The 57671-nt window shown below is 58.2% G+C and carries 42 protein-coding genes (2 of these 42 only partly in view); 27 read left to right on the top strand and 15 right to left on the bottom strand.

What is annotated here, in order from left to right; genetic code table 11:
- From ACY8FN_RS13670 to ACY8FN_RS13645, 6 genes are all read right to left on the bottom strand, one after another.
- Positions 1-646 carry the start of a dynamin family protein gene (locus ACY8FN_RS13670; RefSeq protein WP_463100305.1) on the bottom strand. It extends 1490 nt beyond the left edge of the window, so 646 of the gene's 2136 nt are visible here — the first part of the coding sequence; its start codon is at positions 644-646; its stop codon lies off the left edge, out of view.
- Positions 630-1415 (bottom strand): biotin/lipoyl-containing protein, encoded by a 786-nt coding sequence (locus ACY8FN_RS13665; RefSeq protein ID WP_463100304.1) that lies wholly within the window; start codon positions 1413-1415, stop codon positions 630-632. The genes ACY8FN_RS13670 and ACY8FN_RS13665 overlap by 17 nt, the downstream gene beginning before the upstream one ends.
- Entirely contained in the window at positions 1402-2241 is an 840-nt protein-coding gene (locus tag ACY8FN_RS13660; protein WP_463100303.1) for a hypothetical protein, read from the bottom strand. The genes ACY8FN_RS13665 and ACY8FN_RS13660 overlap by 14 nt, the downstream gene beginning before the upstream one ends.
- 32 nt (positions 2242-2273) lie before the next feature.
- Positions 2274-3713: a dynamin family protein gene (locus ACY8FN_RS13655; RefSeq protein WP_463100302.1), complete on the bottom strand. Its 1440-nt coding sequence runs from the start codon at positions 3711-3713 to the stop codon at positions 2274-2276.
- A 226-nt stretch (positions 3714-3939) separates the two neighbouring features.
- Complete coding sequence (locus ACY8FN_RS13650; protein ID WP_463100301.1) at positions 3940-6393, bottom strand: dynamin family protein; 2454 nt, start codon at positions 6391-6393, stop codon at positions 3940-3942.
- Positions 6386-8056, bottom strand: a complete 1671-nt coding sequence (locus ACY8FN_RS13645) for a dynamin family protein (protein ID WP_463100300.1) — start codon at positions 8054-8056, stop codon at positions 6386-6388. Before ACY8FN_RS13645 ends, ACY8FN_RS13650 begins: the two co-directional genes overlap by 8 nt.
- A gap of 345 nt (positions 8057-8401) precedes the next feature.
- Between ACY8FN_RS13645 and sbcB the strand changes: the two genes are divergently transcribed.
- Together sbcB and ACY8FN_RS13635 are read left to right on the top strand one after the other, a co-directional pair.
- On the top strand, positions 8402-9829 hold the full coding sequence (gene sbcB, locus ACY8FN_RS13640) for an exodeoxyribonuclease I (protein ID WP_463100299.1): 1428 nt from the start codon (positions 8402-8404) through the stop codon (positions 9827-9829).
- A gap of 156 nt (positions 9830-9985) precedes the next feature.
- The gene (locus tag ACY8FN_RS13635) at positions 9986-10486 is read left to right on the top strand and encodes a hypothetical protein (protein ID WP_463101174.1); all 501 of its coding nucleotides are present in this window, start codon (positions 9986-9988) and stop codon (positions 10484-10486) included.
- A gap of 77 nt (positions 10487-10563) precedes the next feature.
- On the opposite strand, the gene ACY8FN_RS13630 is transcribed toward ACY8FN_RS13635, so the two are convergent.
- Complete coding sequence (locus ACY8FN_RS13630) at positions 10564-12273, bottom strand: glycoside hydrolase family 36 protein (protein WP_463100298.1); 1710 nt, start codon at positions 12271-12273, stop codon at positions 10564-10566.
- A gap of 175 nt (positions 12274-12448) precedes the next feature.
- On the opposite strand from ACY8FN_RS13630, the gene ACY8FN_RS13625 reads away from it, so the two are divergent.
- The 3 genes from ACY8FN_RS13625 (at position 12449) to cdd (ending at position 14592) form a co-directional block, all read left to right on the top strand.
- On the top strand, positions 12449-12805 hold the full coding sequence (locus ACY8FN_RS13625) for a CidA/LrgA family protein (RefSeq protein ID WP_042023702.1): 357 nt from the start codon (positions 12449-12451) through the stop codon (positions 12803-12805).
- Positions 12802-13488 (top strand): LrgB family protein, encoded by a 687-nt coding sequence (locus ACY8FN_RS13620; protein WP_463100297.1) that lies wholly within the window; start codon positions 12802-12804, stop codon positions 13486-13488. Before ACY8FN_RS13625 ends, ACY8FN_RS13620 begins: the two co-directional genes overlap by 4 nt.
- Before the next feature lie 219 nt (positions 13489-13707).
- Complete coding sequence (gene cdd, locus ACY8FN_RS13615) at positions 13708-14592, top strand: cytidine deaminase (protein ID WP_463100296.1); 885 nt, start codon at positions 13708-13710, stop codon at positions 14590-14592.
- A gap of 134 nt (positions 14593-14726) precedes the next feature.
- Here cdd and ACY8FN_RS13610 read toward each other — a convergent pair whose 3' ends face one another.
- The gene (locus ACY8FN_RS13610; RefSeq protein ID WP_463100295.1) at positions 14727-16112 is read right to left on the bottom strand and encodes a tryptophanase; all 1386 of its coding nucleotides are present in this window, start codon (positions 16110-16112) and stop codon (positions 14727-14729) included.
- A gap of 457 nt (positions 16113-16569) precedes the next feature.
- Here ACY8FN_RS13610 and ACY8FN_RS13605 point away from each other — a divergent pair, with 457 nt between their 5' ends.
- Both ACY8FN_RS13605 and ACY8FN_RS13600 read left to right on the top strand, forming a co-directional pair.
- Positions 16570-16734 (top strand): DUF2256 domain-containing protein, encoded by a 165-nt coding sequence (locus ACY8FN_RS13605; protein WP_463100294.1) that lies wholly within the window; start codon positions 16570-16572, stop codon positions 16732-16734.
- On the top strand, positions 16734-18254 hold the full coding sequence (locus ACY8FN_RS13600) for a cryptochrome/photolyase family protein (RefSeq protein ID WP_463100293.1): 1521 nt from the start codon (positions 16734-16736) through the stop codon (positions 18252-18254). Before ACY8FN_RS13605 ends, ACY8FN_RS13600 begins: the two co-directional genes overlap by 1 nt.
- Positions 18255-18455: 201 nt before the next feature.
- Here the strand turns inward: ACY8FN_RS13600 and ACY8FN_RS13595 are convergent, their stop codons facing one another.
- Positions 18456-31694: a retention module-containing protein gene (locus ACY8FN_RS13595; RefSeq protein ID WP_463100292.1), complete on the bottom strand. Its 13239-nt coding sequence runs from the start codon at positions 31692-31694 to the stop codon at positions 18456-18458.
- A 684-nt stretch (positions 31695-32378) separates the two neighbouring features.
- On the opposite strand from ACY8FN_RS13595, the gene nrfA reads away from it, so the two are divergent.
- The 9 genes from nrfA (at position 32379) to ACY8FN_RS13550 (ending at position 41565) form a co-directional block, all read left to right on the top strand.
- Complete coding sequence (gene nrfA, locus ACY8FN_RS13590; protein WP_463100291.1) at positions 32379-33863, top strand: ammonia-forming nitrite reductase cytochrome c552 subunit; 1485 nt, start codon at positions 32379-32381, stop codon at positions 33861-33863.
- A gap of 51 nt (positions 33864-33914) precedes the next feature.
- Positions 33915-34544, top strand: a complete 630-nt coding sequence (nrfB, locus tag ACY8FN_RS13585) for a cytochrome c nitrite reductase pentaheme subunit (protein WP_463100290.1) — start codon at positions 33915-33917, stop codon at positions 34542-34544.
- Positions 34541-35221 (top strand): cytochrome c nitrite reductase Fe-S protein, encoded by a 681-nt coding sequence (nrfC, locus tag ACY8FN_RS13580; RefSeq protein WP_463100289.1) that lies wholly within the window; start codon positions 34541-34543, stop codon positions 35219-35221. The genes nrfB and nrfC overlap by 4 nt, the downstream gene beginning before the upstream one ends.
- An 87-nt stretch (positions 35222-35308) precedes the next feature.
- Positions 35309-36262: a cytochrome c nitrite reductase subunit NrfD gene (gene nrfD, locus ACY8FN_RS13575; protein ID WP_463100288.1), complete on the top strand. Its 954-nt coding sequence runs from the start codon at positions 35309-35311 to the stop codon at positions 36260-36262.
- Between the two features lie 318 nt (positions 36263-36580).
- Positions 36581-38536: a heme lyase NrfEFG subunit NrfE gene (gene nrfE, locus ACY8FN_RS13570; RefSeq protein ID WP_463100287.1), complete on the top strand. Its 1956-nt coding sequence runs from the start codon at positions 36581-36583 to the stop codon at positions 38534-38536.
- Positions 38533-39123 (top strand): DsbE family thiol:disulfide interchange protein, encoded by a 591-nt coding sequence (locus ACY8FN_RS13565; RefSeq protein ID WP_463100286.1) that lies wholly within the window; start codon positions 38533-38535, stop codon positions 39121-39123. The genes nrfE and ACY8FN_RS13565 overlap by 4 nt, the downstream gene beginning before the upstream one ends.
- On the top strand, positions 39120-40337 hold the full coding sequence (nrfF, locus tag ACY8FN_RS13560; RefSeq protein ID WP_463100285.1) for a heme lyase NrfEFG subunit NrfF: 1218 nt from the start codon (positions 39120-39122) through the stop codon (positions 40335-40337). The genes ACY8FN_RS13565 and nrfF overlap by 4 nt, the downstream gene beginning before the upstream one ends.
- Before the next feature lie 91 nt (positions 40338-40428).
- Positions 40429-41058: a DUF2268 domain-containing putative Zn-dependent protease gene (locus ACY8FN_RS13555; protein WP_463100284.1), complete on the top strand. Its 630-nt coding sequence runs from the start codon at positions 40429-40431 to the stop codon at positions 41056-41058.
- A gap of 54 nt (positions 41059-41112) precedes the next feature.
- Positions 41113-41565: an NUDIX hydrolase gene (locus ACY8FN_RS13550; protein WP_463100283.1), complete on the top strand. Its 453-nt coding sequence runs from the start codon at positions 41113-41115 to the stop codon at positions 41563-41565.
- A 99-nt stretch (positions 41566-41664) separates the two neighbouring features.
- On the opposite strand, the gene phnX is transcribed toward ACY8FN_RS13550, so the two are convergent.
- From phnX to phnW, 3 genes are read right to left on the bottom strand one after another with little or no spacing between them, the layout of a single operon-like run.
- Entirely contained in the window at positions 41665-42504 is an 840-nt protein-coding gene (gene phnX / locus ACY8FN_RS13545) for a phosphonoacetaldehyde hydrolase (protein ID WP_463100282.1), read from the bottom strand.
- Positions 42497-43906, bottom strand: coding sequence for an aspartate aminotransferase family protein (locus ACY8FN_RS13540; protein WP_463100281.1), 1410 nt, complete (start codon positions 43904-43906; stop codon positions 42497-42499). The genes phnX and ACY8FN_RS13540 overlap by 8 nt, the downstream gene beginning before the upstream one ends.
- Entirely contained in the window at positions 43906-45045 is a 1140-nt protein-coding gene (phnW, locus tag ACY8FN_RS13535) for a 2-aminoethylphosphonate--pyruvate transaminase (protein WP_463100280.1), read from the bottom strand. The genes ACY8FN_RS13540 and phnW overlap by 1 nt, the downstream gene beginning before the upstream one ends.
- 241 nt (positions 45046-45286) lie before the next feature.
- Between phnW and phnR the strand changes: the two genes are divergently transcribed.
- The 5 genes from phnR (at position 45287) to ACY8FN_RS13510 (ending at position 51669) form a co-directional block, all read left to right on the top strand.
- Complete coding sequence (phnR, locus tag ACY8FN_RS13530) at positions 45287-45994, top strand: phosphonate utilization transcriptional regulator PhnR (RefSeq protein ID WP_463100279.1); 708 nt, start codon at positions 45287-45289, stop codon at positions 45992-45994.
- A 120-nt stretch (positions 45995-46114) separates the two neighbouring features.
- A complete protein-coding gene (locus tag ACY8FN_RS13525; RefSeq protein ID WP_463100278.1) occupies positions 46115-47134 on the top strand; it encodes a putative 2-aminoethylphosphonate ABC transporter substrate-binding protein in 1020 nt (339 codons plus the stop codon).
- A 270-nt stretch (positions 47135-47404) separates the two neighbouring features.
- Positions 47405-48499 carry a putative 2-aminoethylphosphonate ABC transporter ATP-binding protein gene (locus ACY8FN_RS13520; protein ID WP_463100277.1) on the top strand — a complete coding sequence of 365 codons (1095 nt, stop codon included), beginning with the start codon at positions 47405-47407 and terminating at the stop codon, positions 48497-48499.
- The gene (locus ACY8FN_RS13515; protein WP_463100276.1) at positions 48496-50244 is read left to right on the top strand and encodes a putative 2-aminoethylphosphonate ABC transporter permease subunit; all 1749 of its coding nucleotides are present in this window, start codon (positions 48496-48498) and stop codon (positions 50242-50244) included. The genes ACY8FN_RS13520 and ACY8FN_RS13515 overlap by 4 nt, the downstream gene beginning before the upstream one ends.
- Positions 50245-50262: 18 nt before the next feature.
- Entirely contained in the window at positions 50263-51669 is a 1407-nt protein-coding gene (locus ACY8FN_RS13510; protein WP_463100275.1) for an FAD-dependent oxidoreductase, read from the top strand.
- Between the two features lie 761 nt (positions 51670-52430).
- Here ACY8FN_RS13510 and ACY8FN_RS13505 read toward each other — a convergent pair.
- Entirely contained in the window at positions 52431-52709 is a 279-nt protein-coding gene (locus ACY8FN_RS13505) for a YcgL domain-containing protein (protein ID WP_101319837.1), read from the bottom strand.
- Between the two features lie 107 nt (positions 52710-52816).
- Here ACY8FN_RS13505 and minC point away from each other — a divergent pair, with 107 nt between their 5' ends.
- The 6 genes from minC (at position 52817) to ACY8FN_RS13475 (ending at position 56518) form a co-directional block, all read left to right on the top strand.
- The gene (gene minC / locus ACY8FN_RS13500) at positions 52817-53530 is read left to right on the top strand and encodes a septum site-determining protein MinC (protein ID WP_101324674.1); all 714 of its coding nucleotides are present in this window, start codon (positions 52817-52819) and stop codon (positions 53528-53530) included.
- Positions 53531-53548: 18 nt separating this feature from the next.
- Complete coding sequence (gene minD, locus ACY8FN_RS13495; RefSeq protein WP_042023745.1) at positions 53549-54361, top strand: septum site-determining protein MinD; 813 nt, start codon at positions 53549-53551, stop codon at positions 54359-54361.
- 2 nt (positions 54362-54363) lie between these two features.
- Complete coding sequence (gene minE, locus ACY8FN_RS13490; protein WP_042023747.1) at positions 54364-54630, top strand: cell division topological specificity factor MinE; 267 nt, start codon at positions 54364-54366, stop codon at positions 54628-54630.
- Between the two features lie 195 nt (positions 54631-54825).
- Complete coding sequence (locus ACY8FN_RS13485; protein ID WP_463100274.1) at positions 54826-55152, top strand: HI1450 family dsDNA-mimic protein; 327 nt, start codon at positions 54826-54828, stop codon at positions 55150-55152.
- Complete coding sequence (mtgA, locus tag ACY8FN_RS13480) at positions 55137-55928, top strand: monofunctional biosynthetic peptidoglycan transglycosylase (protein WP_463100273.1); 792 nt, start codon at positions 55137-55139, stop codon at positions 55926-55928. Before ACY8FN_RS13485 ends, mtgA begins: the two co-directional genes overlap by 16 nt.
- 266 nt (positions 55929-56194) lie before the next feature.
- Positions 56195-56518 (top strand): HI1450 family dsDNA-mimic protein, encoded by a 324-nt coding sequence (locus ACY8FN_RS13475; protein WP_101319834.1) that lies wholly within the window; start codon positions 56195-56197, stop codon positions 56516-56518.
- Positions 56519-56565: 47 nt separating this feature from the next.
- On the opposite strand, the gene ACY8FN_RS13470 is transcribed toward ACY8FN_RS13475, so the two are convergent.
- Entirely contained in the window at positions 56566-56877 is a 312-nt protein-coding gene (locus tag ACY8FN_RS13470; protein ID WP_463100272.1) for a DUF1289 domain-containing protein, read from the bottom strand.
- A gap of 1 nt (position 56878) precedes the next feature.
- Positions 56879-57671: the 3' portion of a CvfB family protein gene (locus tag ACY8FN_RS13465; protein ID WP_101324676.1), read on the bottom strand. 98 nt of this gene lie beyond the right edge of the window; 793 of the gene's 891 nt are visible here — the last part of the coding sequence; the start codon falls outside the window, past its right edge; it ends in the stop codon at positions 56879-56881.

The following is a 57671-nucleotide window of genomic DNA, read 5'->3' as shown; positions in this document are numbered from 1 at the left end:
TGCCGGGGGTATCAACCACCTCAAAACCCTTAAGATCTTCACTCGGCAGGGTCAGAATGGTCGATTTGACTAGGGCAGTATAATGGCCATCATTACCAGCGTATTGATTGAGCAACCCCTGCAAACCTGCCACATCCTCGGCAAACAGGATCTCGGTCGCCTCGTTATCCGAAAAACGTTGCCAATGCTCAGCCAGATCCAGCCCAGAGGCTCTGGCCATGGTCACCAGCTCACGAGCAACCTTGATCTCATCGCTATCCCCTTGCCGTTCGGCCAAGTCGGTGATCTCGCGCCACTCATTCTGGTTGTAATACTCAACGTGCAAGCTATGGCGCTCGCCATAGACCACCTTGGTCAAGTTGGCCGTCTTGGGCGTGGCCGCTTCTGGCAGGATCGGGCGGCCATCAAACAGCAGCGCATTAAGAAAGGTGCTTTTCCCCGCTTTGACCTGCCCCATAATACCGATATTGAGGGTCTGCTCCTGTTGCTGCCAGCGGGAAAGTTTTGTCTGGTAATCAACATAGATATCCTTTAATACGTCGCTATCTTGACTGAAACCAGACAATCGCTTGCATTCATTTTCCAGAAACGATTCAAAATAATTTTTATTCATTTTTCTTCCACCGTCATTAAATATAGTTGTCACTCTCGAGGATCATGAGCTTGGACCCTGTTGAAATATTTTCACCTACCTCTACGAGGATATCGGCCACAAAGCCGGTAGCAGGCGATGCTATCTCCATACAGGTCTTGTCACTTTCCACCTCAATAATGGACTGACCAGACATGACCCGATCTCCTTGTGAAACCATAACTTTGACAACCTCAAACTCTCCTGAACCGGTGTATGGCACAATGATTTTTTGGCCAACGGAATCATCATAAATATAATCAAGCCACACATTGTACGGAGACAAAAATACACGACTTAATTGTGGTTTAGTTAGTACATCAGTCGGTAGACCAAGGATCAAAGCTGCCAAATAAACGATATCATTCAGCACCTTCTCTTTAAGTTCAAAAAAACTCGCCAATATTTCTAATAGTGATATAGTACTATCCGTTAATGCCTTGTCCAAGCGAGAAAATATCATAGCATCAAGCAACAAGGATCTTATAATACGTGGATCTTGTTGTAGTAACCTCGTGGCTTCACCCAATTTATCTTTAGCCAGATGCCCTGCCAAATCACACAATTCAGCCTGCCGCCCGACCAGATTTATACTTGGCAACCAGAGATCCAGCATACGTTGTTGCCGCTCGCTGATGGCCCCCTCACTCAGCAAGACCATCAATAGCAAAGCACTGTAGTGACAACGAGTCACCTCATCCTTACTGGCAGCATAATGACTCTTATATGGCCTATCTAACAGACGCAACGAATCAAGCTGCTCTTGCACATTATTTATGATCACTGTTATTATCCTTTTTGTTACTCTGCTTTAGCATAGGCCACCATGCTTTAAATTCACTTAAAAATGGGATTATGCTCATCGTGATTAGCTTGCCTTTGCCATCGACATTTAAATATTTATGTGCAGTTTTATCAACGATATTATATCTATCCACAACCATCCCTGCTGGATGGGAAACCCTATGATACACGTAGTTAAATTTATTATGTTGGTGGTGAATAACAAAATTGTCTTTTTGACATATGTCCCCCACCTGATAGGGTATGCTAGATATTGACGAATGACGTGATTCTGGAAAAGGAGTGGGATATGCCTCAATAAAATCACCGGTTATATCTACCTTTATTTCATCTTTACTTTCATCAGCATGTCCTGTCAGCATAGTCATACACCAGAATATAATTTCCTGAATGCGTTTATTGTTGACTGATAACATTGATAGCAGTTGTGTCAATACCTCTATTCTCTGTTTGTCCAATATGTCTTTTACTCGTAGCAGTACCATCCAATCGAATAAATAGGCGTTACCTGCTTGTTCATCCTTTTTCAAAAACGTGATAGTTTCTTTCAATTCCACGCAATCGAGAGAAGCTGCTTGTTGCAGGTAAAAAACAGATGATTGTTTGACTACCATCGAAGCCACTAACATATCAAACAAGCGGCTTTGGGATTCGTTCAGCCCACCATCATCCAGCAAATTAGCCGCTAATAGTGTTAAATAGCGATCCTTTGTGACAGTTTCCTTATTTGCCATGTAGTGAGCGTCAAGCGGTTCCAGCTCAGGCCATATTTGATCCAGCAAGTCAAGTAACGGTTTTTTACGCATTAGTCATCAACTCCTTAAATAGTTCTAGCGGCCTAGACTTGAAGAGCCTGTAAAGCAGGATAGGCAACAACATCTCGACGCAATAACCGAGCCAAATTAGCTAACGGCAAATCCCGCATAAGTGGTGACCAGATCGTGGTGTCATACTCGATTGCAGTGACATTCAATTCATCTTTCACTTGCTTGAGCAAACCGGAAAGGTGTATTGACTCCAGATTGAGCAGAGTTAAGTCGTCAGGCTCCGGCAACGGAATACCGACTTCCTCCCCAATTTTTTTGAGTTGTGTGAAAAATTGCCTCTGTATTTCCGCCAAGCGCTTGGCTATCTGCTCCCATTGCTCCAGTTCATTCTTGATCTTGCGTTGCAGGCTGTTGATATCGCTCTGCACATCGCTGTCATCGCTCAAGGCAAGAATGCGATTGAACTTGCTGAGCTGGCGTTGCGCCTCCTGCCTTTTATCGTCAATAAAGCGCTGATAGGCCATAAACTGGCGCTTGAACTGCTGGGCAAAACCCAACTCACGGTGAGCCTTATTCCACTGGGCAAAATAGTCCAATAACGGCTCGACGCTATACACAGAGCGCGGGCGATTGGAGAAGGGGATCACATCGAGCACAGACAGCCCGCGTTTGGCCAAAGTGTCACGCACCAACACCACAATCTTCTCGATCTCCTCGGCCGGATGCTTGTCAGCACGGCTGATCACCACCAGCTTGGGAATGGCGCGATCCAGCGAGCCAAGGAAGGCAATATCCTCCTCGGTGATGGTGCCCTTATCCGCCGGTACCAGCCAGACGATAAACTGGGCGTTATTGAGCTGAGTACGAGCCAGATTGGCGTCGGTGCGTTCACTGCCAGCCTGATCAGCCTTGCTATAACCCGGAGTATCAAGCAGAGCCAGATTGTCCCAAGACAGCGCCGGATGAGCCACCACGACCGATTTGAGCAGGCTGCTGATCTGGCTACCATAGCGGGATTTCTCATCATGGGTCAGTGTACGAAACTGCTCATGGCTTAAAGAAACTACCCGATTGAACAGGTTGATGGCATGCACCTCGGTCTGCTCCCCCTTCCCCTGCACCAAATAAGTGGGGAGTGAAGTGGTCGGGTCCACCTCGGTGACCAAGCATTGACGATCACCGATTAGTGCATTGATAAGCGATGATTTACCCGCACTAAAACTGCCCCCCAGCCCCACGACCACCTTGCTTGGCAAGGCCGGGTATTCGCAAAACTCGCGAAAGCGCACCATCTCCAACTGCAGCGCCCGCAGCAGGTCGGTAATGTTATCCGGGCTCCCCTTGCGGGCCAGCGCGGGCAACTCCTGCTCAATAATCTGCTCCAGGGCTTGTAACTGCAGCTCAAGCTGCTGATTGCCCTCACCGGCAACAGATTCACAAACCTGACAGATCAGGGCATAGCGCTCACGCATAGCGTGATCATCAATTTGGGTAAACACGACATTAGTCACGGAAAATTGTCCTTCTATTTGGTCCATAACACGTATAGGAAAGTGGCTTTTACTCCCAGACAAAGTGTGAGTCAGCTCAAATAAAACAAGCCGTTTAATAAACGAAACTCTTAAACTGACTTGAATTCATTTTGCTTGTTTAGCAAGCCGAATCTGGCTATTAATGGCTCAAGTTAAGCCTAAGAATTCTAACTCCCCTTGAACTAGGGCATGTTTACCACACCCTTCAATTAATATCTCCATCATTAATTACTTTACGGATCTGAGCAATATTATCCTTGGCGCACCAGGCAACCCATGAAGGTGTGTTAATATATTTCTCATAGGAAACCGAGGACCAATGATAAATTTTTCTCAACTCATCAACACCCCACTCATCATGAAATTTGCCTTCTGAAAAAATACTTGTAATAGTAATTACTTCACCTCTTTCAGCTAAGGCCAACGCCCATTTAAAAGCAACTTCTTTGTTTGGCTTGCAGATTTCATTATAAGTGTATGCGCTACTTAAATAGCGCATCGCTCTTAAACAACCGGTTTCGGCCAAGCTCGTCATCAACTCAATATAATTGTTTGTTTTTTGGGGTATATCGAGTTCGTCTCGATACATTAGAGCCAATTCAAAGCCAGCCTCAAGGTGGCCTTGTGAATACGCATCATTTAAATAATCAAATGCGATTTTGTAATTTCTGTGAATGCCTTCTCCAAACCGATACAAGCGACCAATACTATATTTTGATTCTAGATTTGAACAATCATCCTTCATTGCATCCATATAGAATGAAAGGGCTTTTTCAGCGTCACTCGAAACACCAAATCCAGAACGATAACAATTCCCTAAAAAAATACAATCATGAAATGCATTTGGAATTGATAGTATATGACAAACAAGGCTTATTATTAATGTAACGCGGTCATCATCTATACCTAAAAAATGAGACAGCTTATTTAAAAATAAAACATCCCTCTCAACAAGAGGGTGATCCATACGAAGGAAAATAATAACATCCAAGAACAAATCATCTTTTGACAAATTATTCCCGTTCAAAAAAAACAACAATTCACTTCGCAGCTCTAAAATTAACTGCTCAGCAAACATACATAGTGTTTTTTTTCTCCCATGCAACCCTATTCCATCTAAAAATACATCGATGTTACTTAACTTGGAATCAATCAGTATTTGGCTATCAAATAATGCCGCTAAAAACAATGAGGCATAAACGGTACGAGTCACTTCATCATATGTTGAAATGAAACCCCACCATCTAATTTGATTTAAATTCACATCATGCAGTTCTACTGCATGACAAAGTGCCTGCCACTTACCAAGAGATACTCCACTTTCATGCATACTATTGCTTTCAGATGAGTAAAAAAGGCTTTTATATTTTTCACTAAACCTGAATCGCTCATATTCCTTCTCTTTTTCTGTAAAAGAAATCGAAAAATGATTGTAGATTGTGTACAATTGTGATTGTATATTTTTGCGAACACTAATTACACTACGCCCCAGCTCACTTAACTGCTTTATTTCCTGCGAGCATTCTTCTGCTGCATTCTCAATTAACTCCCAGCTCCCTACATTTCTAGTAACCCACTCATAGTTACCATATTCACAAATAGTGTCGTACAATGAAAAAATCTTACATTTGAAATTTTCAATTAGAATGGCAACATCAACATGACTTTGACAACCAAGAAGATAATCATGAATTTCTCTTGCCGCACCACATTCAAAACAACTATCATTCCATCTTGATAAATAACGATGCAAATCATCTTTTACAGAATTTGAGCGATCTGAGAATGATATTACATCAACTATCGCAATCTCTTTGTTTTTTAGAGATTCTCGAATCAAGGAAACTATATTTTCAATATTTTCTTGAAGATGTTTATCGCTTTTACTAACCACTATTAATTTTGGAATCGTAATATCTAGTCTTGCCAAAAAACTAATATCTTCCTCGGTGATGGTGCCCTTATCCGCCGGTATCAACCAAACGATAAACTGGGCGCTATTGAGCTTGGCACGAGCCAGATTGGCATCGGTACGCTCACTACCCGCCTGGTCAGCCTTGCTATAACCCGGAGTGTCAAGCAGAGCCAAATTGCCCCATGGCAGACCCGGATGAGCGACGACGACCGATTTGAGCAGGCTGCTGACCTGGCTACCATAGCGGGATTTCTCATCATGGGTCAGGGTACGAAACTGCTCATGGCTTAAAGAAACGACCCGATTGAACAGGTTGATGGCATGCACCTCGGTCTGCTCACTCTTGCTCTGCACTAAATAAGTGGGCAATGAAGTGGTCGGATCCACCTCGGTGACCAGACATTGACGATCACCGATCAGTGCATTGATAAGCGATGATTTGCCCGCACTAAAACTCCCCCCCAGCCCCACAACCACCTTGCTTGGCAAGACCGGGTATTCGCAAAATTCGCGAAAGCGGGTCATCTCCAACCGCAGAGCTTGCAGCAGATCGGTAATATTATCCGGGCTTCCTTTGCGGGCCAGAGCTGGCAGCTCCTGATCAATGATCTGCTCCAAGGCTTGTAACTGCTGCTCAAGCTGTTGATTACCCTTACCAACCGCAGATTCACAAACCTGACTCAGCAGTGCATAGCGCTCACGCACCGCTTGCTCACTCAATTGGGTACACAGGTGATCAGCCACGGGCAAACTCCTTCAGTTTGGTCTGTAACACGACCAGTTCAGCCTGTTCACCTTGGTAACGTGTTTTGTTGTTGGCGTCAGTTTCTTGCTCGGCTGCCAACTGCTCGGTCAATTGTTGCAGCGACAGTTGCAGATGACTGATATTGCGATCTGCCTCGATCTTCACCTGCTCCATTACCTGCTCAATGCTCTTGCTTAGTGCTGCGGTAATTGGCACCTGAACCTGAGCAAGACAATCGGGGATCAAGGTCGTCAGCACGTATTGACGTGCCTCTTCCCTTTGCTCGCGCTTAGCCATCTCTTCGGCGGCATTGTCAAACAGCGAGCCGAGAATGGACTTGAGGATCGGGGCAAATATCATCAAAGCGGGTATGCGTGTCAGTGCCGCCAGCGCAAGGGGCAACAGGCCACTCAGCACATCCTGGAACATGCCACTCCCCTTGCCCTCCCACTGGAAATCATGTGAAAAATTCAGTTCACCGAACGAGACCTCCGCAAGACGCTCCAGCTGGCTTAACTTGCCACTGATCAATGGCTTGAGTCGTTCTTCCATACCCGTCGCATACGCCATACGCAGAGAAGCCCCGACGATGCCATTGATATCCCCCTGATGGAGCAGGCTATTGGCAAGGCTTTCGAGTTGTGCTTTCAGTCGACTTGAAAACTGCTCACAGATAAAGGTGGCAATGGGCGTTACCTGTTCCTGTAACTGCTGTTCAGTTCGTTGCAGATCCTGAAGTAGCTGATCCTGCTGCTGGCGTAACAGCGCCTGCTTGCTTTTGAGTTCTTCAATCGTGAGGTTCTCGCTGTTGAGCAATTGCTGTAGATGACGTACCAGAGTTTCAATCAATCGCTCTGCCCGTATGCCGACACGTTGATGAAAAAACGCTTGGTTTAGCGGCAACAATTGCTGCAATGCGCGCGCCCACCCTTCCGTGGTATCGCCACTCGACTTGGTTTTACGGCTTACCGTACTGATGGAGAGCAACGGTGTCCCGCTGATGGCTTCAATCTGCCCCTTCACCTTAGCCAGCACGCTCGCTACGTCCTCCGGCGTTTTTTTGTCACATTTGGTAAGCACCAGCATCATCGGCTTCTTGCTGATGGCCAACTCTTCAATAATTTTTTTCAGACTATCCTTGAGCCCTCCTTCATCGACACTCACAACGATGCAGTATGCCGAACTGCGTTCCAGGTAATTATCAATGGCCTCCGAGTGTTGCTCGATGCCAGACTCCCAACCCGGCATGTCGACCAGAGTCATGCCATCCAGCCGAGCGAGTACCGGAGAAGGCGTTGCGACCTCAACCCAGCTGCCACTTTCAACATTGCCAAAATCCTGAGCCTTAAGTACAGCACGGTCCAGCGGCACACCTTCCTTGGTGGGATGATGCAGAATAAGTAATTCATCATCAGCAAAGCGAAGCTCGGTTGGCAGGCAGGTTTCGGGGTTGACGGCAACGGAGAGGAGGCTCTCATCGAGCAAGAAGTTGATCAGTGACGACTTGCCAGCACTGAATGAACCGATTAGGGGCAGTCGAACCGCAAACCGGCTTAGCTCAGCTGTTAATGCAGCCAATTCCTCAAGAGGAAACTTATGTGAAGCCCAAATGGACTCGATGCGGGGGAGACTTTCCTTAAGAAATACCTGTTCGTGGAGCATAGAATCCTCATGTTCTATAGATGGCCGCTTTTCGTGCTAACTTATTGAAGAAAAACTAACAAGCGCCTAGTGGAACCATCATACAGAGGATGCCTGAACCTTTTAAGGAGTGTATAAATTCACATGTCACATTTTCAGACAGAAGTGAGCGTAGGATCATATAAATCTGTGCATCTATTTTAGGCTCCCACCACCACGCCGTATCTTCCGCCCAATAAACCACCACCTGCACGGCTCGCCCTTCGTTCTGCCTGCGCTATGGTTTACCATGCGAACAATTGTGGTGCATGGCACCGCCCACCCAGGCGCATAGTGTCGCCGTCATCGGACCCCCTCTCGAGCAACATGAGCAAAACAGCACACGCGGGCAACGAGCCAACTTTTTTCATTCATGATTACGAAACCTTCGGCATCAGTCCCGCCAAGGACAGGCCGTCGCAGTTTGCCGGTATTCGTACCGATGCAGATTTCAACATCATTGGCGAGCCGTTAGTTGTCTATTGCAAGCCGCCGGCGGACTATCTGCCGGATCCGGAGGCGTGTCTTATCACCGGCATCACGCCACAAAAAGCGATGAAGGACGGGCTGTGCGAGGCGGATTTCATTCGCCAGATCCACGAGCAGTTCGCCACTCCGAATACCTGCGTACTGGGCTACAACAGCATCCGCTTCGATGATGAAGTGACCCGCTACACCCTCTATCGCAACTTCTATGACCCCTATGCCTACGCTTGGCAAAACGGCAACTCCCGCTGGGATATCCTTGACATGCTGCGGGCCTGCTATGCCCTGCGGCCAGAAGGGATCGAGTGGGCCTTTGACGATGAGGGCAAGCCAAGTTTCCGGCTGGAGAAGTTGACGGTGGCCAACGGCGTGGCACACGCCAATGCCCACGATGCACTCTCCGACGTGCTGGCCACCATCGAGATGGCCAAACTGGTCAAAAAAGCCCAGCCCAAACTGTTTGGTTATCTCTTTGATCTGCGCAACAAGAACAAGGTGAAGGCGCTGATTGATGTGGTAACCATGAAGCCGCTGGTACACGTCTCCGGCATGTTCTCCCCGTGGCAAGGGTGTGTGAGCTGGGTTTCACCGCTCGCCTGGCACCCCACCAACCAGAATGCGGTGATCATGGTCGATCTCACCCGTGACCCCACCCCGCTCATCGAGCTTTCCAGCGAGGAGATCCGCGAGCGCCTCTATACCAAGAAAGAGGAGCTGGGGGATCTGGCAGGTATTCCGGTGAAACTGGTGCACATCAACAAGTGCCCGGTGCTGGCACCGGCCGCCACCCTGACCCCTGAGCGGGCCGACCAGCTTGGCATCGATCGGGAGCAGTGCCGCAAGAGCCTGGATCTGCTGCGCGCCCATCCCGAGGTGCGGGAAAAACTGGTAGAAGTGTTCAATCAGGAGTTTGCCGGCAGCAATGACAGCGACCCCGATACCCAGCTCTACGCCGGATTCTTTGGCCACGGCGACAAATCCACCATGGATCTGGTGCGTGCCACCCCCGCAGATCAGCTGGGAGAGCGGGAGTTTGCCTTCACCGACTCGCGCCTGCCGGAGATGCTGTTCCGCTACCGTGCCCGCAACTGGCCGCACACCCTGAGCGAGGCGGAGCAGAAACGCTGGCGCCTGCACTGCAGCGACTATTTCAGCCGCCGTTTGCCAGACTATGTACCCCGTCTCGAGGCGCTGGCGGAGCAGAATCAGAGTAACGAACGGAACTTTGCGATCCTCAAGAGTCTCTATCGCTATCTGGAAGATTTATGAGTTGTGAGTAGTTTCACAATAAATCCTTCCCGCCCATCCCCTTCTTCAGGTCATAATGACGAAGGGGATTTCCCAAAAAAACCAATATCTTGCAACATCCTGGGCGGATGTCTCCCAAGCAAGAGATCTCTTTGGCCGAACGGAAGCCATTTGCTGATGCCTCGTCACCACGCACTGCTCGGATTACTGGCCCTGCTGCCACTGGCAGCCAACGCCGCATACCGGTTCGATGTGCCGGATTATCTTGCTCGTCTGCCAGAGCAGACCTACCAGATCGTCGAACGCAACTTCAGCACCCTTTACCAGCAAACTGACTTCACCCCCCAGATCACCAACAGCTACTTTAACGACTCCAACCTCTACAAGTTTGTCGGGGTGCCATTAGTCATCACTGCCCAAGCGGGTTTTCAACTGGAGGTGTTTGGCCAGGTCTATAACCGCGCCTCTCAGGCTTATACCCACTTGAGCCAGGATATGTCCCTCTATCGGGTGATGCGGGTCGATCTGATGGGAAACCCCAATGATCAGCTGGCCATCGGTTTTGGCCTCGGCGTGCCGCTCAGCCCCCAACTGACCCTCAAGGCGATCGCCTCCGGCAGCGATATCCCGGGCTATGGCTCCGCCAAATATGCCGTCGGCTTTGAGTGGCATTACTGACCGCCGCCGCTGACCACCGCTGATTGAAACAATTCAGGCTCCGTGATGGAGCCTGAATTGTGAGTGGGAATGACTTATCAGAGGTAGCGGATCACCCGCCCCTCGCCCCCTTGCAGGGTTACGGCCGTACCGACTGCCTGCCCTTGCCAAAAATCGGTGCCCCCTTCTGGCAGCAGAAACTCTTGTGGTTGCCCCTCCCAGTTGAACAGGCAGAGCAAGGATCCCCCCTGCGGCAGGTTCACTTCACCACAGGCAAAGTCCATCGATTCAAAACGGGCAGAGGGTGTCCGGGCCGCGCAGAGTGCCAGCAGCTTGCCCAGTTGCGCCGCCTGCTCCTCGTCGAGATCTTGCAGCCGATCACCTGCCAGCATCATGCCGCCGCTCGCCACCAGCACTGCCAGATGGAAGCGATAATCCGCCTTGCTGGCCTGCTGGGTCGGCAGATCCCGCAGACAGATGCAGTCGGGGTCGAGGGCCCAGAGCTTGTCGTTCTGCCAGGCGCGACAGAAGGCCTCGCGGGCGATCTGGCGATAACGGTGGCCGTTGCGCTCCACGTCATCACTCACCCGCATCCCGTGCACCAGGCCAAGACTTGGCCAGATCGGGGCGTTGCAACCGAGCAAGAAGGCTCCCTCCCCTGCGCCGCGCAGAATGGCGGCCATGCCGCGCCGATAGGCCTCTACCCGGGTGGCAGCCGGATCGTGGAAGCGACCACCGTGGATAGCGCCCCAGAAGTTGGCATCGAGCTTGAAGTAGTGGATGCCCCACTGCTCGCGCAGAGTGCGGAACACCTGCTCAAGGTGAGCCTGCACCTCGGGGTGGGTACCGTCCAGCACATACCAGGGGGTGCAGCGCCAGCCGCCATAGGTCACCCGTTCGGAGGGGATCGGCAGGCCATCATCCCCCTTCACGAACCAGTCGGGGTGATCCTGAAACACCTGCGAAGTGGGCTCGGCAATAAAAGGGGCGACCCAGAGAGCAGGCTCACAGCCAGCCTGTTTGATCTCGGCAGCCAATGAGGCCACCCCTTGCTCGAACTTGGCGGAGGGGGTGAGCCAGTCACCCATTTTTGCCTGATAGCCATCGTCGATCTGCACATAGCGCAGGGCCGGGAAACGCTCGGCACGCACCTGCAGGTTTTCGCGAATGTCGGCAGCGCTCACCTCGGCATAGTAGTGGTACCAGGAGCACCAGCCGCTCGGGCGATCACTCACCTTGCCGATCAGCGAGCCATGCTCGACCTCGATCATCCGTGCCAACTCGGCCAGCAGATCCTCGCGCTCCGCCCCTTCGAGGCAGATCAGCGGCTCGCTCTGCCAATGCTCACCGGCTGCGAGTTCGCGCCCTTCGCAGTTCATCAGGATCTGCAAACGACCATCGGGGGAGAGGCGAAACTCCCCGCCAAAACGGTGGCAGCTGGCAAAGGCCAGCAGCAGCCACCCTTTGTTATGCTCCACCAGCAGCAGGTTGTGAACGGTATGGTAGCCATTGTCATCGGTAATGCGATAGACGCTGGCATCGGGGCAACGGCCGACATGCTGCGGTGATTGCCAGCTGCCCATGGTCTGGGCCAGCATCTGAAACCCTTCGCCGTAAATAGCGCTCTCCAGCGGCAGGCCAAGCTTGCCGTCAAACAGCACCCAGCAGTCCACCGAGGTGGCATCAGCGCCGGTGTTATCGAGCCGCACCCGGCACAGAGGCCCTTCCCACTGACGGGTTTGCAGCAGATGGGATGGCAACGCATTATCGCTCGCCAACTGGCGAACTCGGGACAAGAGGGATGTCATCACTACTCCTTGTAGTTCGAAAAGGGTGCTATCAGACGATGTTCAAAAGATTGTTCAACAGATCATCGTCATACAAATCAGCTTCAAACGAACTGATTTCAGTTGTTATTGTTTTAATGCCGCGACCCGGCCTCTCTGGTAAACTGCATTTTTCTTCACAGTCGATGGGGCTCACGTGATCGCGCAACGTGCCTTGCTGTTCCTTCGTGACTTTATGGTCATCGTCGCCTGCCTGCTGGCAGGCAAAACCGTGGCAGCCATCCTGCCTTTTGCCTTCCCCGGCAGCATCATCGGCATGCTGCTGCTGTTTGTGCTGCTCTCCCTGCAACTGATCAAGCTGCACTGGGTCGAGCAGGGAGCAGGCTTACTGCTGCGCCACATGGGCGTACTGTTCGTGCCTGTAGCGGTCGGGCTGGTGGCCTGGCTTGAGCCCCTGCGCCAATCTTTCGGCCTGATCATGCTCTGCATCGTGCTCGGGATCGTGCTGATCCTCGCCACCGTCGGTCGGCTCTACCAGAGGATGAACAAATGATCTTCTGGTGCGCTATCCCCCTGACCCTGGCGCTCTATTTCACCACCCGCGCCCTCTATCGCCGCCTGCCCTGGCCCATCATCAATCCGGTGCTGGTGCCGACCGCGGTGATCATCGGCCTGCTGCTCTGGTTCGATCTGCCTCTTGAACAGTACGAGCGCGGCAGCAGCCCCATTACCATGCTGCTGGAGCCCGCCGTGGTGGCGCTGGCGCTGCCGCTCTATCAGCAGGCGCGCCAAATTCAGGCCAAGCTCAAGCCCATCCTAATCTGTACCCTCTCCTCCGTCTTGATCTCGGTGTGCACAACCCTGCTGATCGGTCATTTTATGGGCGCAGATCCGGCACTGCTGGCATCACTTGCCACCAAATCGATTACTACCCCGCTCGCCATGAGTGTCAGCCACTCCATCGGCGGCATTCCCGCTATCGCGGCGGCGGTGGTAGTGGTGGTGGGAATTGTCGGCGCGCTGATCGGCTACCCATTGCTCAAACTGCTGAAAGTAACCGATCCGGAAGCCCAAGGTCTTGCCATGGGAGCCTGTGCCCACGCCATCGGCACCGCCACCTCCGCCGAGAAGGGGATCACCCAGGGAGCCTTTGCATCGCTGGCCATGGTGGTGTGCGGGATCCTCACCGCTGCCGTCGCCCCCCTGTTGTTTGCCATCTATCACTGGCTGATCTGATCGTACTATTGACCAACGATTGACCACAGATTGACCATCTATTGACGACCCCGAGAGGCCTGCAGGCCTCTCAGGGTGCGACCTGCCGCACAATTTGCACAAGACAAACGTTTCCATTACCATCTCCCTCCGTTTGCCCGTCAGGGCGTGAGCCTGCTCACATATTTACCCGAGCTGGCTCCCTACAATGGCCGCCCAATTGGCCTTTGAGGACACACTATGCATCCCCGTTTTGCCAAGCCATTCGATACCCTCTCTGCTCCGCTCAAAGCAGCCGTACAGCCCATGCTGGATAGTGCCGACTTCAATGCCCGTTTCACCCCGGAGCAAGTCGCCACCCTGAAAGCCGCCACCGGGCTGGATGAGCGCGCTCTGCGCCTCGCTCTGTTGCCGCTGGCTGCCGCCTGCTCGGTGGCGCCCATCTCCAAATTTTATGTCGGTGCCATCGCCTGCGGCCTGAGCGGCAGCTGGTACTTCGGCGCCAACATGGAGTTCGCGGGGCAAGGTCTGTTCCACTCGGTTCATGCCGAGCAGTCTGCCATCTCCAACGCATGGCTGGGCGGCGAGACCGGGATCAGCGAGATCACCGTCAACTACACCCCCTGTGGCCACTGCCGTCAGTTTATGAATGAGCTGAGCACCGCCAAGATCCTCAAAGTTTCTCTGCCCGATGACTTGAGCACCCTGCACTCTTTCCTGCCCCACTCGTTCGGCCCGGCGGATCTCGACATCACAGATGCGCTGATGAGCCCACAGGACCACGCCGAGCTAACGCTGGAGAGCGAAGACCCGCTGTGGCAAGCCGTGCTGACTGCCGCCCGTCAAAGCTATGCCCCTTACAGCCAAGGCTATGCCGCAGTGGCGCTGCAGTTTGCCGATGGCCGTATGTTCACTGGCCGTTACGCCGAGAACGCCGCCTTCAACCCCAGCCTGCCGCCGATGCAGATGGCCTGTGCCCACGCGGTATTGGGTGGTGAAGATCTCGCTACCATCAAACGCGCCGTGCTGCTGGAGAGCAAAAACGGCCAGATCAGCCAGCGTGACTCCGCCCAGTCCACCCTCAAGGCACTGGGCTCCGTCGAGCTGGAGTATCAGGCGGTCTAACCCCTGCTCCGCCTCGATAAACAAAAGCCCCCGCACCTTGGTGCGGGGGCTTTTTTACTGGGCGGTTTAACCGGGAGCTGCCCTTGATCTTCACCGCTCTGCGCGGTTGATCAATTCCTCAAGCCTGTTGCTGATCAAACCGGCTTGAGCCGTGCGGTAAAGTGGCGCAGCAGCGGCGGCTCATAGTCAAAGGTGAGCCCGCGAATGTCGCTGGCCCGCGCTTTCACCGCGATCAGGCAGTCGGCCACATAGTCCATGTGATCCCGGGTGTAGACCCGCCGTGGAATGGTGAGACGCAGCAGCTCAAAGTCCGCCGCCTCCTGCTTGCCGGTGGCGGGATCGCGCCCCAGCAGCAGGGAGCCGATCTCCACCCCGCGCACGCCCCCTTCCAGATAGAGCGCGCAGGCCAGCGCATGGGCCGGGAACTGCTCGGCCGGAATCTGGGGCAGCAGCTTTTTGGCATCGACAAACACCGCATGACCGCCAGTGGGGCTCTGGATGGGGATGCCCGCCTCGGCCAACCGCTCACCCAGATAGGCCACCTGACTGATGCGATAGGTCAGATACTCCTCGTCCATCCCCTCCCGCAGGCCGATGGCAAGCGCCGCCATATCCCGCCCGGCGAGACCGCCATAAGTGACAAAACCCTCCATTGCCACGCAGCGCACCTGCACCGCACGGAACAGGTCGAGATCCGCCTTAAAGCAGCAAAGACCGCCGATATTGACCAGCCCGTCCTTTTTGGCCGACATGGTGAACATGTCCCCCAGCGCAAACATCTGACGCACTATCTCCCCGATGCTGCTCTTGGCATAAGCCGGGTCGCGCGTCTTGATAAACCAGGCGTTCTCGGCAAAGCGGGCGGCATCGATCACCACCGGAATATGGTGGCGACGAGCCAGCTCGGAGACCGCCTGCATGTTGGCCATGGAGACCGGCTGGCCACCGGCGCTGTTGCAGGTGATCGTGATGATGACACCGGCCACGTTGTCGGCCCCCAGGGTCTCGATGGTGTCGGTCAGGCGACCGAGATCGAAATCCCCCTTCCAGGCGTAAGGGGCCGTGGTGTCGAGGGCTTTCGGGGTGAGCAGGTTGATGGCCCGCGCGCCAGCCAACTCCACATGGGCCTTGGTGGTGTCGAAGTGGTAGTTGGAGATAAAGACCGGCGCCTTGCCCTTGCAGCGCTTGACCAGTTCGGGGAAGAGGATCTGCTCCGCCCCACGCCCCTGGTGGGTCGGCATCACATGTTGATAGCCGAAAATGTCGCGCACTGCGCGCTCCAGCTCGACGAAGTTACGGCTGCCCGCATAGGCCTCATCCCCCATCATGATGCCGGCCCACTGGCGATCGGACATGGCACCGGTGCCGCTGTCGGTCAGCAGATCGATATAGACATCTTCGGCCAGCAGCAGGAAGGGGTTCCAGCCTGCGGCCTCGAGGGCGACGCGACGCTCGGCGCCAGTGGTCTGTTTGATGGGTTCAACCATCTTGATACGAAACGGTTCGGGTATACGACGCATATAAGACTCCTCACCGGCGCGGGGCCAGTGCTCGTGAAAAACGGATAGGTAACGGGGCCGGGGCGATCAGCGTCATCCGGCTGGTTTTCTCGAGTGGCGGGTGCCGCCTTTCAGCGGTGAGGAAAGTCGAAGGTGAGAATGGGATCTCGGGTATACCAGTGGGCGAGCAGGCAAGCTGCCCGGGGCGTAGCTGTCATAATTGGCATCACTCCCCTCCATGTCGGTTGTAAAAAGAAGTTGGTTACCAAAAAAATGATTGCGCTGCCAACTGGCAGCTTCGCCACGTTAGCGGGGGTGGTTCGGCGACACAAGGGGCATACCGGCTAGCTGTGCGCCTGCTCACAAAGTGCGCATCTGCGCGGCAAACCGGCAGTGAGGTTGATCCGCCCGCGCCTCCTGTTCGTTATCTTACCCAAGCGCACGCCACCTCACTCATCAGCCAAGGCCGGAAGCCATCATGCATCGCAAACCCCATCTGCCCGAGAAGAACTGCCCCATCTGCCAGCGCCCCTTCAGCTGGCGGCGCAAGTGGGCACACAGCTGGGAGGAGGTTCGCTACTGCAGCGAGCGCTGTCGCCACGCGCGTCACCGCAGCCGTCAACATAATGGGGAGCAAGCCTGATGGAGCTACGCCTTGTACTCGGCGATCAGCTGAACGCCGGTCACAGCTGGTTTCGCACCCCGAATCCGGCCGTCTGCTATCTGATGGCAGAGCTGCGTCAGGAGACCGACTACTGCCGCCACCATCGCCAGAAGGTGCTGGCCTTCTTAGCCGCCATGCGCGCCTTTGCGGCGGCCCTTGGCAAGGCAGGTCACCGCGTCTGTTACCTGACTCTCGATGAGAGTGCCCGCTGGCCCGACTTGCCCAGCTTGCTGGAAGCTCAGCTCGCACTCCATCAAGCCAGCAGCTTTGCCTGGCAGAGCCCGGATGAGTGGCGCCTCGCCAGCCAGTTGAAAAGCTGGGCAGCGAGCCTTGCCATGCCGACCACGGAGGTGGAGAGCGAGCATTTTCTCACTCCCCGCGATGGTTGGCAGCGCTATCCCCACAGCCGGATGGAGTTCTTCTACCGCGCCCTGCGCAAGCAATACAAGGTGTTGCTGGATGAGGACGGCAAACCCCTTGGCGGGCGCTGGAATTTTGATGACGAGAATCGTGCCAAGCTGCCGGAGCGTCAGCCCATTCCCGCCCCCCTGCTTTTTGCCAACGAGGTGAGCGAGATTGATGCCATGCTGACACGCCATGGGGTCAAGACGCTGGGGAGCGCCGATGCCAGCAAACTGCCGTGGCCCATCACCCGGCGCCAGAGCCGCGAGCTGCTGGAGCACTTTCTGACGCACTGCCTGCCGCACTTTGGCCGCTATCAGGATGCCCTGAGCGAGCGAGGCTGGAGTCTGTTTCACAGCCGCTTGTCGTTTTCCCTCAACAGCAAGATGCTCCACCCCCTCGAGGTGATCCGCGCCGCGCAATCCCATTGGCAGACCAATCAGGACACCATCACCCTGGCGCAAGTGGAGGGCTTTATTCGCCAGATCCTCGGCTGGCGCGAGTTTGTCCGCGCCCTCTATTGGGAAAAAATGCCCGCCTATGGCAGCAGCAATTTTCTGGGCGCAGATCGGCCGCTGCCAGGCTTTTTCTGGAGCGGTGAGACCAAGATGGCCTGCGTACGCCACGCCATTCGCCAGTCTTTGGATCACGGCTACGCCCACCATATTCAGCGACTGATGGTGACTGGCAACTTTGCCCTGCTGGCGGGGATAGATCCTGACCAGGTCGATGAGTGGTATCTGGGGATCTATGTCGATGCCATCGAGTGGGTGGAGCTACCCAATACCCGCGGCATGAGTCAGTTTGCCGATGGCGGCCTGATGGGCAGCAAACCCTACGTCAGCAGCGGCGCTTATCTCGAGCGGATGGGCCACTACTGCAAAGGGTGTCACTATCAGGTCAAGGCCCGCAGCGGTGAGGGGAGTTGCCCGTTCAACAGCCTCTATTGGCACTTTTTATGGCGCAATCGGGATAAACTTGGCAGCAATCCCCGCCTCACCCTGCCCTATGCCAATTGGGATGGGCAACCCGAGCCACAACAACAAGCCATATTGGCCAGCGCAGAATACCATTTGATCCACCTTGAGCAGCTTTAGGCACATTCATATCCCCCTCGTTGACGCTATGGATAACCGCGACGGCCTGCTTGCGGCGCCGTGGCAATCAACCATCAACTCACGGAAGGGTTTTGCGATCATACAGTATGTACATGGGGCACCGAAGCGCCCCATGCAACACACCACGTAAAGTCGGCCTCAAAAAGGCCACCACCTCGGGCACAAAAAACACCCACCCTATCAGGGGTGCTGAGTGATCAGACTGTGGTTATCCAGCATGCTCTGCAGCACATCGTGGGACGAGGTACTGGCCAGATTCCAGCTGCTCAAGTCCACATCCTTCAACGTAATCTGCTGGGTTACCTGCCCATCCCCTGCTGGTGCCACCGAGAGGCTCACATCACTCAGACCGTTACTACCTGCCGTAACCGAAGCGGAAAGGTGATTGAGCAGATCATCAACATCATTGCTAGTCACCCCCTGTAGCATATCGGCCAGATCGATCTTGTCCCCCTGCTCCGGGTGGAAGTCGGTGATGGTATCGATCGCGGGCTGACCCTGACTCCCCTCGTCCCCGTGCTGCCAGACGAAGAGATCGCTGCCAGCCCCACCGGTGAGGATGTCGTTGCCCTGACCACCAAACAAGCGGTCATCACCGGAGGAGCCAAACAGCCAATCCCCCTGATCGGAACCGATCAGCTCATGACCACTCTGGCCGTGCACCGTGATGGTATCAAGGGGCGTGCTAACGGTTGAACCGCCGACACTGGACTCGGCACTAATCCCCAGCACATGGTCACCCGCGCCAAAACCGCTGAAGAAGAGCGGAACCGAGTGATCGGCAGGGATCAGCCAGTCGCCATTGCCATCGGCATGACCGACGCTCTGGCCATGCTCGTCCTGCACCTGAGCCCCATCCAGACCGCTGATACGGATGGAGAGCTCGCCGGTTGCCGGATTGACCACGCTGGCGTTGAGACCCAGCGGGATCACAGCCCCCTGCAAGGCATGGAACGCATGCTGATCCACCGTCAGATTTGGCATATCCGGCTCGGCCGTGACCGTGATAGCCAGCTGATCGGTGTCGGTTTTCGCACCGCCAGCACCACTGTTACCCTGATCCGAGGTGGTGATAGTGAGATTATCCTGCCCCCAGAAATCTTTGGCCGGTTCATAGTGCAACTGGCTGGCCAGCAACTGGTTTAGATCGGCCAGCGACCCCACCAGGGAGATCTCGCTGGTACCCGCCCCCTGCACCACCACAGCGCCAGTTGCGCCAAGCAGGGTCAGCACACCATGCTCGACCCGCAGCACCATGGAGACGGGCGCACTGCCTGCATCCACATCCTTAACACTGACGCCGGAGAGCGACAGGGAGCCATCCTCCTTCACCGTCATGCTGGCAGGCAGCTGATTGACCGGGGCATCGTTTACCGGCTGCACCTCGATGGCCACCACGTCGGCATCACTCAGCGCGCCACCGCTGCCGCTATTGCCAAGATCACTGGTCACCATGGTGAGCTGATCCTGACCATTGAAGTCCTGCTTACCCTGATAGGTCACCCCACCGGACAGCAGCGCATTGATGGCATCCTGCGGCCCGCTGAGCACCAGCGTACCGCTACCGTTGCCGGTCACCGTCACCCCGCTACCCGCCACCAGATTGAGGGTGCCGTGCGCCACCGAGAGGCGAACCTCGATGGCGCTGCTGCCTGCATCTACATCCTTCACCTGCAGGCCGTGGATGGTATACGGCTGATCTTCCTGCGCCACCAGCGGCGCCGTTGGCAGCTGATTAACCGGCGCATCGTTGACCGGCTGCACCTCGATGAGCAGCACATCGGTATCGCTGAGTGCCCCGCCGCTACCGGTGTTCCCCTGATCGTTGGTGACCATGGTCAGGGCGTCACTGCCGTGGAAATCACTGTTGCCCTGATAGGTCACCCCACCAGAGAGCAAGGCATTGAGAGCGGCCAGCGTGCCGGTCAGCACCAGAGAACCAGTGCCGTTGCCGACCACAGTCACGCCGCTGCCTGCAGGCAGCGTCAGAGTGCCATGTTCCACCGACAGGGTGATCTTGATGGGGCTGCTGCCCGCATCCACATCTTTCACCTGCAAGCCCTGAATGACGAAAGGTTGATCTTCCTGCGCGACCTGAGAGGTCGTTGGCAATACGTTAATGGGCGCATCGTTGACCGGGCTCACATCCACATGGATGGTGCCACTGACCACGGGGCCAAGGGCACCGTTATCGAGGCTCTGGGCCGTGATCTTGAGCTCCAGCGCACCGTTGGCATCATTGGTCACCAGCTCGACAGCGCCAAGCTTGCCGCCCTCGGTGGTGACCTGCCAGCGACCGCCACCCAGATCAACAACGCTCCCCGCTACGCCATTTGGCAAGCGGATCTGGGCACCATCAGGGACCCCTTCGATGGTGACCCGCACCTGCTCCGGCTTGTTCTCATGCACATTACCCGCACTGCCGCCGGTTGGCTGGGTATCCCGGGTCTCCAGCCCCAGATCCAGGGTGATCACATCCCCCTCGGTACCGCTCGCCTGACCTTGAATGTCGGCGATGATGGCATCCCCAACCGGCGTCACGGTGACGGTAAAGCTGCCACTGGTTTCGAGCGGGATGGTGAGCCCCTTGTCCAGAGTAAAGGCGCTCAGCGACAGCTCCACTGTGCCACTGAAGTCCGCTGGCGGGATCAGGGTCAGTTTGGAGAAATCGGTCCCCACCGGGATCTGCCAAACGCCGCCGCCATTGTTGACCGCCGGAGCCGACAGGGTGAAGCCATCCGGTACCCCCTTGATCTGCAGCGCGACGATCTGCTCGGAGCCATCGTTGTCGATAAGGGTTGCGCTAAATCCGGCAAGGTTGGCCGTACCATCCTCACTCCCCGTGACACTGTGCACCGTGAGCTTGGCCGGATCGTTGACCGGCTTGATCTCAAATTCTGCCTGCCCGTTCCAGCTGGCTTGCGCCGTGCCGGTGGTGGCGGTATCAATGATATCGACCTTGATATCCAGCGGCACCTTGCCGCTAAAGTGCTCTTTGGGCACAAACACCAGATCTTTAAGCGCCGCCACATCGCTGACCACCAGGGTGGTCAGTTGCTGGTTACCGACCAGGAAATAGCCGAACCTGGGATCGACGGTAATGGTCACCGCCTTCACCGTCTCGAGACCGCCGTCAGCCACGCTCGGGCTGATATCAGCCAGTTTGACCGACAAGTCGAGGTGAATGTGGGTATCTTCCAGATTGTCCGGCTGACCATCGTTGTTGGTATCGAGCACCGTCAGGGTAAGCTCGGGTTGGCCGTCAGCACCGCCGTTCACATCTACCACCGGGGCCACATCAACCCGGACAGTGCTGCTATCTGTCTTGATATCACCGCTGGCAGTATCGGTATTGACCACCTTCACCTCGATATTGAGGGAACCGGCAAAATCAGAGGGTACTCCCAGCGTCAGCCCTTCCAGGCCCGCCAGTGACGGCGGCACTTTGATCACATACTCACCGGTCGAGATGTTGTACTCGGCCCCGCTGATGGTCACGCCCGCTGGTAACCCCTTGAGGATGATGGTCACTTCGTCGCTGCCCTGATCAGCCGCGCCGATATGGATCACGCCTTTGAGCTGTTCACCAAAGTTAACCCGAATGTCTTCCTTGCCAACCAACACAGTATTGTCGTCAATATCCACGGTGGCAGCCGGTGTCAGTGGAGTAACAGGGGTGCTACCAAATACGGCGCTGGTCTCCAGACTCAATTTGGCGTGGGCACTCGGATCACCATCTTCACTGCGGTCTATCACCATGGCATCGATGCGAATGGGGTCGACTTTCCCGATGTAGCCATCTGGTGCATGCAACTGGAAGCTACCAAGGTTACCCGCTGGCACAATCCAGCTGCCATTGCCATTGTTGATACCGCCGATCACCACAAACTGATCGCCCACCCCGCCGTTCAACACCGGCAGGTTGACGACCAGATAATCGATCTCTTCCACACTGGAGGGATCCAGGTCGGTAAAGGTAAAGCGACCCGAGAGATCGATATCGCTACCACCCAGACCAACAAGAGGCCCCCCTGTCTGTGCCAATGTCCCATCAGGCTCGACTACCGCCTGAATATCGACGTGCAGCTGACCATCAATCACCTTGTTAACCACCACACTGGAATCCACGTCCTGTTGAGTCACGGTGACATGACTCTTGATGGTGGTATCCCGGTCGCTATCTTCTGGCGCTTTCACCAGCAGTTGGCCGCCGTTTAACAGGCTCTTCAGATCTGCGTCACTCAAGTCCACCACACCGCCATTCACGGTGAGCTGGGTCTCTACCCCGCCCACCCGGATCCAGATTTCGTAGCCGGGCTCGATACCTGAGAGGCTAAGATGCGTCACCTTCTCAGCACCATCGCTCAGCACCGGATGCCAGTCGAGCACCACGAACTGGTCTTCCAGCCCATGACTGGTCTTGTTGTAGTTGGTTGCATCGATTTCCGGTTCCACCTTGATGTGCAAGGGCACCTCAAAGCTCTTGTGATCACCATCGTTCTCGGTCACCACCACCTTGGCAATCAGGTTCAAATCCGCCGTGCTATTATGAGGAGGCTGGATCACCAGGTTGCCTAGCTCTTTAATATCAACCTGATAGGTGGGCTTGCCATGGGCATCGAGTCCTGCAAAGGTGAGCGTCAACTCATTCCCTTTACCATCAAACACCTTGGCCCCTTCCGGTAAGCCGCTGAGCACCAGATTAAGACTCTCAGATGTGTCGGATGGGGTATCAGCCAGTTCACCGGAAACTAGCTTGAAGTTGAGCGGTGCCTGACCATCTTCGGCCACTGTTATGCTGTAGCCTTGACCAATACCATCATGGGTCCAGTCAGTACCATTGAGGATAAAGTCCGGTCTATCGACCACCCCCACCAGATCCACATGGAGCGCCTGACTACCAGTCTCTTTCTCGTTGACCACTATGTGGGTCTGACCATTGGCATCGGTCAAGGTGGCGGTGTCTTTCACCACCCCCTTGATGGTGAGGTCAAAATCGACGTTGCTGTTTTTCAGCGGTTGCAGCTTGAGTTCGCCAATGCGATCAAAAGGAACCTCATAGTAACCCGCCGCGTTCTGCGCCACAGCGGCGCCACCCAGCAACAAAGTTGCACCGGCAGGCAGGCCACTGATGCGGACAAACATCTGCTCGGAACCATCGAGTTTGTCACCCAGATGGGCCAGGGAGATCTTGCTGCCCAGATCGAGCAGGGTATCTTCCTTGCCCTGGATCTCGCGCACTGTCAGCTTGGCGTCATCCGCCTGCGGATTGACGTTGATCACCAGCTCAATCTTGTCTCCCTGCGCCGTACCCTGACCCGGAGCGATCGGGTTCTGCTCCGTGCTGATCGGGGTCACCGACAGCTTGATGTCACCACTGAAATCCTTGCCCGGAACCACGGTCACCTTGTTAATGTCACTGGCAAAGACGGTGTAGAGTCCGCTGGCGTTTGGCTTGAGTTCAACCCCGTTGAGCATGAGCGTGCCCTTGCCCGACTCCCACTTGATCTGGTAGCTCAGGGTTTCGGAGCCATCGGTATCGGTGAGCGCAGCCTTCACATTGAGCGCGATGCCGGCACTGTCTTCATTGGTGATGTAGTGCTGATTCGTGCTCGCCCCATCCCAGAGCGGCTTGTCGGCAATGCCCGCGACCGTAATGTCCAGATTGCCGGTCAACACCGGGGGCTTGCTCCCCTCGGTGACGCCCACCTGTAATTGCACCGAGAAGCGCAGCGCACTGCCTCCGTTGTTGAAGCTCGAGTAGTCATGATTTGGTACGAAGGTGACGCCGGTCAGCTGGAACTTGTCGTTGGTATTGGCCACCGCCACCATGGCCTCTGGCGGCACCTGATACCAGGTCTTGCCACCCTGGGTGATGGTGGTCAGTGCGACACCGTTGAAATAGAAGGTGCCCTGGGCATTGGCAGGCGCCTGGATAAGCAACTGCTCCACATGCTCGCCCCGATCGAAATCCCCCACATCCAGGCTCATGGTGATGGGGATCCCCTGGCCGGGAGTGGTCGCCCCCGCATCCTCTTGGCCGGTGACCGCGCTCACGATGAGCTTGCCAGCCTCGTCCCGGATGGTCAGGGTCAGGACCCCATCATCAGTATCTCGGTCCCCGTCCACCAGATGAAATTCAATCTGCTGCACCAGCGTGGTGTTGCTGTGATCGATGCCCGGTTTCGCGGTGAAGCTGTAGGTACCCTCGGCATTGATCACCAGGGTGCCGATAACTTGCCCTGTGCTGTCTGCCACCGCGATGGTGGTGTTGCCGCTAGCCGCGATAGGGTGTTCGGTACCATTGATGGTCACCGATTTCACCACCGCATCGTCCGCCCCTTCGCTGGCGATGGCCAGCAGATCGCCGGTCACTTTCGCACCTTCATTCAGGGTCTTTCTCGCATCCACAGCCACGGGGACATCATCCTGCACGCTCACATGGCCAATCACTTCGGCACTGAGGTCTCCGTCACGGTCCAATGCCTGTAGCGGCAACTGAATGTCCAGCAGATCCTTGCCCTGGACGCTGTGATCCAGATTGCCGGTGAGCTCGAAGGTATAACGGCCGGAGACATCCAGAGTCAGCTTGAAGATAAGCTTGCCCGCACTGTCCTTGCCAAGATACACGCCCAGCTGGCTATCGGCGCCTATGGAGACCGCTTTGCCCCCCGAGGTGAGGCTGTTGAGGGCGTTGAAACGGGCCACATCCAGTTGCAGAGAGACCACCCGGTCACTCCCGGCGGCAATCGTCACCTGGCCGATGGCAACTTCTCCCGTACCTGAGGGGCTGGTGCCACCATGCTGGCCACCGCCACCATTGAGATCCGACTCCTTGACGGTTCCCCCCTCGACGTTGGTGATCACGGGATCGGCGGCATCGGTGATCACCGCAGTGGTACTGCCTGTGATCACGCTGCCGTCGCTGTCGGTCACCTTGATTGGCAAGGTCAGGTTGAGTTTGTCATCCGCCCTGTGATCCAGATTGGTATGCACCGTCACCTGATAGCCGATATCCACACTGGTGTGGGCGGCGATGCTGGCGGGTACAGTGGGGATGGACACCGTCATCACTACCAGACCACCGCTGGTCACTGCCTGGAAAGTGTGGCCATCGGTGCCAACCGCTTTCCAGCTCAAGCTCTCGCCATTGTGAGTAATGGGCTTGCCGCTGGCATCCATGACCTGACCGGAGAGGGTCAGTCGCACATCGGTCACCGGATCCGAGTCGGCTTTGATGGTGATCTTGCCGCTCGCTTGCTGATCATCCGCCGTCTGGTTATTGGCGGAGCCATCGAAGCGCCCTTCATTGAGGGTCACACCGGTCAGGGTGAGGGTCGGTTTCTCCCCTTCCCCAATCTTGATATTGAGGATGCCGCTGGTGCTGTCGTTGTTGCCACCCGCCTTGTCGTAGTCGTTGACGATCACCTTGATCGGCAGCTCGGTCACCGCATTGCCGCCTTGATGGAGCCCTTGATAAAGGGTCACCTGATAGTCAAACCCGTTCTTGCCAGCCTGATCGAGGCTGCCAACCAGCTTGACCTCGAACACCTCGACCCGCTGGCCATCCACCATCACATAGCCCTTGAGCAGCTGACTGCCGGGGATGGCGCTATTGCCGTCAACCAGCTCGTATTTGACGCTCTGGCCGAGGGCAGTGAGGACCGGTTGCTGGTTGGCATCGGCAAACGCCACCTCGACGACCCGATCCGACCCGGCTTGTACGTCAAAGTGACCGGTTTGGTTCAGGCTGTTGCTGCCGGTGAGGTTCCCCTCATCCAGGGTCACACCAGCGCCCGGGATAAAGCTCGGTGCCTTGCCATCGGCGATGGTGAGCGGCAGCGTGGTCCCGATACGATCGCCATCCTTGTCGGCAAGGGTGACAGCCAGCGGCAGGTTGAGGGATTCGCTCCCCTTGTGGTCCAGCTCGCCACTCAGTGTCACCTTGGCGGTGACACTCCAGTTGCCGTTGTTGTCGACCAGAGTCAGCTCGGCACGTAGCACCATCTGCCCACCCGCGCTCCCGACCAACTGGCCGTTGGCGTCGAGGGAGAAGGTGACCGGGTTACCGTGGCTGGTGAGTCCGGTCAGGGTGCTCTGAATGGCGGCGATATCAAAACCAAGGGAGTTGGGGTCGAGGGCATCGCTGCCGTGCGCCACCGAGAAACTCATGGTGCTGACGGCGGCCGCCTCCCCTTGCGCCATCTCGGTGATCGTGGTGCCGGTCACGGCGGAGATGGTCGGGTTGGCGCCATCTCCTACCGCCACGGTAATGGTGGAAGAGACCTTGTCACCATCGCTGTCGAGCAGGGTAAAACCCGCCTTGAGCAGGCTGTCGGCATTGCCCTGATCCAGCGGCTGATGGAGGGTGAAGCTGTATTTGCCATCGTTGCCGAGGGTCAGCGCAAACACCAGCTTGCCATCGGGGGTACGCCCCTCGATACGCTGATCAGCCACCGTGATGGTCACGGCCTGCTTGCCCGAAGTGAAGCCTTGCAGCCCCGGCTGACTGGCATCAAAAGTAATGCTGGCCAGTGGATCACTGCCCGCTGTGATAGCCAGATCGCCGTTAAGGGTCTGGCCCTGCTGCCAGTTGCTATCTTCGGTCAGGGTGAGGGAAACAGGATCTACCTGCGGCAAGGCACCGTCGGTAACGGTGATATTGAGGGTGCCGAGGTTGCTCTTGTCCCCGTCAAAATCGCTGCCCTGCACCTTAAGACCAAGATCGAGTCGATCGGTGGTAGTCGGCTCATCAAACACACCGGTCAAGGAGACGCTGTATTTGCCATCCAGCCCGATGGTAACGGTGAGGATCGGCTTGCCGTGCCAATCCTTGACGATCAGCTGGTTATCTTGCACCTCATAGGTTGTCGCCTTGCCCTGGCTGGTGAGCCCCGCCAGCGCCGGTTGGTTGCTGTCAAAGTTGAGGGAGGCCAGACGATCGCTGCCCACCGTCACCGGCAGCTGGCCATCAATGCTCTGGTTGCCCCCCTCTTGCAGGGCGACGCCTTTATCGAGACCGAGCACAGGGTCTGCGCTATCACTCACCGTGATAGTAGCGGTTCCCTGATTTTTGCTGCCATCGCTGTCGGTGACTTCGACCGGCAGGGTCAGCGCCAACTTGTTGTCGGCACCGTGATCCAGGTTGGTATGCACCGTCACCTGATAGCCGATATCCACACTGGTGTGGGCGGCGATGCTGGCGGGTACAGTGGGGATGGACACCGTCATCACTACCAGACCACCGCTGGTCACTGCCTGGAAAGTGTGGCCATCGGTGCCAACCGCTTTCCAGCTCAAGCTCTCGCCATTGTGAGTAATGGGCTTGCCGCTGGCATCCATGACCTGACCGGAGAGGGTCAGTCGCACATCGGTCACCGGATCCGAGTCGGCTTTGATGGTGATCTTGCCGCTCGCTTGCTGATCATCCGCCGTCTGGTTATTGGCGGAGCCATCGAAGCGCCCTTCATTGAGGGTCACACCGGTCAGGGTGAGGGTCGGTTTCTCCCCTTCCCCAATCTTGATATTGAGGATGCCGCTGGTGCTGTCGTTGTTGCCACCCGCCTTGTCGTAGTCGTTGACGATCACCTTGATCGGCAGCTCGGTCACGGCGTTGCCGTTCTGATGGAGTCCCTGATAGAGGGTCACCTGATAGTCAAACCCGTTCTTGCCAGCCTGATCGAGGCTACCAACAAGCTTGACCTCGAACACCTCGACCCGCAGGCCATCCACCATCACATAGCCCTTGAGCAACTGACTGCCGGGGATGGCGCTATTGCCGTCAACCAGCTCGTATTGCACCGGTTTACCCAATGCGGTCAGCGCAGGCTGTTCGCCGGCATCGGCAAACGCCACTTCGACGACCCGATCCGACCCGGCTTGCACGTCAAAGTGACCGGTTTGGCTCAGGCTGTTGTTGCTGGTGAGGTTCCCCTCATCCAGGGTTACACCGATGCCGGGGATAAAGCTCGGCGCCGTGCCGTCCGCGATGGTGAGCGACAGCGTAGTGCCAATGCGGTCGCCATCCTTGTCGGCGAGAGTAATGGCAAGGGGCAGGTTGAGGGATTCGCTCCCCTTGTGATCCAGCTCGCCGCTCAGTGTCACCTTGGCGGTGACACTCCAGTTGCCGTTGTTGTCGAGCAGACTCAGCTCGGCACGCAGCACCACCTGCCCACCCGCGCTCCCGACCAACTGGCCGTTGGCGTCGAGGGAGAAGGTGACCGGGTTGCCGTGACTGGTCAGTCCGGTCAGGGTGCTCTGAATGGCGGCGATATCAAAACCAAGGGAGTTGGGGTCGAGGGCATCGCTGCCGTGCGCCACCGAGAAACTCATGGTGCTGACCGCGGCCGCCTCCCCTTGCGCCATTTCAGTAATCGTGGTGCCGGTCACGGCGGAGATGGTCGGATTGGCGCCATCACCTAATGCCACGGTAATGGTGGAAGAGACCTTGTCACCATCGCTGTCGAGCAGGGTAAAGCCCGCCTTGAGCAGGCTGTCGGCACTGCCCTGATCCAGCGGTTGATGGAGGGTGAAGCTGTATTTGCCATCGTTACCGAGGGTCAGCTCAAACACCAGCTTGCCATCGGGGGTGCGCCCCTCGATCAGATGATCGGCCACCGTGATGGTCACGGCCTGCTTGCCCGAGGTGAACCCTTGCAGCCCCGGCTGATTGGCATCGAAGGTGATGCTGGTCAGCGGATCGCTGCCCGCGGTGATGGCCAGCTCCCCGTTAAGGGTCTGGCCCTGCTGCCAGTTGCTATCTTCGGTCAAGGTGACCGAAACAGGATTAACCTGTGGCAAGGCGCCGTCGGTAATGGTGATGTTAAGGGTGCCGAGGTTGCTCTTGTCCCCATCAAAATCGCTGCCCTGCACCTTAAGACCAAGATCGAGGCGATCGGTGGTGGTCGGCTCGTCAAACACACCGGTCAGGGAGACGCTGTATTTGCCATCCAGCCCGATGGTGACGGTGAGGATCGCCTTACCTTGCCAATCCTTGACGATCAGCTGGTTGTCTTGAACCTCGTAAGTCGTCGCCTTGCCCTGACTGGTAAGCCCCGCCAGCGCCGGTTGGTTGGCCTCAAAGTTGAGGGAGACCAGACGATCGCTGCCCACCGTCACCGGCAACTGGCCATCGATGCTCTGGCTGGCCCCCTCTTGCAGGGCGACCCCCTTGTCGATACCCAATGCGGGATCACTGCCATCATTGACGGTCAGCGTCAGGTTGGCGCTGGTGCTGTCGCCATCGATCTCTTTGGCGATCACCTGCAAGCCGAGGGAGAGGCTGTCACTGCCCTTGTGATCCAGCGGCCCGGTGAGGGTGACAACTACCCGACCGCCCACATCGCTGCCTTGCTGCTCCGCCTTCAGCTCGGCACGCAGTACCTCCACCCGTTTGCCACTGCCATCCAGGTAGTAACCCAACAGGGTGCGATCACCGGCAAATTCGAATGTCAGCGGATGGCCATCACTGCCCAGCCCAGCACCGTTGAGGGTGGCCAGGGTCTGACTCTGGTTACTGAACACCAGCGAATCCACCAACAGGGGATCGGCGGTGTGTTTGACCACAAAGCTGCTCTCGCCCACCACGGCGGCACCGTTGGTAAAGGCATCTTCGGTCAGGGGAATGGCCGAGATCTCGAAGCTGGGCGGATTGCTGTCCACCAGATTGATCACCAGTGGCGCCTTCACCAGATCGCCGTCGCTATCGCTATATTCGAGGTTGAACGGCAGACGCAACGCATCCTGGCCGTGATCCAGACTCTGACTCCAGACGATGCGGTAGCTGCCGTCATTGTTGAGGGTCAGGGTAAAGACTGTCGCCCCACCGGCGGTGGCAGTCAGGGTCTGGCCATTGATGGTGTAGCCAAGGGGCGCGCCGTGGCTGACAAGCCCCAGCCCTTCTAGCGCACTCTGATCAGCGGCGAACCGGACTTGCAGATTGCCATCCTGACCGGCACCGGTGTTGAGGCTACCGATGGCGGTCACCGGGCCATCGGCCAACCCGGCTTCAGAGAGGGTCAGGGTCTCGCTCTGACCGATCAGTGGCACGCCATCGCTGGCACTGTTGCCCGCCAGATCGGTGACGCTGGCACGCACTTCAAAGGATTGATTGATACCGGAGAGATCCAGGCCGCTCACCTGCCAGCGGCCATCGGCCCCCACCAGTGCCGAGGTGGTCAGCAGCGGCTGGCCATTGCTGTCGACCAGAGTGATGGTGACGCTCTGACCCGCTTCCACATTGCTGGTGGTGCCGCTCAGGGTGGCGCTGCTGTTGCCAAACAGGGCTGCAGCATCGAGATCATCGATGTCGATGAAGGCCTGGGTATCGACATTGATAACGAGGGTATCGCTGGCGCGGTTGCCAGCAATATCCACTGAATTGACCTGCAACTGGTACTGGCCATCGGCCAGGGTCTGCGGCAGCTGATATTGCCAGTTACCGGCTGCATCCACCGTCAGGACGGTGAGCACGCTGCCGCCAAGGCTCAGGGTCACGGTGGCGCCGGGCTCCCCCTTCCCTTGCAGCAGCGGGGTATTGTCGCGGGTCAGATCATCGGTCTGGCTGGCGCCGCTGTCGCTCTCATCGGCGAGATCGAGGGTAATGGTGGTGATGGTATCGAGCAGAGTCTGGCCGGTGTCGCTGGCATTATTGCCCGCCTGATCCTGGGTGTTGGCCACAATCTGCAGCGGGCCATCCACCAGCTTGCCGGTCACATCGCCAAAATTGGCTTCCCACACCAAGCCGGGCAGCACCACGGTCGTCACCGTCAGTGAATTGCCCGCCTGATCAATAAGGGTGACGGTGACCGGCTGGCCCACCTCCACGTCCTCCACTACACCACGAATAATGACGCCCGCCGCTTCATCGGCGTTGATGATGTTGTCGCTGGTTTGGGGCTCGGTGATGGTGATGGCCGCAAAGAAATCGCGCTCTTCGGAAAACAGCAGCTCATCGCCCACAGGTTGCACCGCATAATCGGTATCGAACCCGGCCTCGGCCAGGGTGGCATCATTGGTACGATCGACCACCACAAAACCACCCGAGCTGGAACCGGCAACACCACCGATATTGCCTGCTGCAGGGGCTGCGTTACCGGCGGCGGTCTCCTGGAACAGCTCGGTCGGGTCGATCCCCTGACGGATCGCCTCTTGCAAAGAGGCCAATTCTGGATCGGCCGGTTGTCCATCCGCAGCAGGAGTGGCGGGCTCAGGTTTGGCGGCAACCGCTTGCTCACCGGCGGTATCACTGCCCGGCTCGGCTAGTTGAAAATCGCCCCCTTGGGCGGTTTGCAGGCGATCCCCCGGCTGCAACGCCATCCCCACCGTTGCTCGCATGACAGAGCCATCGGCGCTGATGACAAACACGGAACCCTCGAGTTGAGCAATCACCGTGGACTTTTCAATTTGCAACTCAGCCATACAACCTCCAGCAAAACCTTAACCAGCCCCTGTCACTGCACTATAGAGGCACATCTAATTGTTCATTTTACAACCATTATCAAGACGGGTCTGTTCGATATTTTCGACAAAAGCAGCAGTAAACAACCCGAACCTTGCGGCTTGTCGGCATAAACCTCTTTTTGAGGCAAGAAGCGCCTCACAAGAGACCAACCAATGGCCTGATATAGCCGCAAAACCAGACTTCATATGACAAATATTGACACAGGGATGGGAGGTTCTGTTGGTCCAGCTATTTAAACGAACAACCATCACTACCAGATGAGTTTGTCACCACCAAATAAAACTGCATATCCATGCAACACAGGGATCAAGCAACACAAAATATGCATTTATTTTGACGCTATTTATCCCGTTCGAGACCCCGCCCCCTATCTCACAATGTGAACCGGTCACATTGGCGAAACAACGCCTGCATAGGCTGCCAACAGGCTGAGATATCAGAAAAGTTAACCAGGATCTCATTTCTGCACTTTGCTGCTCTGGCCAATTGATCTGGCGCAAAATCGACCACGATAAATCATTATTTACTTTACCCATTTGTTAGCATCTGGCTGGCATATCGCATAGAACACCAAATTTATGCACACATAACAATTAATCGACCTGACAACCATCCAGCGCAGGCCCAGCCCGCACAACGAGATGGCACGGATCAGGCCAGCTCAAGACATTTATCTGGGAGTGATACACGTGGGTTCACAACACAGGCATACCAAACTGGGGCTCGCCGCCCTGCTGCTGACCAGCTGGCTTGGCGCCAGCGGCTGGGCACTGGCTGATGAAGCAACCACCCAGGGCAAGATAGAGGCGCGCAGCGAGCTGTTCGCCAAGGATCACGCCGATCAGTTCACCAGCTGGCAGGCCACCCGCGAGAGCGAGACACGCACCGACGCGCTGGCGGAAGATCCCAATATGATCGTGCTGTGGGGCGGTTACCCCTTTGCCAAGGATTACAACAAGCCACGCGGCCACTTTTATGCCCTGACCGACGTGCGCGAGACCCTGCGCACCGGCGCCCCCAAGACTGCCGAAGATGGCCCGCTGCCAATGGCCTGCTGGAGCTGCAAAGGCCCGGATGTGGCCCGCGTTATCGACGAAAAAGGCGAAGATGGCTACTTCAAGGGAATGTGGGCAAAAGGTGGGCCGGAGATCGTCAATACCATCGGCTGCGCCGACTGCCACGACACCGCCGCGAAGGAGTTCAAGGAGGGCAAACCGGCCCTGCACCTCTCCCGTCCCTATGCCGACCGGGCCATGACCGCCATCGGCAAGCCGTTCAAGGAGCAAGGTCGATTCGATCAGCAGTCCCAGGTGTGTGGTCAGTGCCACGTGGAGTACTACTTCAGCGGCCCCAGCAAGGCGGTGAAATTCCCCTGGGACAAAGGCACCACGGTTGAGCAGATGGAAGCCTACTACGACGAGCTGGGTTTCGCCGACTGGACCCATGCCCTCTCCAAGACTCCCATGCTGAAAGCCCAACACCCCGAGTACGAAACCTGGCGCGCCGGTATTCACGGCCAGAATAACGTCGCCTGCGTCGACTGCCACATGCCCAAGGTGCAGAACGAGCAGGGCAAGGTCTACACCGATCACAAGGTGGGCAACCCCTTCGATCGCTTCGAGCAGACCTGCCGCAACTGCCACACCCAGAGCAAGGAGATGCTGCAAGGGATCGTCAAGCAGCGTAAAGAGGCGGTGATCGAGACCAAGCTGAAGGTCGAGAAGCAACTGGTACACGCCCACTTTGAAGCCAAGGCCGCCTGGGATGCCGGTGCCACCGAGACCGAGATGAAGGATATTCTGCAGGACATCCGTCACGCCCAGTGGCGTTGGGATTACGCCATCGCCTCCCACGGGGTGCAGATGCACGCCCCCGAAGTGGCGCTCAAGGTACTTGGCAGCGCGCTGGACAAGGCCGCTGACGCCCGTACCAAGCTGGCACGCCTGTTGGCCACTAAGGGGATCAGCCACGAGATCGCCATCCCTGACATCTCCACCAAGGAGAAAGCGCAAGCGGCCCTTGGCATGGACATGAAACAGTTCAACAGCGACAAGGCCCAGTTCCTCAAGACCACGGTCCCCGCCTGGGATGCCGAGGCCAAAGCGGCCGGACGGCTGGCACAGTAACGGCGCCTGCGGGTCCGGCCAGATCGGGCTCGCAGCGGATGGAGGCTTCCTATGGGTGATTTAACGATGGATTTTTTACGACTGATGCTGATGGCAGCCATGCTGCTCACCAGCCTGCAGGGTCAGGCGGCCGAATCGGTTGCCGCCCCTGTTCCGACCACAGCTGTCTCAGCCACACCTGTCTCAGCAACACAAGAGGTGGCGTTTTTACGCAATCCCGACAAGGCCTGCACCGACTGTCACAAGGAGCAGAGCGAAGGGATGCACGGCAAGCATGGTCAGGCGACCAATCCCAACAACCTGGCGCCTGTCACCTGCACCAACTGCCACGGCCTGCCCTCTCCCCAACATCGGGAAGGGGTTAAGGATGTGATGCGCTTCAGCCACAGCCTTAAAGATAAAGAGAGCATCAAGCTCTACCCCATCACCGAGCAGAACGGCGTCTGCATGAGCTGCCACGAGCCCAAACCACTGCGCGAGGCGCTCTGGGCCCACGATGTGCACGCCACCAAGCTCACCTGCACCAGCTGTCACCAGTTGCATCCGGCCAAGGAGCCCATGCTGGGTATCCCGGAAACATCACGCATCAAGCTCTGTGTCGACTGCCACAGCAAGCAGCATGCGGCCAGCAAGGCTCGGCAGGAGCAGTCCAAACCGGCTACCGGCAAGGAGGCATCATGAGCTGCTCTCGCCGTGATTTTATGGCGAGCATGGGCGCAGGGGCCCTTATCATGATGACGGGGTCGACTCGCTCCCTTGCCACCCCCCTCGCCCACAGCCAGACCATAGACGGAGTGCGCTACGGCATGCTCCACGATGAGACGGCCTGCATCGGCTGTACCGCCTGCATGGATGCTTGCCGGGAGGTGAACAAGGTGCCGGAAGGGGTCTCGCGCCTCGAGATCATCCGCTCCGGGCCGGTCGGTGAATATCCCGACGCCGAGTACCGCTTCTTTCGCAAATCGTGCCAGCACTGTGACAACGCCCCCTGCGTGCACGTCTGCCCCACTGGCGCCTCCCATATTCGCAAGGAGGATGGCATCGTCGATGTGGACGCAGATCTCTGCGTCGGCTGCATGTATTGCCTCGCCGCCTGCCCCTATCAGGTGCGCTTTATCAACCCGGTGACCCGGGTAGCGGACAAGTGCGACTTTTGCCGCAAGACCAATCTGGCGGCGGGCAAGGAGCCGGCGTGCGTGGAATCCTGCCCCACCAAGGCGCTGGTGTTCGGCAATCTGGATGATCCGGGCAGCCCGATTGCCAAACGGCTGGTGAAGGAGACCACCTATCGCTACAAGCAGGCGCTCGGCACCTCGCCCAAGATGTACCGCGTGCCCAAAGGGGAGATAACGTCATGACCATGCAAGCGGCATTTCACTTTCCCTCTCTGGTATGGGGATTTGCCCCATCGCCATCTACCGCAGTAACAGAAGGAGGAATGGATCATGTGGTATGACGCATTTCATTTTCCTTCCCTTGTCTGGGACTGGCCTATCGCTATCTATCTCTTTCTGCTCGGCATCTCTGCGGGGGCCACCACCCTCTCGGTGCTATTGCGCCGCAAGGGGGCTGGCAGCGAGAGCGGCATCATCAAGGCGACTGCCATTCTGGCACCGGCGAGCGTGGTGCTGGGGTTACTGATCCTTATCTTCCATCTGGCCCGCCCCTGGACCTTCTGGAAGCTGATGTTTCACTACCAGTTCGACTCCGTGATGTCGATGGGGGTCATGCTGTTCCAGCTCTATATGGCGGTGCTGTTCGCCTGGCTGGCGGTGGTGTTTCGCTCCGAGATCGAGACCCTGCGCAGCCGGTTGCTGAAAGAGAAGTTCGCCTTTGTGGATGGACTGATCGCCCTGTTGGCACGCGTTGAAACCTTGCTGGCACCGCTGTTGCTGCTACTCGCCGTGCTGCTGGGGGCCTACACCGGCTTTCTGCTCTCGGCGCTCAAGACCTATCCGCTGCTCAACAACCCGGTGCTACCGGTGCTGTTTCTGGTCTCGGGCATCAGCTCCGGCATCGCCGCCACCATCTTGCTGGCGGTGACGATCTTCAAGGAGAACCATCACAGCCAAGGGGTGAGCTTTGTCCACCGCTTCGAGCGGCCGCTGCTGGCGGTGGAGGTGCTGCTGCTGATCTGCTTCTTTACCGGCCTCTATTTTGGTGGTGGTCAGAAAGAGGTGGCGATGTGGGCCGCCATCGGCAGCGGTTTCTGGGCTCAGGTGTTCTGGGTCGGGGTGGTGGGGATCGGCATGCTGCTGCCCCAGCTGCTCGCCCTGTTGACCCCGGCGCCCCTGCGGGAGCGAAACGGCCATCTGGTGCTGGTCTGCAGCCTGACCCTGGTGGGGATCCTGCTGCTGCGCTACTTCGTGCTATACGCCGGTCAGATGACGGTCGTATAACAACCCGTTCACGCTCCTGCTGCGAGGCCGTGATCAAGGCTCATGTGCTGCTCGGAATCCTCATGTATTCACATACACTCCGGTTCCTGCGCTGCTCTTTACCTTGCTGACAACCTCTCGCGACGGATCGTGGACAGGTTATAAAAGTGGGGAACAAGCACCAACCACCTTCAGGTGACTGGTGCTGGTTTGTTGCTGGCCCAATGAATTTCTGGTGATGCCACACCCGCTGCCTGCCGAGTCTCCCCGCCAAACAGGAGACAACGCGGCGTATGTGCCATGACATGAATGAGATCAAAGATTGAACCTGGAGGTTTTGTGCTGGCAGAGCTTGGCTATCTCTCACTGCTACTGGCAGCGGTACTCTCGCTGCTGCAGGGCACCTTGCCCTGGCTGGGATTGCGGCTCGCCTCCCCGACTCTGCTGCGCAGCGCCACGCCGCTGGCGCTGAGCAACGCCATCCTGCTGGGGGCAGCCCTGCTGCTGCTCGCCAGCTGCTTTGCCCGGGATGATTTTACCGTCAGCTATGTGGCCCAACACGCCAACAGCGCCCTGCCCCTTGGTTTCAAGCTCGCTGCGGTCTGGGGCGGCCATGAAGGCTCTATGCTCTTTTTCGTCTTTGCACTGGCCCTGTGGGGGGCCTTGGTGGCGCTTTGTTCGAAGCGGGTCGATCCGCTGATCACCGCCCGGGTACTGGCCATCATGGGGCTGATCGTCGGTTTGTTCGCCCTCTATACCCTGATCTTCTCCAGCCCGTTTGACCGCCAGTTTCCGGGGCCGCTGGAGGGGCGCGATCTCAACCCCATGCTGCAAGATATCGGTCTTATCATCCACCCGCCCCTGCTCTATCTCGGTTACGTCGGCTTTGCGGTCAACTTCGCCTTCGCCATGGCGGCGCTGCACTCGGGCAGGCTGGATGGCGCCGTGGCCCACTGGAGTCGCCCCTGGGCGCTCGGCTCCTGGGTGTTTCTCACCGCCGGTATCGTACTGGGCTCCTGGTGGGCCTATTACGAGCTCGGCTGGGGCGGCTGGTGGTTCTGGGATCCGGTAGAAAACGCCTCCCTGCTGCCCTGGCTGCTGGGCACTGCCCTGCTGCACGCGCTTGTAGTGTGCGAGAAGCGCGGCGCCTATGGTCACGCCGTGCTGTTGCTCTCCATCTTCACCTTCACCTTGAGCCTGCTCGGCACCTTTGTGGTGCGCTCCGGGGTACTCACCTCGGTGCACGCCTTTGCGGTGGATCCCGACCGCGGCCTCACCCTGTTGCTGCTGCTCGGTATTCTGCTCACCACGGCGCTCACCCTGTTTGCCCTGCGTGCCGACACCCGCGCTCCTTACGCCCGCTTCGGCCTCTGGTCAAAGGAGGGGCTGCTCGGCGGCGCCATCCTGCTGCTTTGCGTGGCCTGCGCCAGTGTGCTGCTCGGCACCTTCTACCCCATGGTGTTCCAGTCCCTCCATCTGGGCTCCCTCTCGGTAGGCGCCCCCTACTTCAATACCATCTTCGTGCCGCTGGCCCTGCTGCTGATGGGGCTGATGACCCAGCTGCCGCGCCTGCGCTGGCAGCAGCTTGCCGCAGGTTCCCAGCTCAACACCCTGTTGCCGCCACTGTTTGGCCTGCTTGGTGGCGGTCTGCTTAGCCTTGCCTATCTGGAACAGGGATCGTTTTCCGGTAGCTGGAGCGGTATCCTCGCCAATATGGTGAGCCTCTGGCTGATGGCCAGCCTGCTACTCAATACCCCATGGCGCGAGCTGACCCTAAATCGACTAGGCAGTCTGCTGGCCCACCTCGGGGTGGCGGTGTGCGCCCTCGGCATTGCCCAAGTGAGCCACCACAGTCAGGAGGGGGGTACTGTGCTTGGCGCCAACCAACCCTACCAGCTCGACGCGTTCGAATTTCGCTATGAAGGGCGCGAACCGGTGATCGGCCCCAACTATACCGCCGAGCGGATCACTCTTAGCGTGCATCAGGACGGTAAAGAGGTGGCGCGGCTGACGCCGGAGCGGCGCCACTACAGCGTGCGTACCATGAACATGAACGAGCCCGGCATCGCGTGGGGGCTGTTGGGCGATCTCTACGTAGTGCTTGGCGAGAAGATGGGGCCAGATGCCTATGCCATGCGGCTGCACTACAAGCCGCTGGTGCGCTGGATCTGGCTCGGCGGCCTGCTGATGATGGCGGGCGGCACCCTGCGCCTGCTCGCCCGTCGCCCCTTGCTCGCCTCCCGCCCCATTACGGTTGGCGAGTCCAACCCCCGACTCGAACTGGAGGCGTTATGAGATCCCGCCTGCGCCTCTTTCTTCCCCTGCTGCTGACCCTGGCCCTCGGCGCTCTGCTCTGGCTTGGCCTTGGCAACAATCCCTACAGCCAGGATGAGGCGACCCTGGGGCGTACCCTGCCTGCGTGGCAGAGCGACAATCTGCTGGGTGGAAGTCCGATCCAGACCGCCAGCCTCAAGGGCGAGCCCTTTGTGCTTAACGTCTGGGCCAGCTGGTGCGTCAACTGCCGCGCCGAGCATCCGCTGCTCACCGAGCTGGCGGGCACAGTGCCCCTCTACGGTCTCAACTATCGGGACAAGGGGGATGCGGCCCGCGCCTGGCTTATCCAGGCGGGCAACCCCTATCGCGCCGTGCTGGCCGACCCAGAAGGGAAACTGGCACTAGAGCTCGGCGTCTATGGCACGCCGGAGACCTATCTGTTTGACGCCGATGGCGCCCTGCTTGCCCGCCACACCGGCGAGCTTACCAAAGGGATCTGGCAACGTCAGTTTGCCCCCCTGCTCGACAAGGCACGAACTGACGCACAGATGAAGACCGCCACAACGGCACCAGCAATTGCGCCATCAGCTCGGGAGACACAGCCATGATGTGCCGTTCTCTTGCCTGCGCCCTGCTGGCCCTCGGCATGCTGCTGAGTGCAACTGCATTTGCCAGCGGAGTCGATACCTATCAGTTTCGCCACCCCGAGCGGCAGATCCGCGCTCAGGAGCTGGCCCGCGCCTTGCGCTGCCCCCAGTGTCAGAACCAGAATCTGGTGGAGTCCAACTCCCCCATCGCCCGGGATCTGCGACTCGAGGTCTATCGCTGGGTGGATGAGGGGCAGAGCAACGAGCAAGTGATCGCCCGCATGACGGAGCGCTTTGGCGATTTCGTCCGCTACGATCCCCCCTTCAAAGCCAGTACCCTGCTGCTGTGGGGCGGCCCCCTGCTGCTGTTGGGGCTGGCGCTGTTGACTCTGTTTCGCCGCCTGACACGCACAAAGACGCAGACCATCCCTGTCGTTAAGGCAATTGTTGAGGCAATCGTTGAGTCAATCCATCAACCCGCGGCCGATCCGCGCAGCGAATTGAATTTGCTGATCATGCACAGGGAGCAGGCAGGCCTATCTCCAGACCAACCGCTATACGGGGAGCTGAGCTCCGCCCGCCTGGCCAATGCCATCCCGGCGGCGGAGCTGACCCTGCGCGCGCGACTGGCCAGCCAGCATGACAATCGCGGGTGCAATAACCGGCACACCCGCGCCTTGTTGCTGCTTGGCATCATGGTACTCGCGGCCGTTGCCGCTGTGTATATAAGCAGCGGCCGTTATCAGGCATGGCAGGCTCATGCATCCCGTCCCGATCCACTGGCCGGGCTGAGCCCGCGGGATCTGCAAGACAAGGAGCTGGGCGCCCTGCACCAGCGCCTGCAGACCAACCCCGCCGATCTCGACGGTTGGGCGGCGCTCGGCCAGCTCTATCTCTATCGGAACGAGTACGACAACGCCCTGCTTGCCTATCAGCGTCTTGCCCTGCTGGAAGGGGGCGCCAGCGCAGCGACCCAGGCCGCGCAAGCCACCGTGCTCTTCTACCAGGCGGGCCAGCAGCTTACTCCCGAGGCAACCCGCCTGCTGGAGAGCGCCCTCAAGCAAGATGCGGGGGAAGTGAGCGCCCTGATGCTGCTCGCCTCCGATCACTTTCTGCATGGTCGCTACAGCCAGGCCATCGCCCTTTGGCAGCAACTGCTCGATGACGAGCGCCCTCGCATCAACCGGGCCGCGCTGATTGAGGCGATCCAGACAGCGAGAATAATGGGCGGGTAACCCCTTGATTGGGGAGAGATAATCGTGGTGATATGGCGCCGCGACCACGCAAGTGGCTCAGCCCCATATTTCAATAGACAAGGATGTCTGGATGCAACTCACCCTGTTAAACGACTCGGGCAAATTCGATGGGCTCGATGACACCATTACCCACGTCTTTGCCGAGACGGCGAACAAATTGAATGCCTTGTTCGATCTCTCCCAACTGGATGTCACCTTCAGCCCTTTTGCCGAGGGGGATGCTCCCGACTCGGGTATCGGTGGCTGGGCCATCAACATGTATCGAATAGAACTCCAGCTTGCTCTGGAGAGGCCCGACATCAAAGAGGTGATCATCACCGAATTGCCTGCCGTGCTGGCCCACGAAGTCCACCATATCGTGCAAAAGAAGAACAAGGTGACCGCAGAGACACTGGCCGAAAACCTGATTTTTGAAGGGCTGGCCTGCTACTTTGAGCAAAGGTTCAATGGTGGCACACTCCCCTCGCTGTTCAAGGAGTCTCATCATCATGACTGGCAATCGATCCTGGCAGAGATGACGCCCCATCTATCCAGCAAGCAGTTCAACTTTTTAGACTTTTTCTACTGCCGTGATAACCGGCCATTTCCCAAATATGCCGGTTACTGGGTGGGGTTCAATCTGGTGGCCAACTATCTGGCCAAAAATGGACTGAATGAAATAGAGGTCATGGGCCTACCCGCCGAGGCGTATTTCAATTAACACGCCTTCACACTGTTCGTGGCTATCACAGAGCCCAAATCCGGAGAGAAGATCATGATCCCCATTCGCTGCAAGGCCGTCTCCGGCGTTGCCCTTACCACTGTCGATGGCGAAACAAAATTGCTGGTGATGAAACGGGTCAAGGGGGGCTTCTGGTGTCATGTGGCGGGCACGGTGGAGGCGGGTGAAACCGGCTGGCAGACCATTATTCGGGAGTTTGGCGAGGAGACGGGGATCAGGGTCACCGAACTCTACAACGGCCAGTATCTGGAGCAGTTCTACGAGGCGAGCCTCAATACAATAGAGATGGTGCCGGTCTTTGTGGTCTATTGCCCGCCCAATCAGGCGGTGACCCTCAACGACGAGCACACAGACTATCGCTGGTGTTCCCTGGCCGAGGCCAAGGCGCTGGTGAGTTTCCCCGGCCAGCAGGCGCTCTACGACCATATCTGGCACCATTTTGTCGATAACGCCCCCTCTCACCTAATGCGGGTCGATATCCGCTGACCGCGCGCAATCCCTCCCCCACAAATGCAACACGCCCCCGGATGGGGGCGTGTTGTATCTAAAGCCAGTGGAGCTCTTTCATTAGACCACGCCGATGGCCTACGGCCGCTCGCCAGCGGCCAGACGGCGGTTGATATCGGTGATAACCGGGGCGATGTCGGCAAGGGTATCAATCACATAGTGCGCACCCGCCGCCCGCAGTTTAGCCTCGGCCGGTGCGCGCCGGGCGGCGATATCCGCCTCGCTCATGGCGGCAAACTCTTTCCAGGTAGCGCCAAACCCGTTGCCGGAGACCGACAGCCCCACAGTCCACATACCGGCGTTCAGCCCTTCGCTAATACCCGGCACAGCGTCATCCACCTTGATGCAGCGATGCACGGCGCTTATTCCCAGCTCAATCACGTTGGCCAGCGCCATCCAGGGGCCGGGGCGACCACCCGCCTTGAGATCGTCGGTGGCGACCCAGTGATCCGGCCGATAGCCGTGATCGGCCGCGGCTGGCACCAGTGCCTCCATCACCGGGCGGGGGTAGCCGGAGCAGGAGCCAATGCGCAGCCCCTGCGCTCGCAGCCCATCCAGCACCGGCAGCACACCGGGGATCGGGGCAGCAAAGCGGGTCACGGCGGCAATCTGTAGCGGCATAAAGGTGTGATAGAGGTGGTCCACCTCGGCGTGGCTCATGGGGTGACCAAAGCGAGCCTGCCAGCGCGCATCCACCGAGGGCAGACGGCCCAGCGCGGCGATATGATCCCACTTGCCCAACCCCATGGGCTGGCGCGCTTCATCCAGGGTCACAGCAAAGTCATAGGCGCGGGCGAAGGCCTCGACGAAGATGGAGGTGGGGGCGAAGGAGCCGAAATCGACGACGGTGCCAGCCCAGTCGAGGATCAGCGCCTCTACGTCAGTGGTCGGGTGGATGGCAATCTGCAAGTCAGTCATGGTGGTGTTCCTGTTCCGGTGAAAGTGCGATCTCGCCAAGGGCGCGATCGAGAATGGTGATGGCGCGCACCAGATCGGCGCGGGCGATATTGAGCGGCGGCGAGAGTTGGATGACGTTGCCCTGGGAGACCTTGAAGCTGAGCCCCAGTTCCAGACAGCGGTAGAGCAGCCGCTCGGCAGCCTGGCTATTGCGGGTGCGACTCTGGTGATCGACCACCAGATCGAGCGCCCACAAGAGACCGATACCGCGCACCTGCCCGATCAGCGGGTGACGCTCGGCAAGCGCCGCGAGCTCTACCGCCATAAAGCGGCCATCCTCCTGCGCTTTTGCCAACAATCCAGCTTCGCGGATTGTCTCTATAGTGGCGAGGGCCGCCGCGCAGCCGATAGGGCTCTTCTCGTGGGTGTAGTGACCGAGTGAAATAGCTGCCGCCTGATTGAAATGGTCGCGGGTGATGAGCGCTGCAAACGGCACCACCCCGCCCCCCAACCCCTTGCCCAAACAGATGATGTCGGGCTCGATGCCAAACTCTTCAAAGCTGAACCAGTGGCCGGTGCGGCCCAAGGCATTCGGGATCTCATCGACAATCAGCAGCACCTTGTGGCGATCACAGATCTCCCGCACCCGTTGCCAGTAGGCTTTTGAGGGCACCTGAACATCGGTGTTGCGGATCGGCTCGGCGATAAAGGCACCTATTCCTCCCTCCTTCTCGATGACGTACTCCAGATAATCGGCGTAATGCACATCATCCCCCTCCCCGCGATACCAGACGCCGCGATAGCGGGTAGGCGGCGGGATGCGCTCCACCCCGGCCATCAGCGGGCCCATACCGGCGCGAAAGCAGGCCTCGCCGCCGACCGAAATGGCATCGAGGGAGGCGCCGTGAAAGGCATCCCACAGGGACACCACCTTGCTGTTGCCGGTGATGAAACGGGCGAGCTTCAAGGCAATCCCCACCACCTCGCTGCCGCCGGGGGCGAACAGCACCCGATTGAGATCGCCGGGGGCCAGCTCGGCCAGAGTGCGGGCGCAGTCGATGGCGACCTGATGGGTGTAGCGGCGAGGCGCGAACGGCAGATCGGCGAGTTGCTGCTGCACCGCGGCCACCACCCTGGGGTGGCCGTGGCCCAGCTGATGGACGCTGTTGCCGTGAAAATCGAGGTACTGTTTGCCCGATGCGCTGGTCAGCCAGCTCCCCTGCGCGTGCTCAAGCAGATCGAGACAGGGGGTGGAGAGCGCCTGATGGAGGAAGTAGCGGCTATCTTCCGCCAATCCCGCCTGCACCCCGTCACTCTGGCCTGCCCACCAGCGCGCCCGCCCCTCGCCGAGGTTGATATCCCCTTCGCTGTCGGCGCGGCCGCTGCCGTGCAGCTCGTGAGGGTGATACACCATGTCCGCCATCACGCATCCCCTTGCCAGTAGCAGGCGCTGGCCATGGCGGCGAGCAGATCGCGCACCCGCTCTGGGGTCACGTCACCGATATTGCCGATACGGAAGCAGTCGGCTTGCGAGACCTTGCCCGGGTAGATAACAAAGCCCTGCGCCTTGAGTCGCTGGTAGAAGTCGGCGAAGCGGTAGTCCGGGTGGGCCGGGGAGTAGAAGGCGGTAATGATGGGGGATTGCCACTTTGCCTGCAGCAGGGGCACAAAACCCAATGCCGCCATGCCATCCACCAGCGTGCGCTGATTGTCGCTGTAGCGCTGATGGCGGGCGGCAATGCCCCCCTCTTCGTCCAGCTCGCGCAGCGCCTGGGCAAAAGCGAGTACGGTATGGGTGGGCGAGGTAAAGCGCCACTTGCCCCCCTGCTGCTCCATGGTCTGCCACTGGGCATGCAGGTCGAGGGAGACCGAGCGGGCGCGACCGGCACAGGCCGTCAGCGCGGCGCGGCGAGCGATGACGAAGCCAAAACCCGGCACCCCCTGAATACACTTGTTGGCGGAGCTGATCAGAAACTCGATGCCAAGGCGCCCCATGTCGATGGGGATACCGCCAAAGCTGCTCATGGCATCGACGATCAGGCGAATGCCGCAGCGCTGGCAGAGCGCGGCCACCTCCTCGAGCGGATTGAGCATGCCGGTGGTGGTCTCGCAGTGCACCATGGCCAGATGGGTGATCTCGGGGTGACGCACCAGCATGGCTTCAATGGCGGCAGGTTCGGGGCGGGTGGTCTCGCCGCAGTCCAGCTCATGGTGGCGCAGGCCAAGACAGCGGGCCATCTCCCCCATGCGAGCGCCATAGGCACCGTTGTTGATGATCAGCAGGCACTCGTCGGCGCCGATCGCCGAGCCCAGCACGCTCTCCACCACATAGCTGCCGCTCCCCTGCAGCAGCACGGCGCTATAGTCGCTTTCATATTCCGGGCCAGCCGCCAGCCGTACCAGCTCGCGGCGGATGGGCTCCACCACACCAAGATTGTAGTCAGCATCCCAGGTGCAGCTGTCTTGCAGCATGGCGGCGCGCACCGTGGCAGTGGTCGAGAGGGGGCCCGGGGTCAGCAGCAGGTAATCGACAGCGGCAGGGGCCGCAGGAATATGGGTCATGACTTCGCTCCTTTTGGTATATACCAGAATGAGCGCATTGTGGGTAACTGCCCCGCCAAGGTCAAAGGGGTGACGCTACGTGCAACAAAAAATTCATTTTCAGCGCCGGGATCGCGATAATCTAGGAAGCCTGAACAGCAGGGGAAATACTGGTATCTACCAATGCATTTTGACGCCGACGATTAGTGACCAGACCGACGACAAACCCTGTGCCCAACTCATTGCACAACCAGGGATTTTCATGAGCAAACCGCAATATCTGCAGATCAAAGATGCCCTCGCCAACCAGATCCTGGCGGGTGGCCTAGCCCCCAACGACAAGCTCCCCTCCGAGCGACTGCTGGGGGAACTCTACGGCACCACCCGGGTTACCATCCGCGAGGCACTGGTGCAGCTGGAGGCCAACGGCCTTATCTATCGGGAGGATCGCCGCGGCTGGTTCGTCACCCCGCCACGCTTTCGCTTGAACCCCAGACTCACCTCCAACTTTCACCAGATAGTGCGGGAGCAAGGGGGCGAGCCGCGCACCGAGCTGCTGGAGAAAAGCCGCCAGGCGGTGCCGCCCGCGTTGATGGCGCAATTGCAGCTCAAGCCGTTCGACAGCCTGTTTCTGCTCAAACGGCTGCGCTACGCCAACGGGCGCGCCATCTGCTACTGCGAGAACCACTGCCTGCCCGAGCGGGTGCCCGGCCTGCTGGAGCGGGATCTCAACGGCAGTCTGACCGAGATCTACCAGGCCCATTACGCTCTCCACTACGCCCGCATGCAGGTGCGCTTTTTTCCCACCGCCCTGCCGGATGAGGTGGCCAAGGCGCTGGGGGCCACCGCCGGTCTGCCCGCCCTGCGCCTCGAGCGACTCAACTTCGATCAGCACGGCCGGGTGCTCGACTTCGATCTGGAGTACTGGCGCCATGACAGTCTGGAGATCGAAGTGGATACCCAGGATTAGTCACGGACAAATCAGGAACGGCAAAACGTCACGGGGCTGTCACGGTTACGTCATAAAGATCCCCTAGCCTCTCTCTCGACCAATCTGGTTTATACCAAACCAATTTAACTGGAGAAGAGGATGAAACAGGGAACCCATCTGCTGGCCGCCGCCGTGCTGGCTGCCATGACCGCCCCGGCACTGGCCGCGACCGATCTCACCGTCTACACCGCCTTCGAACCGGAGCAGCTCAACGAGCTGAAAACCGCGTTCGAACGCCAGCATCCGGATATCAACATCAAGTGGGTGCGTGACTCCACCGGCGTGGTCACCGCCCGCTTGCTGGCAGAAAAAGCGCAGCCTAAGGCGGATGTGGTGTGGGGACTGGCCGCCACCAGCCTGATGCAACTCGATCAGCAGCAGATGCTCAATGCCTATGCACCGAAAGGGCTGGAGAAGCTCGACAGCCGCTTTCGCGACAGCAAGGCCGAGCCGCACTGGATCGGTCTGGACGCCTTCTTCAGCGCCATCTGCTTCAACAAGGTAGAGGCTGAGAAACAGGGGATCCCGGCACCCACCAGCTGGGCCGACCTCACCAAGCCGATCTACAAGGGCAAGGTGATCATGCCCAACCCCAGCTCCTCCGGCACCGGTTACCTGAGCGTCGCTGGCTGGCTGCAGACCATGGGCGAGCAGCAGGGCTGGCAATTTATGAACGGCCTGCACCAGAATATCGACCGCTACACCCACTCGGGCTCAGCCCCCTGCAAGCTGGCTGCCAGCGGCGAGACGGTGATCGGTATCTCCTTTGACTTCCCGGCCACCAGCCTCAAAGCCAAGGGAGCCCCCATCGAGGTGGTGTTCCCGAAAGAGGGTTCGGGCTGGGACATGGAAGCCGCCGCCATCATCAAGGGCACCCCCAAGCTGGAGGCCGCCAAACAGCTGCTCGACTTTGCCGCCACCGAACAGGCCAACGCCCTCTACAACAAGTCGTTCGCGGTAGTCGCCATCCCCGGGGTTGCCCAACCGAGAGCGGGCTATCCGGCAGATATCAAGGGCCAGATGATCGACAACGACTTTGGCTGGGCTGCCCGCGAGCGCAACGCCATCCTGACCCAGTGGAGCGCCAGCTTCGACGGCAAGACCGAAGCCAAGCAGTAAGCGTGAAGGGCGGCGGTTTGTTCACGCCAGACACACAGCTGCCAATAAACTGCCAGTCGAAGGCCAACAGGTGTTGGCCTTCGTTTTTGGCATAACCCCCCATGTTTGTGTCGCCCTTGATGGGTGGCACGCCACCTGTCTGAACTCGACCATGCCACCCGTTTGCGATCCGCCGTCATCTGACTGTCATCAAGCTGTCATCCCCCGATCACCTGACCGTCACACTTCACCGGCAAACTGGTATATACCAAATCAGTAGCGAGTCGAACCATGACCCAGCCCTATCTGGACATTCAACATCTCAACAAGCAGTTCGGTGCTTTTCAGGCCCTCAAGGGGATCTCTCTGACCATTGAGCCGGGGGAGTTTATCTGCTTTCTTGGCCCCTCCGGCTGCGGCAAAACCACCTTGCTCAGAGCCATCGCCGGGCTGGATCTGCCAGACAGCGGCGAGATCTGGCAAGGGGGGCGCAATATCTCCCGCCTGCCGCCCCAGCAGCGCGACTTTGGCATCGTGTTTCAGTCCTACGCCCTCTTCCCCAACCTGACGGTGGCCCAGAATATCGCCTTCGGCCTTGAGAATCAGGGGCTGGCACGGGATCTCATCAAGGAGCGGGTCGATCACTGGCTGGAGCTGGTGGATCTCACTGCCCAATCCCATAAATACCCGAGCCAGATCTCCGGCGGCCAGCAGCAACGGGTGGCGCTAGCCCGGGCCTTGGCCCTCTCCCCCGGCCTGCTGCTGCTGGACGAACCGCTCAGTGCGCTAGATGCGCTGGTGCGCACCCATCTTCGCAGCGAGATCCGCGCCCTGCAGCAGCGCCTTGGCATCACCACCATCATGGTGACCCACGATCAGGAAGAGGCGCTGACCATGGCCGATCGCATCGTGGTGATGGAGGGCGGCCGCATCGTACAGGTGGGTACCCCGCAGGAGATCTACCACCAGCCTGCCAGCCGCTTTGTGGCGAGCTTCGTCGGCACCATGAACTTTCTCGAGACCCTGGTGCTGAGCCCCACTCAGGTGCGCCTCAACGAACAACCGCTGCAACTCGCCAATCAGGCCGCGGCCGGCAGCAAATTGCAGGTGGCGATCCGCCCCGAGGCGATCACCCTGAGTGCGCCGAGCGAGCCGTATCTTGGCCAGCACGGCATCGAAGCGCTGATTGATCAGGTGGAGTTTCTCGGCGCCGCCCAGCGCCTGATCTGCACCGCCGACACCTATCTGGGGCCGCAACAAATTCTGGTGGAGCGCCCGACCCACGAGCTGCCCCGCCACGAACAGGGGGGGTGGCGCAGCGGTATGCGCTGCTCGCTGCACTGGCCCGCCGGGGCGATGCAACTGTTTGAAGGAGAGCGCCCATGACAGCCCCCCTTGCGACCTCCTCCCTGTTGGCGCCAACGACAGTCCGGCAAGACTCCCGCTGGCAGCGGCTTTGTCGCGGCTGGAGCCGGGATCAACTGCTGCAACTCCTGCTGCTTGTGCTAGGTATTGCCCTGCTCACTGGCGGTCTGCTGCTGCCACTGCTCACCATGCTGCAAAAGAGCCTGCAGGATGAGAACGGCCTCTGGGTGGGCCTTGCCAACTTCAGCGCCTACTTCGACTCCCCTCATCTGGGGCGCACCATAGGAAACACACTCTGGCTCGGGGTGCTGATCACCACGCTGGTGGTGACCATCGCCTTTGGCTACGCCTATGCCCTCACCCGCACCTGCATGCCGGGCAAGGGCCTGTTTCGCCTCATTGGTTTGATCCCGCTGTTGATGCCCTCCCTGCTGCCCGCCATCAGTCTGGTCTACTGGTTCGGCAATCAGGGGATAGCCAAGGGGCTGCTCGGCGGCGAGAGCATCTACGGCCCCATCGGCCTCGTTATTGGTCTGGGCTTCTGGTGCTTTCCCCACGCCCTGATGATCCTTATCACGGCGCTCGGTCAGAGCGATGCCCGCCTCTATGAAGCCTCCCGGGTGCTGGGCAGCAGCGGCTGGCGCACCTTTGTCACCGTCACCCTGCCCACCGCCCGCTATGGCCTGCTCAGCGCCGCCATCGCGGTCTTCACCCTCACCATCTGCGACTTCGGGGTGGCCAAGGTGATTGGCGGCCAGTACAGCGTGCTGGCCACCGACATCTACCGGCAGGTGATCGGGATGCAGAACTTCTCGCTGGGCGCAGTGGCCAGCGTCACCCTGCTGCTGCCAGCGCTCTTGAGCTTTGCCCTGGAGCACAGAGTACGCAGCAAGATGCAGGAGCAGAGCAGCACCAAGGCGGTGCCCTATCAGCCCAAACCCCATCGGCTGCGGGATCTACTGGCGCTCGGCTGGTGTTCGCTGTGGGCGCTGCTGTTTCTGGCACTGGTCGGGATGGCGGTTTACGGCTCGCTGGTGCAGTTCTGGCCCTATAACCTGACACTGACGCTCGATCACTACGCCTTTGACAGCAACAGCGTCTATGGCTGGCAGCCCTTTACCAACACCTTGCAACTTGGTCTCTATACCGCCCTTGTGGGCACAGTGCTGGTGATGGTGCTGGCTTGGGCGCAGGAGAAGGGGCGCCACTTCGCGCCGCTGCGCCAGTTGCTGCATCTGCTTGCCATGCTATCGCTGGCGGTGCCCGGCATGGTGCTGGGGCTGGGTTACATCTTCTTTTTCAACGGCAATCCGCTGTTTGGCGGTCTCTACGGCACTCTCTATGGCACTCTGCCGCTGATGGTGCTCTCCTGCGTCATCCACTACTACACGGTGGGTCATATGACGGCGCTGACCAGCCTGAAACAGTTGCCCAAGGAGCTGGAACTGGTGGCCATCTCATTACGCATTCCGCTCTGGAAGGCGTTCTGGCGAGTCACCCTGCCCGCCTCCCTGCCCGCACTGCTGGAGATCTTTATCTATCTGTTCGTCAACGCCATGACCACCACCTCGGCGGTGATCTTCCTCTATTCGAGCGACAGCGTGCTCGCCTCCATTGCCGTGCTCAACATGGAAGATTCCGGTGACACCGCCGCGGCCGCCGCCATGGCCACCCTGATCCTGCTGGCCGCCGCCACCGTCAAGCTGCTTCAGCTCTTTTTGAGCCGCGCCCTGCTGGATCGTACCCAGCGCTGGCGCCACCAATAACCTTATCGAGGAGTCATCATGTCCACTCTCCCCTTCTGGCTGGCCGAGGCGCTGGCCGCCGAACAGCCCGCGCCCCCCACGCCCCTTCACGGCAACCACGAGGTCGATGTTTGCATCGTCGGTGGCGGCTTTACCGGGCTGTGGAGCGCCATCGCCCTTAAACAAGCCGAGCCACACTTGCGCATCCTGGTGCTGGAAAAAGATCGCTGTGGCAGCGGCGCCTCCGGGCGCAACGGCGGCTGCCTGCTCACTTGGTCGGCCAAGTACCTGACGTTAAAGCGTCTGTTTGGCGAGCAGCAGGCAGCCTGGCTGGTGCAAGGCTCCGAGCAGGCGGTGCACGAAATAGCCCGCTTCTGCGAGGCGCACCAGATAAACGCGGAACTGAGGGTCGAGGGCTCCTGCTACACCGCCACCAGCGAGGCCCAGCGCGGCCTGATGGATCCGGTATTGCGGGAGCTGGAGCGAGCCGACCTTAACCAGTGGCAGGCGATTGCGGATGATGAACTGGCGAGCCAGAGCGGCTCCCACGTCCATCTGGAGGGGCTCTACAGCCCCCACGCGGGTTCGGTGCAACCGGCGCTGTTGGTGCGCGGCCTGCTGCGGGTGGCGCGGGAACTGGGGGTCGAGGTTTATGAACACTCTCCCATGCAGCGCCTCGACGCTGGCCAGCCTGCGCGGGTGCAAACCCCACAGGCAAACGTGCTCGCCCGCAAGGTGGTGCTGGCCCTCAACAGTGCCATGGTGCAGCACTTTCGCGAATTTCGCCGCAGCATAGTGCTGGTCTCCTCCGATATGGTGATAACCGACCCCGCGCCGGATGCACTGGCCGCCCAGCAGCTTGCGCACGGCCGCAGCGTGGTGGATGGCCGCACCTTTGTGCACTACTACCGCTCGACCCCACAAGGGCGGCTGATGCTGGGCAAGGGGGGCAACACCTTCGCCTTTGCCAACCGCCATCTGGCCGAGTTCGATGCCCCCAGCCGTTATCTTACCCCCCTCACCCACACTCTGCGTCGCTTCTTTCCAGCACTTGCAGAGGTGCCCATCGCTGCCAGCTGGTGCGGTGCCTCCGACCGCTCGGTGGATGGCCTCCCCTTCTTCGGCCACTGGCGAGGGCAGCCCAATATCGTCTATGGCCTCGGCTATTCTGGCAACGGAGTGGCACAGAGCTGGATCGGCGGCCAGATCCTGGCGGCTTTGGTGCGCGATGAAGTGCGGGAAGCGGACAAGCCGTGGCTCGAATGCGCCCTAGTCAGCGGACCGCGCGGCTATTTTCCGCCCGAACCGTTTCGCTGGCTGGGCGCCATGGCGGTGCGCAATGCCATCCGGCGCAAAGAACGGGCGGAAGATGAGAACCGCCCGGTGGCCTGGTATGACAAACAGCTGGCCAAACTTGCCGATGCGGCGGGCAAAGCGGATAAATAACCCGGCGATACCGGGCTACCATTGCCCATATTGCTCAACTCTGCTCCCGCTTATTCAAATGCCGACCCGAGGGTCGGCATTTTTATGGCGCGGCGTGACTGGCCGATCTTATTGCGAGGCAAGATCCGCAGTGCCCTCTCACCGAGTGTAAATTGACAGGAAAAAAGAGATGAGCATCTCTTGATCCCCGTTTGCCTGTGACATGACCCCGCCCGTGTTGCATGCTCGTTGGCATGACCAAAAAACAATTATCGAGTTGGCGAAACGCCTCATCCCACACACTGATAACGCTTCCAAACCGCCATCCAGTAACGGGACTGGCAGCACGCCACCTGTTCGGCCGCGTACGACTTCCGGTAGAAAACGCGGTGCCCAGCTCGGTTCGATAACCCCGAAGGTGGCGTTGGCGAGCGACAATACACATTTGGCATGCATGTCCTGCCCGAATATGTCATCAATGTGGCTGAGAATGCTTTCGTGATTACGCTTTCGACTACTCAGCTCGGTATTAGCGGGGCAAGAACGCAGTTCATACCTCAGACGCCTCGCTCATATGAGAAGATGGCTAAGGCGATTATTGGTGCAGGATAAATGGCGGCTGGTTTTAAAAACAGCTACAGGATAGGCCCGGATGAAAGATCTTTCATCTTGGCTGGCAGACATTATCAGGCAGCTCAATATTGCGGAGCGGGCGCCTGCGCACCTTAAAAATTAAACTCCGCGGCACTGTTCTCGGCTCTGGGCGCAGCGGAGATAATTTATCAGAATGACTTTTTCAAATGGGATTTATGCTGTTCCAGCAAATTCTCGGGAGGGGGTGGCACCTGCAGGTAGAACCCCTGGGTGGTCAGCGCGGCCATCACCTTGTTGACATCGGCCATCCCCAAGGGCTTGCTCGGGTCCAACTTGCTCATCAAGACCAGCTCGGGACGCCCGAATGCGGTCAATAATGGCTCTGGTACGCGGGAGAAATCCTCTCTTCTTTCAACAAAAAGGTAGGTCTCGGCTTTTTTGCGACTTTTATAGACTGCACACAACATGGAAATTGATATAATCCGACGAGTTTATTGCCTCTGGTGGGGGCAAACTATAACATCAGGAATTGAATAACAATAACGGATTAGCATCTCTGCCTCGGGGAAGATTCATGGTTGATCGCGATAACGAATTGAAAGGGACTACCTTCACTATTTCTGTGTTGCATATCAGCGATGGCGAGCCTGAGCGGATCCGTCAGTTGTTGGCCGAAAAAGTGGCTCAGGCACCCTACTTTTTTAATTGTGCGCCACTGGTGGTCAATGTTTCCCGGCTGGAACATATCCCCGATTTCGAACAGCTCAAGGAGCTGGTGGAGTCTGAGGAGTTTGTGCTGGTCGGTATCACAGGGGCGCGCACTGAAGAGATGAAGACCGCCGCCAAGGCGGTTGGGCTGGCAGTCATGGCCTCGGGAAAAAGTCGCAGTAGCGAGTTCGAACCGACACTGGCACCGGCTGCGCCCGTGGTAATCCCCGAGCCAGAGCCTGCCCCCGTGATCCCGACCAAGGTGCATGTGGGGCCGGTGCGTTCCGGCCAGCAGATTTATGCTGCTGGCAGCTCGCTGGTGGTGCTCGGCTCCGTCAGTCCGGGCGCTGAAGTGCTCGCCGATGACAGCATTCATATTTATGGCACCCTGCGTGGCAGAGCCATTGCCGGTGCCCGGGGCAATGCCCAGGCCCGGATCTATTGCCAGCAATTACAGGCCGAGCTGCTTTCCATCGCAGGCACGTTCCAGTTGAGCGATGCACTGCCAGCAGGCCTGATCCAGCAACCGGTACACGTCCGGCTGGACAACGAACAACTCCGAATAGACCGTATCAAATAGAGTTACAAGGAAGCGAGAATGGCGCGAATCATAGTCGTTACATCGGGTAAAGGTGGCGTTGGCAAGACCACAACCAGTGCGGCCCTGAGCACCGGTTTAGCCCAGCGCGGTCACAAGACTGTGGTCATTGATTTTGACATAGGCCTGAGAAATCTGGATCTCATCATGGGCTGCGAACGGCGCGTGGTGTATGACTTTGTCAATGTCATCAACGGGGAAGCAAACCTCAATCAGGCACTGATCAAGGATAAACGCTCAGAAAATCTGTTTATCCTGCCCGCCTCCCAGACCCGCGATAAAGACGCCCTCACCCGTGAAGGGGTTGAAAAGATCCTGGATCAGCTGGCCGAAATGAAGTTCGATTACATCGTCTGCGACTCCCCGGCAGGGATCGAGGCAGGTGCGCTGATGGCGCTCTATTTTGCCGATGAGGCCATCGTTACCACCAACCCGGAAGTCTCTTCCGTGCGTGACTCGGATCGTATCCTCGGCATCCTGGCCTCCAAGTCCCGTCGCGCCGAACGTGGCGAAGACCCCATCAAGGAGCACCTGCTACTGACCCGCTACTGCCCGACCCGCGTTAACCGTGGTGATATGCTGAGCGTGCAGGATGTGCAGGAGATCCTGGCGATCCCGTTACTTGGGGTGATCCCCGAGTCCCAGGCGGTACTGCGCGCCTCCAACTCCGGCGAACCCGTCATACTGGACAAGGAATCTGACGCAGGCAAAGCATACGAAGATGCGGTTTCCCGTTTGCTGGGTGATGCCAAAGAATTTCGTTTTCTGGAAGAAGAAAAGAAGGGCTTCTTTAGCCGACTGTTCGGGAGTTAATCATGTCATTATTGGATTATTTTCGTTCCAGCAAGAAACCGAATACCGCACAGATGGCCAAAGAGCGGTTGCAGATCATTGTTGCTCACGAGCGTTCATCCAGAGGGGGGCCGGATTACCTGCCCCAGCTCAAGCAGGACATCCTTGATGTCATTCGTAAATACGTCAACATTGATCCGGAGAAGATCACCGTCCAACTGGATCAGAAGAGTGATGAGCTGTCAGTGCTGGAGCTTAATATCACCTTCGCTGATGACAAAAAGGGATAAGCTGACGCCCTATGCGTAACCCAGTTCCCCAATAAAGACCGGATCCTTAACCAGGATCCGGTCTTTTATTTGCTCAAACAGCCACAGCGATGCACCTCACCTCGCCAAGGTGGCCGCTGATCGCTAGAATAGCGCCGCCCCCACTGGCATGGGTCAGTGCAGGCACCTTCTTCTCTTTTTTGGAACCGACCGTTTATGCCTTTGAATGACGAAATGCACAGCGTCGAAGAGCTGCTCGACACCGCTCTCGAACTTTTTATGGAGCTGGCCTCCGATAATCTGCCAGAGCAGGAGATCGCCCGTTTTAATCAGGAGTTCAACGATCACGGCCTGCTGGCTGAAACAGACCCGGCAGATGACTGGGAAGCGGACGTGGGTTTTGCGGTGAGCGACACCGATTATGCCGAGATCTGGATCGGCCTTGGCAATGAAGAACAAGAGTACGAGCACCTGTTTGCCCGCATGCTGCTCTCCCGCCGTGTTGATGAAAAGTTCTGCCACATCGAATGGCTGCCCCAATAATTCCGGATCCCGATGATCCCAGCCACTATCAGTGGCAGTCAGATCCTGACTCCGTGGCTCCCGTGCGCGCATCTGCATCGCTTGGCCGCCGGGTGCTGAGGTGGGCAGGCAGAATCGCGCTGACCGGGCTGCTCTGCTCGGTCGGTTCGATCGCCCTGTTGCGCTTTATCGATCCACCGATGTGGAGCTGGCGCATCGAGCGGGCAATGTTTCCGCCCGCCAAGATCACTCAGGTTCGCCATGAGTGGGTCGATCTGGCGTCCATCTCCAAAGAGCTGCAGCTGGCGGTGATCGCCGCAGAAGATCAGCGTTTTGCCGACCATAACGGCTTTGACATGGATGCCATCAGCGCCGCATTCAAACACAACCAGCGCAGCGAACGGGTACGCGGTGCCAGCACGCTGAGCCAGCAGACCGCCAAGAACCTGTTTATGTGGAGTGATCGCAGCTTCCTGCGCAAGGGGCTGGAGGCCTGGTTTACCCTGTTGATGGAGCTGGGCTGGGACAAATCCCGCATTCTCGAGGTCTATCTCAATATCGTGGAGTTCGGCCCCGGCATCTATGGCGCCGAAGCCGCTGCCCGCACCTATTTTGGCAAACCGGCCAGCCGCTTGACCCGTTACGAATCATCGCTGCTGGCGGCGGTACTGCCCAATCCGTGGCGCTATCGGATCAAGCCCCCTTCACCCTATGTGCAGAAGCGCTCAGTCTGGATCCGCCGCCAGATGGGGCAGCTGGGCCAGATCACCCTCAATCGGGTGCATCAGGCCGATTAATCGTCAGACTCATCGGATCTCCCTGGTGGGCCCAAATGCCCCCCCACCATCCCTCTGTGGAGGGGCAGATAGTGCCACCACCAGGTCTCCCTGCGCCGTTTGATCTGCTGCCGCCGCACCCGCTGTTTCATACCCTCGCCCCCTTCGCTGAACCGAGTAGTAACCATACGCCGACCACAGCGACTTTGACAGGCTGACGCACTGGTCTGGCTGCCATCGCCAATAATTGCTACAGTAGCGCACCCCGATGTATCTGGAGTGATTTCATGGAACAACGTACCCCGGATCAGCTGGTCGAATGGGCCTATGATCTGTTTCTGGAGCAGGCAGCCGATATGCTGGCCCCTGAGCAAATAGTCGATATCACCCTGGAATTTGAGCAGCGTGGCGCCGTGGAAGCGACCCTGCCCAATGCCGACTGGTCGGCAGAGCTCGGTGAGCCGGTCGATATGGAGCGCTGGGTCGAAGTGTGGGTTGGGTTGCTGGATCATCAGGATGAGTTTGAGGTGATCTTCGCCACCTTCCTGCTGCCCCGGCTGCAAACCGAAGATGAGGTGCATGTGCGCTGGCATCGCCAGCAGCAACCATAAGAAAGGCGCCCTGGGCGCCTTTCTCGTTTCAGATTGTCCTCTCCCGCTCAGGGCTGAGCGGCGATAGCCTTGGCCAGGCAGCGACGGCACCAGCAGACGCTGGCGTCGTTGATCGGCAGTGCTAACAAGTGACTGCACCAGCACTGCTCGATGGTCTGACCGGCAGACACTGCGCAATAGGCGGGTTCACCACAACCAGGACAGGTGTGGCTGCACTTGCTGCCATCCAGCTCGGCCATCACTGCCAACTGGGCTTTGCTATCCATTGCCGACCAGTGACCGATCTCGGTCAGGGTCCGACCGCAACCCAGACAGAGCCCGTCTTTGGCTTTGCACAGACCGATGCAGGGGCTTGGCATCTTATTCGCTGTCCTGAGCCTGCTCGCCTGCTTGCGCTGCACCCGCGTCGGTGAGGGTGATGGCGTTATCTTCGATGACAATCTTGCCCTGCTTGTAGAGGCCGCCGATCGCCTTCTTGAAGGTGCCCTTGCTGATGCCCAGCAGCTTGTAGATGAGTTCTGGCTCGCTCTTGTCACCCACCGCCAGACTGCCACCCTGCTTTTTCATCCGGATCAGAATACGCTCACCAGCATCATCCAACCGGGCCAGACCCGGCTTTTGCAGGGTCAGATCCAGCTTGCCATCTTCGCGCACCTGCTTGACCCAGGCGGTTTGCGGCCGACCGGTCATCACCCGGCCAAACACTTCATTCTTGAACAGCATGCCGGGATATTGACCGTTGACGATCACCTTGATGCCCAGAGGCGAATGTTCGCCCGGCAGCGCGCTCACTTCGTCGCCGACCTTGAACGCGTGATCAGCAGGGGTCAAAAAGCGCTCGATGCGGCTGGTGCCCACCATGCGCCCTTCGTTATCGAGCTGCAGACGCACCAGATAGACATGCCCCACCTGCATCGGTTTGTTCTGCTCGCGGCTGGGCACGAACAGATCCTTTTTCATGCCCCAGTCGAGGAAGGCCCCGATCTTGTTGGCATTGACCACCTTCAGGCCAGCAAATTCGTCCACCATGGCAAACGGCTTGTCAGTGGTGATCACCGGTTCACAATCGGCATCCAGATAGAGAAATACCTGTACGGTATCCTCTGCTTTGATCCCTTCTGGCAATTGGCGTTTAGGCAGCAGCAGTTCACCG

It is taken from the genome of Aeromonas sp. 160P (assembly GCF_055193095.1).
The sequence above is the reverse complement of the archived record's forward strand: the minus strand, read 5'-3'. Positions and strand labels throughout refer to the sequence as shown.

Excerpts from the sequence above, each read along its gene's own strand:
- ACY8FN_RS13600 (WP_463100293.1), top strand. The coding sequence starts at position 16,734 with ATGGAGCTACGCCTTGTACTCGGCGATCAGCTGAACGCCGGTCACAGC.
- ACY8FN_RS13520 (WP_463100277.1), top strand. The coding sequence starts at position 47,405 with ATGACCCAGCCCTATCTGGACATTCAACATCTCAACAAGCAGTTCGGT.
- sbcB (WP_463100299.1), top strand. The coding sequence starts at position 8,402 with ATGAGCAAAACAGCACACGCGGGCAACGAGCCAACTTTTTTCATTCAT.
- minD (WP_042023745.1), top strand. The coding sequence starts at position 53,549 with ATGGCGCGAATCATAGTCGTTACATCGGGTAAAGGTGGCGTTGGCAAG.
- ACY8FN_RS13540 (WP_463100281.1), bottom strand. The coding sequence starts at position 43,906 with ATGGCGGACATGGTGTATCACCCTCACGAGCTGCACGGCAGCGGCCGC.
- nrfB (WP_463100290.1), top strand. The coding sequence starts at position 33,915 with ATGGGTGATTTAACGATGGATTTTTTACGACTGATGCTGATGGCAGCC.
- nrfD (WP_463100288.1), top strand. The coding sequence starts at position 35,309 with ATGTGGTATGACGCATTTCATTTTCCTTCCCTTGTCTGGGACTGGCCT.
- ACY8FN_RS13485 (WP_463100274.1), top strand. The coding sequence starts at position 54,826 with ATGCCTTTGAATGACGAAATGCACAGCGTCGAAGAGCTGCTCGACACC.
- ACY8FN_RS13630 (WP_463100298.1), bottom strand. The coding sequence starts at position 12,273 with ATGACATCCCTCTTGTCCCGAGTTCGCCAGTTGGCGAGCGATAATGCG.
- ACY8FN_RS13595 (WP_463100292.1), bottom strand. The coding sequence starts at position 31,694 with ATGGCTGAGTTGCAAATTGAAAAGTCCACGGTGATTGCTCAACTCGAG.
- nrfF (WP_463100285.1), top strand. The coding sequence starts at position 39,120 with ATGATGTGCCGTTCTCTTGCCTGCGCCCTGCTGGCCCTCGGCATGCTG.
- cdd (WP_463100296.1), top strand. The coding sequence starts at position 13,708 with ATGCATCCCCGTTTTGCCAAGCCATTCGATACCCTCTCTGCTCCGCTC.
- phnR (WP_463100279.1), top strand. The coding sequence starts at position 45,287 with ATGAGCAAACCGCAATATCTGCAGATCAAAGATGCCCTCGCCAACCAG.
- ACY8FN_RS13550 (WP_463100283.1), top strand. The coding sequence starts at position 41,113 with ATGATCCCCATTCGCTGCAAGGCCGTCTCCGGCGTTGCCCTTACCACT.
- minE (WP_042023747.1), top strand. The coding sequence starts at position 54,364 with ATGTCATTATTGGATTATTTTCGTTCCAGCAAGAAACCGAATACCGCA.
- ACY8FN_RS13470 (WP_463100272.1), bottom strand. The coding sequence starts at position 56,877 with ATGCCAAGCCCCTGCATCGGTCTGTGCAAAGCCAAAGACGGGCTCTGT.
- ACY8FN_RS13515 (WP_463100276.1), top strand. The coding sequence starts at position 48,496 with ATGACAGCCCCCCTTGCGACCTCCTCCCTGTTGGCGCCAACGACAGTC.
- ACY8FN_RS13475 (WP_101319834.1), top strand. The coding sequence starts at position 56,195 with ATGGAACAACGTACCCCGGATCAGCTGGTCGAATGGGCCTATGATCTG.
- ACY8FN_RS13565 (WP_463100286.1), top strand. The coding sequence starts at position 38,533 with ATGAGATCCCGCCTGCGCCTCTTTCTTCCCCTGCTGCTGACCCTGGCC.
- ACY8FN_RS13635 (WP_463101174.1), top strand. The coding sequence starts at position 9,986 with ATGCCTCGTCACCACGCACTGCTCGGATTACTGGCCCTGCTGCCACTG.
- ACY8FN_RS13605 (WP_463100294.1), top strand. The coding sequence starts at position 16,570 with ATGCATCGCAAACCCCATCTGCCCGAGAAGAACTGCCCCATCTGCCAG.
- phnX (WP_463100282.1), bottom strand. The coding sequence starts at position 42,504 with ATGACTGACTTGCAGATTGCCATCCACCCGACCACTGACGTAGAGGCG.
- ACY8FN_RS13505 (WP_101319837.1), bottom strand. The coding sequence starts at position 52,709 with ATGTTGTGTGCAGTCTATAAAAGTCGCAAAAAAGCCGAGACCTACCTT.
- nrfA (WP_463100291.1), top strand. The coding sequence starts at position 32,379 with ATGGCACGGATCAGGCCAGCTCAAGACATTTATCTGGGAGTGATACAC.
- minC (WP_101324674.1), top strand. The coding sequence starts at position 52,817 with ATGGTTGATCGCGATAACGAATTGAAAGGGACTACCTTCACTATTTCT.
- ACY8FN_RS13660 (WP_463100303.1), bottom strand. The coding sequence starts at position 2,241 with ATGCGTAAAAAACCGTTACTTGACTTGCTGGATCAAATATGGCCTGAG.
- ACY8FN_RS13645 (WP_463100300.1), bottom strand. The coding sequence starts at position 8,056 with ATGCTCCACGAACAGGTATTTCTTAAGGAAAGTCTCCCCCGCATCGAG.
- ACY8FN_RS13620 (WP_463100297.1), top strand. The coding sequence starts at position 12,802 with ATGATCTTCTGGTGCGCTATCCCCCTGACCCTGGCGCTCTATTTCACC.
- ACY8FN_RS13525 (WP_463100278.1), top strand. The coding sequence starts at position 46,115 with ATGAAACAGGGAACCCATCTGCTGGCCGCCGCCGTGCTGGCTGCCATG.
- nrfC (WP_463100289.1), top strand. The coding sequence starts at position 34,541 with ATGAGCTGCTCTCGCCGTGATTTTATGGCGAGCATGGGCGCAGGGGCC.
- mtgA (WP_463100273.1), top strand. The coding sequence starts at position 55,137 with ATGGCTGCCCCAATAATTCCGGATCCCGATGATCCCAGCCACTATCAG.
- phnW (WP_463100280.1), bottom strand. The coding sequence starts at position 45,045 with ATGACCCATATTCCTGCGGCCCCTGCCGCTGTCGATTACCTGCTGCTG.
- ACY8FN_RS13610 (WP_463100295.1), bottom strand. The coding sequence starts at position 16,112 with ATGCGTCGTATACCCGAACCGTTTCGTATCAAGATGGTTGAACCCATC.
- ACY8FN_RS13510 (WP_463100275.1), top strand. The coding sequence starts at position 50,263 with ATGTCCACTCTCCCCTTCTGGCTGGCCGAGGCGCTGGCCGCCGAACAG.
- ACY8FN_RS13555 (WP_463100284.1), top strand. The coding sequence starts at position 40,429 with ATGCAACTCACCCTGTTAAACGACTCGGGCAAATTCGATGGGCTCGAT.